This window comes from Microbacterium sp. LWH12-1.2 (genome assembly GCF_040675825.1).
GTDB lineage: Bacteria > Actinomycetota > Actinomycetes > Actinomycetales > Microbacteriaceae > Microbacterium.
In genome coordinates this window covers 1-43,220 of sequence record NZ_JBEGIJ010000003.1, presented here as the reverse complement: position 1 = coordinate 43,220, position 43,220 = coordinate 1, and the positions used below count along the sequence as shown (strand labels likewise).

The window sequence follows — 43,220 nt, the reverse complement described above, 5'->3', positions numbered from 1 at the left end:
CTGTAGCAGGAGCGGGGCTTGAACCCGCGACCTCACGATTATGAGTCGTGAGGATTTGGTCTAGTTTGACTTGCTTTTGGTCTAACTATGGGTGTAACTTGTCTATATCGACCTATGGGAAACCACTGGAAACCATGGGTTGGGATACACCTAGGGATACACCTAGCCAGACCAAGGAGACGCACGTGAACAGTCATGGAGAACTCATCGAGGAGGCTGCGAACTGCAACGGGCAGGAAGCCCTGGAAGCGGTTCGGTCAATCTCCCGGATGCCCGACCGCCGCGAGGTGGTCCCGATTGATGAGCCGGTGCGCCGCCACGCCTATCTCAAGGGTTACGAAGCCGCAATGGACGACGTGCGCGCTCGGCTACCACATCGCCCCGTGGCTCCTGCCCATCAGAGCGAACCTTCCGACGCGCAGGTGGACGTAGCGATTCGTGCATATGACGAAAGCACGCGCGGGGAGTATGCACAATGGGGAGCAATGCGCGCCGCCCTACGTGCTGCTGCCGCCGCATCCTGACACGTATCTGACTGACCAAGTACAACCAACGCAGTGAAAGGAGCAGCGATGATCCGCTTGCGGAACATCCATAGAAGACCAACGCACGTCGGCGTAATCAATCAACAGATGTGGTCGGCGCATGGCAGACGGAGTGGTCAAAGGAGACCCAGTGTCCCGAGAATTTCTAACTGAACAGACATGGATCGCGCTGATGGTGGCAACCTTTTCGAGGGTCTGAGTTCGATGCTCAGCAGTGCACATGAACAACCGGCAGAGGAGAGCAGAAGACATGACTGACGACAGTGTGATCGGGGAAGCCGTGAAACGAGAAGTGCTAGCTCGAGCATTGTATGCCGAGTACCGCGAGCGATCCCCGGGCACCCTGACATGGGAGAACGACTGGAAGGCCGACGAGTTCAAGGCGCAGGCTGATCGAATTCTCGCGCATCTGCCACGGACGATCGACACACTTCGCCCGCAGAGCGAACCATCAGACGCGCAGGTGCTCGCAGCGCTGAACGCGTACAACGAGCGCAATCCGGGTCGAACGATTTCGGACTGGTCTGATGAGAGCGTGGCGAACATGCGTGCCGCACTGCGTGCGGCTGGTTCCGTGGAGCAGGAAGAGGGCGATTGATGGGTGACTCATGTTGAAGCGCGACATAACCAAGAACCCGGCCACCGGACTGTATGAGTACATCTTCGAACTTGCCCCCACGTACACACCCGAGGGCAAGAAGATCCGGCACCGCAAATCGGTGCGGCGGAAGAACAAGAAGGAACTCATCGCGGAAGTAACCCGGCTTGAGAAACAACTACTCGAGCACGGCGAACTGATCATCGCTTCCATGACCGTGAAGCACTGGTTTGATCGGTGGCTTGAGGATGCGGCTAAGGAGAAACGCCCGAACACGATGACCAACTATCGGTCTGTCGTGAAGACGCACATCATCCCCGCGCTTGGACCCAACACGAAGCTTGACAAGATCGGTGCCGACAAGATCCGACACGTCTACAAGCTCATGGGCGACAAGGGTCTGTCATCCACGTACATGCTCAACGCGCACCGCATCATGTCATCCTCATTCCAGGACGCGCTACGGGAACGGAAGATCAACGTCAACCCGACCACGCTCGTCAAGCCGCCACGGAAAGCACTCGTGACTCTCGACGTGCTCAACACGGATGAGGCGCGCGAACTGTTGCGCTACGTGTCCGAGATTCCAGGTGGTGCACGATGGGCCGTATCGCTACTCACGGGTTTGCGTCGCGGTGAAGCGGTCGGACTCGAATGGGACCGCGTGGGCGACATGATCGACCTGTCGTGGCAGATGCAACGGCTCACATACACGCACGGATGCAAACCGCACTGTGGCCGCAAACGCGGTGCGGACTGCAATGAATCGTTCTTCGAGATACCGGTTGGCTACGAAGCTCGACAAGTCGCGGGAGGATTGCACCTTGTGCGCCCGAAGTCATCCTCGGGGTGGCGGATCATCCCACTCGTCGAGCCTTTGCGATCCATCATGGAGCGGTACATTGCGGCATCTCCCCCACACGCGAACGGCCTTGTGTTCACGCATGGGGACGGGCGCGCGATCGACCCAGACCAAGACACCAAGGCATGGAACAAGGTGCTGCAAGACGTGTTCCCTGGTCGCCAAGTGCGGCTACATGATCTGCGACACACGGCCGTTGACCTCATGCTTGAGGCCGGCGTTGCGGAAGATGTCATCCTGGAAATCTTCGGATGGTCCGCGCGCATCATGGCTCGTTCGTACAAGTCGAAGGGCAACAAGAAGCGGCTCACGGGCGGCATGGATAAGATGGCCGCACTCATCGGAGGGGTAAGCAAATGAGCGAGTATCAGGCGACAAACGGGACGTGGGTCATACGGAATGGCGGGATGCTCGGATTCGGCCCCACTCGCGAAGCGGCAGGCAAGCGCGCTGGCTACGGATCGGGGGGGCGCGTGACGGACATTTTCCTCTCGCCCGCAGAGTGGGAGGCGTTGGAGGAGTTCATGAAACAGCCGCCAACCTAACCAGACCAGCGAAACTGACGCGCCCCCATCCGGGAACCTACGTAAGTAACACCACGTAGCCGGGTGAGGGCGCGTTTTTCGAACGCGTGAACAAGCTTCGGCTCCACACCCAACTCCTCAGCAATCGCATCCGGTGCAGGGTCCAACGCCTCAGCCGCAATGTACTCAGACGGCTCAATCAGCAAACACGCCGCGTAGTAATCAGCCGCTTCCTCATACTTCGGATTGCCATGACACTGATGGTCATAGAACGCATGACCCAACTCGTGAGCTAACACGGTGCGTTGTTCCACGGGAGTCAGATTGAAGTCGTAGACAACGATCTTCCGCACCGAGTCGTAGAAACCTCGACACTCTGTATCTATGTGCGCTACATGCACTGTCACGCCCAGCGACGCTGCGTGGGCGATCAGGTCTCGCATATCATTCCTTCGGCGGCGTCTCCGGGCCATCATCCGCCGCCGCATGCAGCGGTGGCGTGATGTGTCCTATATAAGTCACGTTGTCATCCTGAGTCAAGGTATACGCCCCCTCAGACACGCCATGCTCGGCCAGCAGCTTGGCCATCCCGCCGTAATCGTTCAGAGCCTCTTCGGCCATCTCCCCCGCCGACTCGTTCATCGCAGCGGCAAGACGTTCCAGCTCCGAGACGGTGATCGCGTTCTCGCCATACTCGCGCCGTTTGATGTTCGCCTCAGCAATACCCGACAGTTCCGCCAACTCAACGCGTGACAGTCCCGCCTTCGCACGCTTAGAACGCACCACCTTGCCCAGTCGCACGTCAAACTCACTGATGATCTTTACTGGCCGTCCCATGCAACCCACTTTAGACCTGATGTTGGTCTAGGTAAACCCAAAAAAGTTTCATATGGTCTTGCGTTGGTCTAACTAGACCTGATACGGTCGTTTCATGACCCAGAACATCCCACCCAGGAGAAGGCCCACTGCGGCTGAAGATGTTTCACCGTTGACCGCCGGTCGCCGTGAAGCTGACGCACTGACTCGTTCCATGCGGGACGTTTCAGTTCGTGAGCTTCTGGTGGCCGGCGGTCTTCGTGCATTGACACCACGGGAGCTGCTGCGATGACCGATCCCGTACTCGCGCCTTGCATCCTCGCGTACTCGATCCCCAACTTCGCGAAAGCCGTCGACCTGTCCATCGAGAAGGTCAGACAGCACATCAACCGGGGCGAACTCGTCCCCTCCTACGTGGACTCCAAACCGCTAATCATGCGGGAAGAAGGCGAACGCTGGCTACGAGCCAGACCCGCCGAAAAGCAAGACGGCTGATCCCCGTTACCTGATCCGGCTCTACCGACTCGCTGTTGGTAGCGCTACTCGTCGACCCTTCGCGGTTGGCAAATCCCCAGCTCGTCCCAAGGAGGACGAAGGGATGAACAGAACTTGCAGGAGTAGACGCGTCACGCAGACGGCTCCGATACCTGTAAGCGGGATCGTGCACAACCTCACCGACCACCTGTCGGCCAACAGTGCACGTGAGCAGACCACCACAGAAGCGGATCACCTTTTTCGGGGTGTAGCTGGCTGGACGCCATAGGTGCGATGGGCGTAGGGCTTGGGGTGTGGAGTTCAAATTCTTTTGACAGTTCGCCGCCATAGATGTACGGGCGGAACCAGCCGCGATGGGTCAAGCGGATAGCGCGGGTTGGTCACCGCGAACCATTCCACAGGGTTAGTGGAAGCCCTCGAGCCTGTAATCGGTCGACTCGGAGTATCACCGAGCGAGGGCACAAGTCGAGCTGACGACGTTTTGCGGGTAGCTCCCGGAAGACAATCAGCGGCCTGGGTTGTTTGGCAACGACCGATGTACACGGATGATGCGGGTTCAAGTCCCGTCCAGGCGCTCGGGTCTGCGGTTCTGAGGATGTAGCGGGCAGGGGTGTCCGTGTTCTCCCATGACCCTGGGGGCTGATGCTGCAAACATCAGCCCCCAATCTCATTTTCTTACCCGAAGCAAAGGAGCTTGCCATGAATGATGTAGCGACAATCAGCGAACTTGAGCTGATCGTTTTTGGTGCTGATGATTTGAAGTGCGAGTCCTCACATACGGATGCGATCACCGAGCCGTGCAGCCACACCGTCGTGGCTCGAGCACGAAAGAGGTGCGACGGATCTACAACCCTGTGGTGCACGGGTGCTCACGCTTCGGGTACGCGAGCAATGGCACTTGGTACGCACATTTGCGCCAACTGCCGAGCCAATGTCAATGCTTGCTGGTCGGTGATCTCGATCTGATGTGCGCCTACAAGGACGTAACGCTTGCACCGGATGACATTGAGTGGTCTACGGATCGCCCAACGAATCCGGTCAAGGAGGCCGTGTTTGATGACGCGTGTTTCCGCAGCATTCTCACAGATAAGGGTGCACGCGAAACCTTGGAACTGTTTCACAAGTTTCACCGCGACATTGCAAACCAACTGATTGTGCGTGCTGTGACTGATGCGTGCGAGTCGGAGTGGACGAGACGTGCGGTGCATGTGTGTCGGGCTGCGAAAGTACGGCGTGATGTTGCGCGGCGTGTGTTTCAAGTCGAGCACGGCGTGGCGGCTGAGTTGGAGTTTCGTCAAGCGTTGCGGCGTAAATACCCGCGTGCCGTATGGGGATCAGACATGGAGGAAGCGCGATGAGGGAAGTATTCGGTCAGTTGGCGATGGGTTGGGGTTCGCTCGGATCAACAGAGTCATACGCGGCGACGCAGAAGCGAACGGCTCGACAGGAAGCACTGCATGTTGCCGCGGTGTCTCGACGTCGTAAAGCGAAGCGTGGAGGCAAGCGATGACCAGTGGCGAAGAACTGATCGAGGAAGCCGCAAAGGCGCTGTTTATGGATGGAGACGGGCTGGATTCTTCGCCCGAAACTCGTGCCATCTGGGAGCCGCGAATCCGTGCCGCTCTCGCCGTGTTTGAGAAGGCGCGCGGTCCGATGTGTATCTGCACCTCGGCTATCGCAGGCATCAGTGACGGCCCAAACGTTGACTGCCCGCACCACGGGCAGGGCGAGACTTGGCAAAAAGTGTCACGCGGATTCGACGGGACTCGACGCGCGTACGAAGCGTTGCAGGATACGACCGTCCGGGCCGTTCTAATGTGCGCCCATTGCGGCGATACGGCTCCACGGGTGCCGAGCCGAAGGATCGCGTTGGGATCAGAAACAGAAGGTGTGTGATGACAAGACGTGAAGAACTGATCGCGTTCATGAAGAGGATGACTCCGGTCGCACATGATCCCCTAGCTCAATTCGTGGCCGAGATGTGGGCGTTGAAGTTCATGCGGGAATTCCCGGACTTCGAGAAGGCGCACGCCCCGACCGACGACGAGCAGGAAGCCGCACAGCGACTGCTCAGCGACGTAAACCCTCAGCACCGTCCGGCGATCGCAAGCATGCTGTCCGATGACATTCGTATCGTCGCGAGCGCGGTGATCAGGAAGGTGCGCACTGCGGGTCTGGAGGTCGAACCGTCTGATGCGCAGGTGCAGCGCTTCATCGCCCTCGTGAAGCTCCTGAAGTACGACCTGGAACGGCCGGGCGAAAGCGGAGTTGTGCTTATGCCCCCTTACCTGATTCACCGACTCAACCAGGCGCTTGAAGTTGTGTCCGATGCCTAAGCGCACGTTCTGTCATGTGCGGCATATCTGCCACCACTGGTTTGAAGACGAGTGCAGCACGGCCTGTGACGAGGGAAGGCATGATCACGCGATCAACTCCCCAACATGCCCTGATGAACCCGCCGTACCAAAGGAAGCATGATGGATGACGTCGCCACTGCACGGGTCAACCTGCAACACCGCATCCGTTCGCTCGCATGGGTACAGAGGTTCGGCACACTCGCACACATCGAACAATGCACCCAAAACGTGTTAGCCGCACGATGGGCACTCGCACACGCACAAGCACGAGAAACAGGAGACGACGCATGAACGAATTCGTGGCAAGCAACGGAGTCAAGGTCTGGGTAGATGGCATCTCGGGAATCGTCAGCGTGGCGAGTTCGAATGTCAAGACTTTCCCCACGGAACGCATCGACCCCGTGGACGCCATTGCCCTGCGCGAGTTCTTCCAGCATGAGCGTGACGAAGAACTCGGGCGGTGGCGATCGACCATCGATGCGAACTGGACGGCAGCCCTCGATGCGGAAACTGGGTGGGTCCAGTTTCGGAAAGACGATGGACTCCACGAGTTCTCCATGACCAAGAGGAACCCGTCGCTTACTGGGTGGTCATCTTGCCTGCAAGCGATTGGGCGCGAGTATCTCGATGCTCACCCGGAGCGCAAGCCTTGGGAAGATGCGACACCCGGACAAGTCTGGGATGTCGACTTGGAGTATGGCGGGGTGCGGGCGGTCGTCGTCTACTCTGCGCGCCACGCTGAACCGATTGCCGTGTTCCGCGACCCGTACACGCAAGTTGAGTACGAGACGGATGACAGCACTATTCGCGATGCCCGTCGCATCTACCCGGAGTCTGACCATGTCTGAGGATGAGATTTTCCGTCGTACCGCAGCCGCATACCCCGCACACATGGTCGAACGCATCAACATCAACCACATGTGGAACGAAATCGGGCACGCACTCGGGAACACGGTCACATTCATGAGCGACAACGAACGCGAAAGGCTGATGCGATGAAGAACCAAGTCGCATCTCTCCCAAGAGTCGACATGGCCAGCCTCAGAATCTCAAAGCACGCCGTAGAGCGCGCCCTGGATATGGGCATCGAAGGCGACGAGATCGTCGGCACAATCACGAAACCCGAGTACGGGTACTGGTCGAACAAGCATCAGGCGTGGTGCGCGAAACGGGGACGCGTGGCCATTGGATTCCGAGCCGAAGATCACGATCCAAACAGTTGGGTATTGCTTACGGTGCTGTGGGCTACGGAAGACGCGTGGGAACAAGACGCGGCCGTTGCTCCATTGTCAACCGGTCGCAGTCTCAAGAAAGGCTGGGAGAAATGATCCCCTTGCGTTACGCGGCATTCCTAGCCGGCGCAACCACACTTTTGTGTCTCGCGCAAACACCCAACAGCCCCGCAACCATCTGGTTGACGGGGTTCTTTTTCATCTGCTTCGGGACAGTCATTTTGACATGCCGCGAACCAAAGACAAGGAGACACTGACGTGCACTACGCAATCGTGAACCGGCATCGCGAAGGCACCGAATCAGACCTGCAAGTAGACCGGGTCTACACCGGTTTCTGGACTATCGCTGCTGCCGAATCATACAACGAGCGGTTCCCAACGCCTGAATACAACTTGATCGTTCCTTGGAGTGTGACATGAACGCTTTCACGTTCCCGCTGCGTCAACACATCTGGCAGGAAGACGGCATCTGGTGGCTCAACACCGGACTCGTCAACATCCCGCACCCGACATGGGCCGACGCATGGTCCCACGCGGCTTTTATTCATCGCATCAGGACCGAGGTGTGACATGACCATCGACCAGGCGCGCAACACACTCAGCGTCAAACTCGTCGACCTCGCATTCGCCCAACGATCAGGCGACCCAACACGCATCCAACACGCACAAGACGCCGTAGAACATGCCGAAAAAGTGCTCGTTGAAGTCACACTGCGCGACGAAGGCGGCTGGAAGCCATGACGAGCAACCGGGGTCAGAACGTGTACTGCGGATTCTGCGGCCACATCGGAAAGGTCTATGCCAGCGAAAGGCACCCCATCTCATGGTGGGTCGACAAGCTCAAATACGAGCACGCAGACGAGACGCACAGCTAATGAACTGCCCGGTTTGCAAGGGTCACGGCTGGTATCTCTACTCGCGTGATCCCGACCTTGACGACCTCTGCTCATGTCCAGCCGGTGACCAACTCAGATCACCCGGCGAAATGACACTCAAGCTACTCATGAACGCATTCAACGAAGAGAGAACGCTGTGACTTTGACCCCAGTCTGGCCGTGCGATCGAGGAACCGGGCGACCGATCGGATATCACAACTACACGGCAACTCAGCATGGAGTTTGCTGCACCTATTGCGGAAAGCGGGCCTGAACGGTGATCGACTACTCAATGCCTGACGAGATTTACCATGCGCGCCCCGAGCTATCCAGCACCGGGGCGCGAACACTTCTCCCTGAGTTCAAGGGTTCGCCGGCCAAGTTTATTTGGGAGAAATCGCACCCGAGAACGTCACGCGCGTTCGACATCGGGCATGCAGTCCACGCGAAAGTGTTGGGCACAGGGTTGCAGGCGGTTGCATACCCGGAAGACCTGCTCGCATCGAACGGTGCCGCATCCACGAAGCTCGCCAAAGACTGGGCGCAGGAACAACGCGACAACGGTTTCGTGCCCATGAAGTCCGTCGAAGTGAACGTCATCAACAAGATCACCGAAGCCGTACTCGCGAACACGGACGCGCGGAAAGTACTCGAGCAGCCACACCGCGAAACATCCATCTTCTCGACGTCGCCTGAAGGTGTGCCGGTACGTGCGCGGTTCGACATCTACGGGAACACGGCGGGTGCAGACCTCAAGACCACGGCAGACGCATCGCCCCGAGGGTTCAACCATCACGTTGTTGAGTTCGGTTACTTCGTGCAGCACGCGTGGTACGACGACGTGCACTTCTTCGAAACGGGCGAACGGCTCGACTCGTTCAGCTTCATCGCCGTCCAGACAACCGGCCCGTACCACGTTGCCGTCTACCCGCTCGACGTCATGTACCTCGAGATCGGACGCAAGCTCGCACGAGAAGCACGCGACGTGTATCAGCGATGCGTTGAGACGAACACGTGGCCGGGGATTGAAGGCGAACTGCTCGCACCGCCCAACTGGCTTGTGTATGAACACGAGGAACAGGTGACCTTCTGATGGGCATGTTTGACAGCTTCTACGACGCAGAAGATCGAGAGTGGCAGACCAAGGCATTCGATTGCCTCTGCGACCGCTACAACGTAGGTGACCGCATCCCAGCACCCAACGAGGGGCATCGAGATGCGTATCAGGTGAGCATCTTTGGACCGTGTGGGAGCACACCATCCGACGCTTATGACAGCTTCGCCACGATCGTCGACGAGAAGCTCGTTGAGGTTCCGGCTCGGCGCGACGAATCGCTGTGGCTGCTGGACTACTGCGGTGGATGGATCGACACCCCGAAAGGAGATGACCATGGACGTGTCTAACGCCATTGTCGCGAAGTCAGACCAACTCAATGCAATCGACCTGACGGGCCGCGATGTCACTGTGACCATCGTTGACGTGAAGCCGGGTCCAGCGGATCAGCCCGTGCACATCATCACCGACACTTACGGCCCATCACGCCCATTCAAGGCATCCAAGACGGCACTGCGGGACATCGTTCAGGCGTGGGGCACCGACTCGACCGCATGGGTTGGTCGACGCCTCACACTGTGGAATGACCCGTCTGTCTTGTGGGCGGGCAAACCTGTCGGCGGAATTCGAGTGCGCGCCATGAGCCACATTGATGCAGCGTTCAAAGCGAACCATGTCATCACGCGCGGGAAGACCGAACAAGTGATGATCCAGCCGCTTCCCGATGCCGCACCTGTCGCACCCGAGACGCTTGCGAAAGCCCTCGCCGCAATTCACGACGCAACCGACATGGGCACACTCGACAAGATCGAAGACTACGCACGCAAGATCGGCATCCACGGCGACGTATCGGATGCGATCTTGGCGAAACGTGGACAACTGACATAGAACGATCCAACTTGAGGGCGCGCACTGAAACACACGGTGCGCGCCCTTCTGCAACCCAGGAGGAACCCGTGAGCACCATCAAGAACATCGAAACGCTGATCGCCGATCTCGACACCGCGCGTTGGGACGGATCGATCTACACGTACGGACAGATCCAGAAGCGGCTCCGAGAAATCATGGAAGCCGACCGCGAGCGCGCCAAATGGGAAACGTTGCACGCGAAGTACCAGGCGGTTGTTGCGGAAAACGCACAGTTGCGCACCGCTCTGGACGAACTTAACGCTGACGTCGAAGAGATCCTGTCCAACGCATCGCACAACGGCATGGAAGCGGCTAAGTCGCATGCCATCCGCTCACAGATGGCATCCATCCGACGACTGCGCGCACAGATCAACCCCGCTCCGGACGCGGTCCCAGATGTTTTCTCTGACACCCGAGAGGCGCTTGACGACCTCACCCGTTCGCGGAGGGTCGGATGACGCGCAACCGTGCATCCGCGAAGAAGGCAGGAACCGCCATGGAATCACTCGTCGCCAACTTCCTCGCATTCCGACTCGCTGACGACCGGATCGAGAGGCGCGCCAAATCAGGCAGCAAGGACCGCGGCGACATCGGCGGTGTACGCATCCCCGGTGGTCGCGTCGTTATCGAGGTCAAGAACGTAAGCAGCAAGATCAACCTCCCCGGATGGTTGCGTGAAGCCGAAGTTGAACGCGGCAACGATGACGCCGTGATTGGTGTTGTCTGCCACAAACGTCACGGCTCAGCGAACCCGGCGGATCAGCACGTCACGATGACGCTCGAGACGTTCGCAACCCTGCTCGAAGGTGGCGTGAAATGACCGAAGAGGTTTGGAGACCGGTCTTCGGTTACGAAGGCAGCTATGAGGTCAGTAGCGCCGGGCGAGTTCGGAGCATACCGCGTTCGGTTACGCGAAGCGATGGGCGCGTGTTCACATATCGCGGGCAGGTACTTTCCCTCAAGTTCCAGCATCATTACTGGCGTGTGGGTCTTTCCATGAATGGGGAAACCATCTCATGGTGCGTCCACCGCCTCGTTTGTGAGGCATTCCACGGACAGAAGCCATCGGGTCATGTGGTGCGTCACCTCAATGGTGTCAGCACGGACAATGAGTCATTCAATCTCGCATGGGGTACGCCAGCCGAAAACTCGGCAGACATGGTGGCGCACGGAAATAGTCGCGCCAGCCAGACCCACTGCAAAAGAGGCCACGAGTTCACGCCCGAGAACACCCACGTAAGCCGTGCTAACAGGCGCGTTTGTCGGGCCTGTGATCGGATTCACAACAAGGCGGAGGCAGGCCACAGAAGCGCGCGGCGAAAGGCGAATCGGCCGACGATCACATGTCGCGTTTGCGGCTCGCAGTTCCAGAGTTCCGCCGGAGGATTCTTCTGTTCGCCCGAATGCAAGAAGGCGTCGCGGCGTGTTGAGTTCCTGAATAGAGAGAGCAATCATGCGCGTGTACACGGATAACAATCTACGGCCAGAGCCATGGGTCAGGGATGCTGCTTGCGCCACCACCGATGTAGATCTTTGGTTTCCGGCTCATGGTGATCAGCCAACCGCAGACAAAGCGAAACGTGTGTGCCGTGAAGTATGCCCCGTGCGTGAACAGTGTCTCGAGTTCGCGTTACGCACACGTCAGAACTCGGGCATTTGGGCCGGGTATGCGGAGAGAACCCTTCGATCTTTGAGGAGAAACGCAGCATGAGCATGAACCTCGCACCAAGTTCGGTGCCCAAAACTTACGCCCATGAACACCGACCGCACGTCTGCGGGAAGTGTCGCAACCCGTTCACGATCGGGAATCCACTATGTCCCAACAACCGGAGATCTGAATGAGAGGGAGGCGTCCAGATGCCAAGAGATTATGTGGTGTACGCGAATGACGATGACTTGTGGCCCTACGCCAAGAGTATTCGCCCGGATGGATACACCTACTTGATCGCATGGGGATCAGGCGTAGACGCCATCGTCAAGGTTGGATCGACTTGTGCGCCGCGACGTTGGCGCGGATACCTGACTCATGGTGGGCGCGTGGTACTGATCATCAGATCGTCGCATGAGGTCCAGATAGAGACCGAGCTAGATGAATCTCTCGGCAAATTCGCTGCGCCAGCATTCGAGTCCAAGCAGCAAGCAGAACCGTACTTGGGTTCCCGTGGTGCCGGGTGGATGGAGTGCTACCGGGTGCAACCCGACATTGCACTACAGGTCGCCAAGGAGGTGCTGTCCGGTGGCTGACAAAGACGACAGACTGTTTGCCCCGTTTCCCATCGAGATGGACGAGCACCCGAAGATCATTGGCCTCTCAGATCCTGCGTTTCGTGCGATCTTCGAGGCCACTTTCTATTCGCGGCGGATGTTGTCTGATGGCTTCCTCGATGAACGAGTGGTGCTGAGGCGGTGGGGCCAGGAGGTTGCCGATGAGTTGGCATCCAACGATCCGAACCGTCCGTCATGGATACGCGTCGAGGGCGGTTGGCAGATCCATGACTTCGAGAAGCATCACCCTTTGAAGGCAGAGATCATGCAGAAGCGCGCTGACGTTTCGGCCAAGAGGTCGGAAGCTGGCCGAATCGGTGCGGCAAAGAGATGGCAAGGCGATAGCAAACCGATGGCAAACCATAGCTCAGAGACAGAGACAGAGACAGAGACACGCGAAGAACCTTTGTCCGACGCTGACGCGTCCGACCGGATCGGATCTCTCATCCCTGCTGATTGGCGACCAAACCAAACCCACATCGACAAGGCCGCATCCCTACACCTGGACGTCAGGGCTGAGTATCAGCGGTTCCGTGCACACGCAGAGAGAACGCAACGTCGACTCAAGAGCGTCAAGGGCTGGAACACGGGCTTCACGAACTGGTTGCGGAAAGCGGCCGAGTTCAACACACAGCGACAGGGACGTGCACCGGTCACGGGCAAGCAGTCGCCCACGGATCGTATTGCTGCCATCCTCGCGATCGGTGAGCAGGAAGGAATCGAAGCATGAACGCAATCGAGGAAGTTAGCGACTACGAGACGGCTGTGACCCGGATGCTGATGGTTACGCCTCCTGAGTTCTGGGAGTTGGCGCAGGGTGAAGCTAAGCGGCGTGAAGAACTCATGGAAACTATCCGCCGAACCACGATGTCGGGTCCGTCGTCGCCACGTGTCGCCGCAGCACATTCGGTGTACATGGATGCGTTGTGCGGTCGTCTCTGGTGAATGCGTTCGAGATGAAACGTCTGCTCGCGAAGATCAGCCTTGGTGACAACAGGCAGGTTGACCAGCTTGTCATCGATGACTGGATGGAAACGATCGGCCACCTCGCATATCAGGACGCGTACACGGCGGTTGTGGCTCATAGGCGTGATTCGACTGAGTATCTGATGCCTGGTCACATCACACGTGCGGTGTATCGGTCCAGTCCTCAGAAGGCGGTAACGATGTCGCCTGAGGTCACGGATTGCGGGCGGCACAGGTGGATGGACGATTCGACGTGCCTGTATTGCGAGACGAGGAGAACCGAATGACTGGCCCGATGATGGCGTGTTCTCGTTGCGGTTTGAAACGTGAAGCACGCAAGACAACCACACTGTGCGAATCATGCCGTGCCGTACTCACACGCGACGAACAGAAACTATGGAGGACACGATGAAGGTGACCGTGGACATCCCCGACCCGATTGGTTGGGCGTTGACTGACCATGCGGAGAAGCGTGGCACAGACCTCCCGAACCTGATCGGTGGTCTCGTGCTCAAAGCGTTCCGTCCGAAAGCGGACGGGAAGGCACCATCGTTTCGTGACCATGTGGAGCGTGAGTGGTCGAAGGGTGCACCTGACCCGGTTATTGCGCATCGTCTGGGTGAGCCGGTGGAGATGGTTCGTGTTGCGCGCCGGTCACTCAAGTTGGAGCCGCACAAGTTCGATCGTGCGCAGTGGATGGGCGAACTGTCCGAAGCGCACCCGATCGCAGGTGCCGCATGAGTGAGGTGGTGGTGTACACGCAGCCGAATTGTCAACCGTGTAAGGCAACGTTGCGACGGTTTGATGCGGCGGGTGTGGTTGTGAAGGAACTCGCAGCATCCGACTACACGGGGTTACTCAAAGCGATGGGCCACTTGCAAGCGCCTGTTGTGATGACAGGTGTCAAGCATTGGAGTGGCTATCGTCCGGATTTGATCGACGAAGCAATCGAAGCAAGGAGAAACACGTGAGCGAACTGTTCAGGCGGCGATACGAGGTGCAGATCGCCAACACCATCACAAACATGCTCGGCGATGATCGGCTGGGCCGTTGGAACTTCCATCTCGGGTTCCACGACCTCGAGGACGCCCGAGCTGCTGCTGAACGACTTTCCGAAGACAACCGCTGGGTTCGAGTAGTGGACACGCAGAACGAGGGGACCGCATGAGCAAGGCAACAACAACGATCGAGGGTTTCGTGGTGAACGATCTCGAGGTGCGTGACGTCAACGGCCATCGGGTCGTAAAGGTCACCGTTCCGCACACACCACGGAAGCTCGACAAGACCACAAACCAGTGGGTGGATGCAGGCGAAACAGCATGGTTCTCAGTATCGTTCTGGGATGACGCCGTCGACCCGATCCTCGCAACCGTGTTCAAGAAGGCGCTTGTAACAATCACGGGTCAGCCTGCACCACGCGGGTACACGAAACAGGACGGCACGATCGCGGTTGAGACTGAGTTGAAGTTTGCAACGCTGGGTGTCATCCCGCGCGCAGACCAGCCTCAGCCCGCACAGTCGACGCCGGCACCATCACAGGAACCGTGGAGCACACCAGGAAGCTTCGGCGATGACTCCGCGCCATGGGATGCAGAAAAGCCGTTCTGACCGGGTCATAGTTCTAACTTCTGTCCGCCCGGTGCGGTAGAATTAGAACGCCCCCAGGGAGTGCTTAGGAACACTCACCCGGGGGCTAACCCTACGAATCGATTACGGCGATTGGAGGGCTGTCATGGATTCTACCCGTGCAGTCAGTGAAGGTTTCAGAACACCGGAACGATGGAACTCGGTTCCCGTTCCCGAACGTGTGGCAGAACGGGCGTTCACCAAGGTGGACAAGCGGTCGGATGGCTGCTGGATCAGCCTGTATTCAGTCGCGTCCCATGGCTACTCACAGATCGGGTGGCAGACGGAGACCTCGAGGCACGTAGTTCTCGGCCACCGTGCGGCATGGGTTCACGTGAACGGTCAAGTTCCACTCGGGATGACACTCGACCACCTGTGCAAGACGCGGCCTTGCGTAAACCCGGAGCACCTGCGGCTACTGCCGAACTATGAGAACGCTCGGCGGGTTGATGGCGCTGATTGGCCGATGGGATTCTGCAAACGCGGCCATCCGAACAGTGAACTGCGCGAGTACCCGGGCGGCAGACGTCGACCCAGCATGGAATGTCGCGTCTGTCATTCCGCCCGCATTCGAAGAAACAACTGGGTTGTCAGGCATCCCGGCCAACCGATCCCACTGCACATCGCGGCGGGAACTACATCAGAAGAGGTTTCCAATGGCTGATTCACCTCGCATCCCGATGTCGTGTTCGGGTTTTTGTGCGCACCCGTCAACACCCGAACACGCAGGATGCCCAAACCGGTCCTGTGCGTGCGACTGTCACCGGAAGGAAACGTGATGAACGAAGCGACAAGCATCCGAGACGAACTAGCGTTTTCGCTCTTTAAGCGCGACTCGCCCGCGCCGGGAGTTTTCGCGCGGGCCGCTTGGCGGCTTTCCGGAGATACGCATAACGAGTACATCGATATGGCGGATCACATCTTGGCGTCTCCTGTGATCCGACGCATCCAAGCCAAGGCCCTTCGAGAAGTAGTCGATGTCATGCAAGGCGAGGTGGCTTGGACTCAGAACAACTTCCTCCGCGGCCCAAATGCGGACCGATACGTCTCCGAGCGCCAGTTTGCAATCTCGGAACTTCTGGAACATGCAGAGGCTTACGAGAAGGGGTCGTCTGATGTGTAGTGATGACGAGTGGCGGTATGACGGTGGACACATCATCTACGACGGCACACCAATCAACGAAAACCCAATCGGTGTCGACGGCATCTTCTGCTAGGGAAAGGAAACCACTGTGAGCGACCGAACATCGGTGGCGATGGAGGACTATCAACAGTTCGAACAATCGCTCCGTGAGTACCTAGACGCGCACCCAGAAGTTGAGCGCGCCACGGCGCATGCACCTTTTAGCGCGGCATGGCACGCACGGGTACGTGTGGCGCGGCAGGGGCTGAGTAGCTACTCAGATGAGCCGACCGAAGCGATGATGTTCTACGTCATCAAGCGCCTTGAGGGTCACATCAGCCACCTCGACAAACTTCTGTTCTCAGAGTGGCGCACTGATCGCGGGCGCAAGCGGGAGATCGCTTCCTTGCATCACATGATTCGGGAGGCGGGTAAAGACCCTGACGATGCACCACTCTGGCGGCGCATTTCGGAACAGCGCAAGGAGATCAAGCGTCTCAACCGAGACAACGACATCTTGAGGGGCCAGCTCGCCCGAATGGAGGAACCGAATGTCTGATGGTCTTGCGCGGTTGATTGACCCGTGGATTCTGACCGTGACCGTGGATGGTGCCGAACGCGTGCAGACATTCCCCGCACTCGTCGACATGCTCCGCGAACGAGTCGTACCAGACGGCAACCAGAACGGAGGCGGCTCAGCAGTCAACACCCGCAACGTTCTCGACGTGAAGTCACTCGACATGCTCGAGAACATCCAGGACGTCACGCGCGCATGGTTGCAGGACTGGGGTGTCACGGTAGCCGGCGAACTCAAGCTGGACCTCCGAGGCTTCTGGGATCACCTGAACACACTCCACCGCACCGAAGGCATCGACCCGTACATGTACGAGAGACTGGCCGCATACCCCGACACATGGGCTGTGAACATCTGGGATCTCATCGAACCACCAATCCGCGTATCACTCCGGGGACTCGAATGCCCCCGGTGCGGCAAAGGGAAGATCGAGAACGAGAACGGCGATGTCGTTGACAATCTCGTCATCGTTTGGCGTGACGGGCAGGAACCAACCGCCGAATGCCAGGTGCGTGAATGTGCTGCAATCTGGGTGAGTGATACCGGTTTGGAAGACCTCGGGAATGAGGCCGGGTTGGAGATCGACATTGTTGCGCTCAGAGAAGCGAGGCTCGCACGACACGCTGAATGACATGGTTGTAATTCGCGCGCTAATGCTGTACCATTGGCGTTAGTTCAGGAGAAGACTCGAAACTCTCCGCTCAAGCCGCTCACCATTCCAGGTGAGCGGCTTTCTAGTTCCCCACCGTCCTCCGGGCCTGGTGGGGTTTTTCATACTCCCCGCAGGCTCATGGTGACCCCGTGGCGAGGCGGGTAGAGAGTGGCCGACCTGTAGGCCGCAACACTGACGCATAGGGCGTCCACAAAAACACGACAGCCCAAGAGTCGGCCGAGTAGGGGTCATTGTTCCCCTATCGCCGATCCAAGCGCGCAGACCGTCGTGTCATCAACGCTCGAGCCAGTGCGGCTGAGGCGAGCACCAGGGGCGCGTCTGGACAACGCGCGTCACCACACTTCGACGAACAGGCATAACCCGCGCGAATCAACACCGCACGGAATGTCCAACTTGTCAACAACTCAACACAGTCCGCATCTGGCTATCTGACATTGGAGCACACGGTGGCATTCACCGAGAAGCTGACAGCACGCAAGCCGAGAACCGCATCAGAACACTACGACGCATGGTTGGACGCACTGCCCGCAACGGAGCGAGAAGCAGTCGTCACAGCCCTCACCGACAGGCGTTCATGGTCGAACGTTCAACTGAAACCGATTCTTGAAGCCGACGAGGACAACGCAGCTCCCAAGTTTGGGATGACCGCGTTCCGCGTGTGGAGAAACGAGACAAGCGAATGAGCCTCGCAGCCACACTCGCAGCCAAGACGATCAACCAGGATGTTCGTAACCGCATCCTCATCCTCGATGTTGAACGAGTCGCCGGTATCACCCAGCAGGCTTGGTGGGAACGCCGAGATCTTCAGAAGCGGTACATTCACCATGAGACGGTGATCCGTGAACCGCGCACGACGATCGTGTGTGCGAAGTGGTACGACTCTGATGAGATCATCCGCCTGTCCGAGTGGGACAAGGGTGGGCGCGGTCAGTTCCTCAAGGCCGTTCACACGCTCATGTCGTCGGCTGACATCATCGTCGGCCACAACCTCGACAACGCTGACATCCCGTGGCTCGAAGGCGACCTGTACTTCCCCCGCATCGGGCACAAGCACAAACCGAACCTTCCCCCGTTGCCGCCGTTCAAGACGGTTGACACGCTGAAGGTTGCACGCCGCTTCAAATCGGGTGTCGCTTTCAAGTCACTCAACGCTCTCTGCCAGATCCTGCAAATCCCGGCTAAGACAGACGAGTACGACCGCGACCGTATGGAACGTGCATGCGGCGGCAACGTAGAAGACCAGCAGCGACTCATCGAGTACTGCGCGGGAGACGTCATCGCCACCCAAGGTCTCTACGACTGGTTCCGACCGCACATCAAGAACCACCCGGCACTGTTCGTAGACGGGCGCGACAAGCTCACCGTCTGCAACCGTTGTGGTTCAACGACGATGCCAACCTCGCGCCGTTACGTTGCCAACGTGCTCAGCTATTCGATGCTGAAGTGCACGAGCTGCGGAGGATACTCGCGGCTCAGTATCGAACCCGAACGCATGTCTGTAGTGCGCGGGGTCTGACACCACCCTTGACGGTTTAAGTGTTGGCACCAGTGGCCGTTACCAACACTTAGACCCTTAAGTGTTGGTAACGACGATTGCTACCAACACTTAGCGACCCGGAATGTAAGAAACCGGGCCGCTACTTACACTTGCTCTCCACCCGCGCGAATAGCCATAGGGCATCAGCCACACAGTAAGGCACCTGGCGCTGAGGTTTGGTGAGCATGAACCATGAGGGCCGGAACAATCACGTTCCGGACCCTCACCTATCTGACGTTGGCAAAGGGGCCGATCGTGGATGAACTCGACGCCGAAGACTACTCGGCCGCGAACTGTGACGCATGCGGAATCTCCGTGCGGGCACGCGGCATCATCTCGCTCCCATCAGGGCGTGTACTCGCCTACTGCTTCCATCACCTGAACAAGTACAGGTCTGCGGCAGAGAACATGGGCGCACTCGTTGTGACACTCGAATCCGTTCTCGAAGGACAAGCGTGATGCTTAGCGATCGTGAAATCATCCGCGACCTTGCCGTCATCCACGTGGAAGGCGAAGGTGACTGGTGCCTTGCTGTCGACTGCGACCATGCAGGAGAAGACGATGAGTAGGCGACGAGACGAGTCCGCCCGCCGATCCATGAAGACGACATGCCCGACGTGGACCGGTGGCGCAGGTATCTGCGTGTGCACCTACCACTGCACCGGATGCCGCAGGTGGGACATCGATGGCCAATGCTGTTCCTGCTGTCGAGTGGAGCGGTCATGACTGAGTGCACGGCTGAACACCTCCTCGAGAACGACACCGCACTCACGTGTCACCTTGAGGACGGACACGCAGGCCCACACAAGTCATTCGCCGTCGATGGTGACTGTTGGTGGCAACGCGACATCAAACGGAGACGCAGCGATGACTGAGAACTGCCGCGGATGGAAGATCATCGACAAGCGGAACGGTGCGCGGGTCAGCCAAGCAACCTTCTTCACTGAAGGATCGGCGGCTGGTCACATCACGTCCTGGCAGAACCGGCACGATCGCGGCGGGCGACCTGACATCACCCTCGACCTTCTGCTGAACATGGTTGTCGTCGAAGAGGACGGACAATGACTGACACGCTCAACGCCGTCGACCAAGCCATCCAACGCCACATCGGCGAAATCGGTCAAGGTGCAATCGCCGAATCCTGGATCATCATCGTCCACTCACAAACCATCGAAGCAGACGGTGTGAGCGGATACCGAATCCTCACCTCCGACACGCAACCACACCATGTAGACCGTGGACTGCTCGACGTCGGACAAGCAATCGTCGCAGCATCATGGGACGACAACCTGTACGAGAGTGACGACGATGAATGACCGGATCATGTGCCGCATGCGCTGGCCTGACATCTACGGACACCCGGGTGGACAGAAGCTCTGGAATGGCCGGCGTCGTGCAATCAGCGAAGACGGCCGCTACTGGGAAGTCAAGACCGGCCTTTTCGGACGCTGGCGCTGGCTCCCGGTGCGCGGCATGGTGACCAGCCTTCAAGAGGTGCGACGTGGATGAGCGGGTTACTCGACTCTGGGACAAAGCCGAAGCGGCAATCGACCGCAACGACACAGACCAAGCCGAAGCCTACCGAGGACTCGCCGGCCATGTCGCATGGCACCGACGCAAAGACGCACGCGAACTCGACCGCGCACTCACCTACGTCCACGAAGACGAAGAGTGACCATGCGCGTCATCAAAGGTGTCGTCATCGGACTCACCCTCAGCATCATGGCATTCATCCTCTGGCGTCCAACACTCGCATGGGCACTCACGCGCATCCCACCAGTCACACCACACGGATGGACACCCAAAATGCGCACCTACACAAACGGGGTCGAGAACATTGGGAGCTGACGACAAAGTAGCCGCCACGTTCCACCCCAACGAGTACGTGTGCCTTGGCTGTGACCTCATCTGGAACTCAGAAGCAGCAGCAGAACGATGCGACTGCGGCGACACAACAGCCACACTCTCACCCTCCAAAAACAGGGTCCGCTACGACCTCGGCTACGACTAAGAGAGACTAGAAACATGGCACTGCCATTTGACTACGTACACACCCGCAAGATCGCGCTAGCCGCACAGTACGGTTACGCGCCCAACGAGGTGCCCGAACATGGCGTGACAGACGAGTACATCGAAGTCCTCGTGCACGCATACGATCGCGAACGTAAACCATCCGATCTCGTTGAGTACCGCCACCACGACCCGTGCGTCCGCGTCCGATGGGACACTGCCGAACAAGTTGCAGCCGCAATCAAAGCACGGGACGAAGACTGGGCAGAAACGCTGGCCTCTCGCGGGATCACACACTAGATCACGAACTCCACACCCACATGAATCCCTGGCCACGCGGCTGGGGATTCCCTGCGTTAAGGACGGTCAATGATGACCAGGCAATACGCATGCCCAGGATGCGGCGAACAACTCCCATCCATCTGGGGCAGCATTGTGCACTGCGATCCCTACGAATCGATCGACGACTTCGACGACGACTAAGCAGGTACACGCATGAAGGTGTGCAACCTGCACGGATGCGGCACCTTGTTCGATGGCAAGGGTGGACGATGCCCAACGCACGCCACCCAGGCCAGACGTGCACGCATCAGCAACAAGGTCTACAACACAGCAGGACACCACGCCTTCCGTGACGCAGTACTCACACGCGATGTGGTGTGTGTCATACCTGACTGCGTGCAATGGGCAACGGTAGCCGACCACTACCCACGCACACGCATAGAACTCGTAGCTCTTGGACTCAACCCGAACGATCCCCAGTACGGCCGAGGAATCTGTGCACCATGTCACAACAAACACACCGCAGCCACCAGCCCAGGAGGCTTCAGGGCGTAGGGATGTTCGACACTCTGCTCAAGGGTAGGGGGAGGGGCCATGCAATCTGCTAAGCAAAAGGTCGCCTGGGAGGGCGAAAAAGAGTTTGGCAGGTTCAAAGTGTTCCATTTCGGCTTTTCTCGTAGCTAGTTTCGAATGTTCGACTCCATGTGATGTGGGGCAGCGTGATGCTGAGGACGGTGGTTGGTATGACTTCTGGTGGTGCTCGAGCTAGGTCTGGTCCGGCTGCTGATCCGAATGCTTTGCGTCGTGATCGTAAGGATGATAAGGCGTGGGTGAGTCTCCCGGTTTCTCCGGTTGAGGATGTCCCCGCGTTTCCCCTGATTGACGAGTCGGGGATGGAGTTGTCTCTGTGGGCCGAGCTGTGGCATAAGCCGCAGGGCCACATGTGGGCGGCTCTTGGTTTGAAGTGGCAGGTTGCGGCGTATGTGCGCGCCTTCTCTGAGTCGGTGCTTCCCGAGGCGTCTGCCGGTCTGAAGACTGCGGTTTTGCGCATGGAGGCTGAGCTTGGTTTGTCGACGGTTGGCATGGGTCAGTTGCGTTGGCAGATCGCTACGGATGAGGTTTCTGCACAGCGTGACGAGGTGAAGTCAAAACGCCAGTCGTCTCGCGAGAGGTTGAGGGTACTCGATGCCTAAGCCGATGTTTGTGACTGCGGATTGGATTGAGGCTCATTGTGTGATTCCTGATCAGGAGTCGCGTGGTGAGCCTTTCCTTCTGGGTGATGATCAGCTCCGGTTTGTTCTGTCTCATTACACGGTGAAGGACACGGCGGTTGCTGCGGGTCTTCGTGTGGCGGGTCGCATTGTGAAGGCTGCTGATGCGTTCGTGTCGCGTCGTTCTCAGCTTGTGCGTGCTCAGAAGTGGGGCAAGTCCCCTCTTGTCTCGGCGTTTGTGTGTCTTGAGGGTGTGGGTCCGGCTGTCTTTGCTGGGTTCGCGGTCGAGGGTGACGTGTATGACTGCCGCGAGCACGGCTGTGGCTGTGGCTGGGTGTACGAGTACGAGCTGGGCGAGCCTATGGGCCGTCCGTGGGCTACTCCGCTGATTCAGATCACGGCGACGACTGAGGATCAGACGGACAACACGTATGACGCTTTGCGGCCGATGATTGAGCTTGGCCCGTTGTCTGATGTGATTCCGAAGACGGGTGAGGAGTTCATCCGTCTGCCGAATGGTGGCCGTATTGATGCGGTGACGTCGAAGGGTAACTCTCGGCTCGGCCAGCGCGTGACGTTTGTGGTTCAGGATGAGACTGGTCTGTGGTTGGAGACTAACGGCGGTTGGAATCTGGCCAAGAAGCAGCGTCAGGGTCTTGCGGGTATGGGTGGCCGTGCGATTGAGACTACGAACGCGTGGAACCCGGCCGATAACTCGGTGGCTCAGCGGACGTTTGAGGCTAAGGCCAAGGATGTCAATAAGGATTTTGAGCAGCCGCCTGCTGATCTGGACTTCAAGAAGAGGGCGGATCGGGCGAAGATCTTTGCGTTCAACTATCGTGCAGCTCCTTGGGTGTCGCTGAGTGCGATCGAGGGTGAAGCTGCGGAGATGTTGGAGACGTCGCCGGCTGATGCTGAGCGCTTCTTCGGCAACCGGATCGTGTCCGGGAGCGGTTCGTGGCTCGAGATGCCGAAGTGGGAAGCCAAGAAGGCCGACCCGCCGATTCTGGTTCAGCCGCGTACTCGTGTGTGTCTTGGGTTCGATGGTTCGGATAACAACGACTTCACGGGTATTCGTCTTGAGACTTTGGATCAGCATCAGTTCACGCCGACGTATGGCGACGGGAAGCGTCCGACTCTTTGGGAGCCGGGTGACTGGAATGGTCGTATTCCGCGCGCTGAGGTGAATGCTGCGGTTCAGGAGTTGGCTACTCAGTATGAGATTGTGCGCGCGTATTGCGATGTGCATATGTGGGAGTCGGAGATTGACCGGTGGGCTGCTGATTTTGGCGAGAAGGTGTTTGTTGGTTGGCGTACTAACCGGCCTACTCAGATGTTCGCGGCTTTGGAGCGTTTTCGTACTGATGTGTACAACGTGGAGTCACCGTTTTCGCATGATGGTGATGTGACGGTTGGTCAGCATCTTCGGAATGCGATTGTGCGTTCTCGTGGCATGAATCCGCTTACTAAGGAACGTGTCTACATTTTGGGTAAGCCGGAAGAGCATCAGAAGTTTGACTATGCGATGTCGTCGGTGTTGGCGCATGAGGCCGTGATGGATGCGATTGCCGATGGGGCACTCGCCCCGGCAAGTAAGAACTACGTGTACTTCTAGGGGGCCGCATGGATGTTTCGGAAGCTAAGGCTCTCACTAACAGGATTTACACGCGCCTGAATGCCCGCCGCCCGGATGTCGAGAAGCTTGAAGGCTATTACGGCGGGAATCAGCCGTTGACGTTTGCCACGGAGGAGTGGAAGACGGCGAACGCTGCTCGCTATTCGGGCTTCTCTGACAACTGGTGCGGGACGATCGTGAACGCTGAGGCTGAGCGTCTGAAGCCGACTGGCATCACTGGTATCGCTAAGCGCGGCGCTTCGATGCTGTGGGATCAGTTGCAGATGAACGAGTTCGATGCGCAGTTCTCGCAGGGTGCGGTGACTGCGCTCACCGCCACTCGTGCGTTCGTGATCGTCTGGGCTGACGGCAAGGACGATTCGTTGGTGACGTTTGAGCACCCGTCGAATGTGGAGATTGAGTACGACTGGGAGAATCCTCGCCTGCGTAAGGCTGCGTTGAAGACGTGGGTTGACGAGTCGACTGAGTACGCGACGCTGTACACGCCTGACCAGTTGTTCAAGTGGAAGCGTGACCGTTCATCCGAGCCGAATGAGCGTGATTCTCAGGCGCAGCAGGGTCGCACGGACGTAGCTACCGATGGCGGGTGGGAAGCGCGGTTCGCCGATGACTCCGAGTGGATCATCGACAACCCGTTGGGCGTTGTCCCGGTGGTTGAGATCTCGAATCGTCCGACCTTGAAGGGTGATCCGATTTCGGAGATCCGGGGTGTCGTGCCGATGCAGGATGCGATCAACCTGCTTTGGGCTTACCTGTTCCTTGCTGCCGACTATGCGTCGATGGATGCTCGCGTGATGTTGGGCACTAGCCCGCCTATGATCCCCGTCCTGGACAAGGACGGAAAGGTTGTTGGTGAGCGACCGGTTGACATGAAGGATCTGCGGGAGAAGCGCCTGATTTTTGCATCTGGCGACAATGCGCGGATCGATTCTTGGGAGGCCGCGAAGCTCGACATCTTCACGGACACGATCGAGGTTGCGGTTGGGCACATCGCTGCTCAGACTCGCACGCCGCCTCACTACCTTGTGTCGAACAAGGGTCTTTCGAACTTGTCGGGTGATGCTCTGGTGGCCGCTGAGATTGGGCTTGTCCAGAAGGCTGGCGAGTTTGTGACGTTCACTGATCCGCAGTTGCGTGAGGTTGCGCGGCTGGTTGCTCTTGTGAAGGGTGACGAGAAGTTGGCGCAGCAGACGCGACTTGCTCAGATCAGTTGGAAGGATCTCGAGAAGCGGTCTGAGTCGCAGTTGGCGGATGCGCTGTTGAAGAAGTCTCAGATGGGTTACCCGTTTGAGTATCTGCTTGAGGAGGCTGGCAAGTCTCCTTCCGAGGTGCGCCGGATCATGAAGATGCGCAAGGCCGAGATGGATGAGGCGCTTGCTGCCGGCGTGCAGGAGGCCGTTCAGGGGGCGATGACTGATGTCGATTCTGAGCTTGATGGCGTTGGAGCACCTGCGGCGGCGTGATGAGTTGTCTGGGAGGGTCGCGCGACGTGCGGCCCTCCTGTGGCGTTCGGTCGGTTCGCAGAACATTGATGCGGGCTGGGATCGGATTGCACCGGAGCTTGAGCGTGTTGTTGCGGCTGGTCAGTTTCGGGCCGCTGCGATGGCCCCACGGTATACGTCGGCCGCTTTGGTCGAGCAGGGCGCGTCTGTGTCGTCGGGCCTCATTGTCACGTCGGCTTTCACTGGTGTGACTCTTGACGGTCTTGGTGTTGCCCCGGAACTGTATGCGGCGGTGACTACGACGAAGCGTCTGATTTCGCGTGGTGTTGGCGTTGGCAGGGCGTTCCAGGTTGGTACGTCGCTGATGTCGGTGCTCGCATCCCAGCTGGTGCGCGACGCGGGGAACATGGCTGACAAGGTGTCGTCGGTTTCGCGTGGCACTGTTCAGATGGCTCGAGTGTTGTCGCCTGGTGCGTGTTCGCGGTGTGCGATTTTGGCCGGCGTTGGCAACTTCACTAGGCATTTCGAACGCCATCCGGGCTGTAAGTGCACGACGATCCCGGTTCGCAACGGCGAGAAGGCTCCTGAGGGTATTCACTCGTCGGCTGGTGAGTATTTCAACTCGCTGTCGAAGGCTGAGCAGGATCGGATCTTCACGAAGTCTGGTGCGGAGTCGATTCGTCTGGGCGCGTCTGAGTCTTCGGTGGTCAATGCGCGTGCTGGGATGTTCCGCACGCAGCAGCCGGGTTCTCTCGTAGCTCGAGCGACACCACGAACCCTCATCGGCCCGGACGGCAAACCGTTCACGGCATACACGACGACCGTCAACCGCATGAAGGTTGGTTCGCCGTACCGCGTTGATGGTTCCCGTCGAACTTCTCAGGTGCGACTCATGCCCGAGACGATCATGCAGCTCGCCGATGGCGATCCGGCTAAGGCCAAGGTGCTTCTGCGCCAGTTCGGCTACCTGCCCTAATTTTCCCGCGTGAAGCGGTGAATCACCCCGTTTGGGGTGCCAAGTGAGCGTCCGCGATGGGCGCTTTTTCTGTATCCCAACAAGGAGTGATTCCAATGACTGATGCCGTTGAGACGACGGATGACGTGGCGACCGATGATGTTGAAACGGATGACTCCGTAGGGGTTGATTCCGAGGAAGCCGATCAGGTTGCCGATCCCGCTGCTGGCCTCAAGAAGGCTCTTGATGCTGAGCGGAAGCTACACAAGGAGGCCGCTAAGCGTGCGGCTGCACTTGAGCAGCAGCTTGCCGATAAGGACAAGCCTGCTGACGAGCTGGCGATTGAGACTGCGCGGCGTGAGGCTCGCGAAGAAGTTCAGAAGTCCGCGAATGAGCGTATTGCCCGTCTTGAAGTGAAGGCGGCGCTGGCTGGCAAGGTTTCGAACCCTGCACTGGCGCTGCGTCTCATTGACACCTCAGCGATTGAGGTTGATGCAGATGGGGAAGTTGATGCCGACGCTATCGATGCCGCTATTGCGACTCTGCTCGCTGACGCCCCGGAGCTTGCCGTGAAGGCGGCGCGTTTCCAGGGTGGCGCCGATCAGGGCACCAAGGGCAAGGCGTCTGCTCCCGCACAGCTCAGCAAGTCCGATCTTTCCAACATGACCCCTGAGCAGATCGTTGCCGCCTCTGAGGCGGGACAGCTTACAAGCCTGCTCAAGGGTACGTAAACCTCTAAGGAGCCGAAATGGCTGTAACTAATTTCATTCCCGAACTGTGGACTGCGAAGATCCTCGTTGCGCTTCGCAAGAAGGCCGTTGCTGGCCAGCTTGTGAACCGCGACTATGAGGGTGAGATTCGCCGCGCTGGTGACACCGTCAACATCACGTCGATCAATGACGTGACGATCGGCAACTACACCGCCCACACGGACATCACGTTCGAAGACATCGATGACGCGACTCGTGCGCTGCTCATCGATCAGAGCAAGTACTTTGCTTTCGAGCTTGATGACATCGAGCGTGCACAGGCCGTCAATGGTGGCGCTGTGATGAACCAGGCGCTCGACAATGCGACCTACCAGCTTCGTGACGTGGCTGACCAGTTCCTGCTTGCGGCGATGAACGCTGCGATTCAGGGCACGGGCAACGACCTTGGCACCGTCTCGATCCACACGACCGCGAAGAACCTGTATGACACGTTCGTTGACCTTGCGGTGACGCTTGATGTCGACAACGTGCCCGAGGAGGGTCGCTTTGCGATCGTTTCGCCGGCTCTGCACGGGCGTCTGCTGAAGCTCGACACGTTCATCACCCCTGGTGACCAGGCTGCTCCCGCGGCCCGTCAGAACGGCTACATCGGGTCGATCGCTGGCCTCGAGCTGTACAAGTCGAACAACCTGCCTGCTGTCACTGATGTGGCCGCAACTGGTGGTATCGCGATTGCTGGTCACAGCATGGCCACCACGTTCGCTGAGCAGATCACTTCCGTTGAGGCCGTGCGTCTTGAGAAGCGGTTCGCTGATGGCCTCAAGGGTCTTCACGTGTACGGCGCGAAGGTTGTCCGTCCGACTGCTCTTGCGGTCGTTGAGTTCGACGCTACGGCGTAACCGATCTGAGGGGGTGACCGGATGACTGCTTTCGCTACTGTCGCCGATCTTGAGGCGCTGTTGAAGACCACTTATGTGGGTGACGACATCACTCAGGTTGAGGCGCTGCTGGATGCAGCATCCGGTCATCTCCGGTTTGTGATCGGTCAGGACGTGTACCCGGTGACGACTAGTACGTATGTCGGGTATCCGTCGTTTGGTCGTGAGGATTTGCCTCAGTGGCCGGTGGTGTCGGTTGATGCGGTGGAGCGGGACAGTGTTGCTGTCGATTTCACGTATCGGCCGGGGTTCATTCTTGTGCGTGGTGATGACCCGGTGGATGTGACGTTCACGTGGGGTGTTGCGGCTGCACCGGAGGAGTTGAAGCGACTGACTCTGGTTCTGGCGGCTCAGGCGTTGCAGATGTTTGAGACGACTGGTGCTCTGTCTGCTGGTGGGTTGTCGTCGCTTGCGATTGATGATTTCCGTGCGGCGTTTGCTGATGGTGGTGGTGAGACGGGGATCTCGTTGACGCCTCATGCGGAGAAGTCGATTCGTCGGGCGTTTGGTCGCGGCGATGTGGTGATTTCGGAGGCGTACACGTGAGCTTGCTGAATCGTGCGCTTGATGCGGGGCGTCGGCTTGCGGATGCGCGGATGACTGAGACGGTCGAGGCGGGCGTGTTCACTGATGGTGTCGCGCCCGATGGTTCGCCTACTCGGGTGCTGGTCGACGAGCGGTACACGGGTAAGGCGCGCGTGAAGTACGAGTCGCTTGCCGTGTCCGAGAGTGACAACACGTCTCAGCTTGTCGCAACGCAGACCCCGTTTGCGAGCATCCCCACAGGTTCGGCTCGACTCTTTGAGGGGGACGAGCTGCACGTGACCGCATCGACGGCTGACGGGCTACTCGTGGGCCGCAAGTACACCGTGGCGGGTTCTGCTCAGGCCGGTCAGACAACGGCGCACAGATACCCACTGAAGGAGCTGTCGTGAGTGATGACTTCTCGGAGCTTCTTCAACTGTCTGCGGATCTGACCCACGCACCAGCGATTGTGAACCGGAACGTTCTGAAGGCGCTGCAGTTCACGTCGATGGAGATCAAAAAGGATTGGCGCGAGGGTGCAGAGATTTCGGGTGGTTACCCAGAAACGTACCCCGAGTCGATTGACTTCGACATCAACTTCCCCGGCGGTGCGATCGAGTCGGAGATTGGCCCGACGCTGGGTAAGACGCCCGGTTCGTCGGCTGGCTTCCTTGATGAACCGCTTTCTGCGGGTGGTGTTGATGGTCCCGTGCATCACGCGGGTCGCGATGCTCTCGAGGCGAATGAGGCCGACTTCTACCGCGGCCTTGAGATTGCCGTGTTCGATGCGACTGCTGAGGCGGTGGAGAAGTGACGCTCGCTGATCATTACACCGCATTCAAGGCTCGGCTGGATGGTGGAATCCTGGCAGGCAAGGTGCACGACGGGGTTCGCCCCAAAACGGCATTGCCGGTTCGTGACAACTACGCGGTGATAAAGCCGAAGACTCCGAAGCGTGATGATAACCGGTACACGGGGCTGAATTCCGTGGCGTCAAAGTCGCTGTTCAGGTTCGATGTGCGCTATGTCGGAACGTCACTCGCGTCTGTTCTGCAATGGCAGCAGGCGGCGCAGGAGCGTCTTATCCCTGATGGTGGCATTCGGCTGGTTGTCACTGGTCGCAAGTGTGATCCGATTCGTCTGGTTGATCCAGTCGAAGAGGGTGATTATTCGTATGACAAGACGACCGAGTTGTTCTATGTTGACGATACTTTCGAGTTCATTTCCAGGAGGGCCGCATGACTGAGTTTGTGCGAGTGAGGTGCGCCCGTCTGGGTGATCCGCTTCATGAGTTTGATATTCCCGTGGTGACGTTGAATCGTCACGCTGACCATTACAAGGTCATTGATTCTGAGCCGGTTGCGAAACAGCGACCGGCTTCTCACATTCCCGGCACAGTGTCGGAGAAACGGCCTCATGCGAAGCGTGGGTCCGTCAAGAACGGCGAGGACAATACCGCCCCCTCCGAGGGGCTTATCCCTGAGGAGGAAAGCTAATGGCTAAAGAGACTGTGAGTGAGGGCTTCGGATACGAAGACATGGGTACGGTGCTTTGGGTGCCGACGATTGCGAACCCGAGCGCCCCAACGCTGGCTGAGCTGACCGCGGGCACACCGATCACGTATGACCTGTATGGCGCGTCGGGTTACAGCCTGGCGGTCACGGAGACTCCCCGGAATATCACCCGGTACACGCTTGCGCAGCAGTTGTCGGCTGAGGGCACGATTGCATACGCGCTGACTCTGCTGTACGTGTTCAACCGTGAGACTCCGACTGATGCGGAGACCACGATTGGCGTTCGCGGCACGTCTGGTTACATCGTCCATTTCCTGGGCTATGAGAACGGTTGGACTCGAGCTGCGGGAGATGTCATCACTGACCTTGTTCCGGTGCGCACGACTCGTTCGCACGTTGTTCCGGCGACGGCGAACACTGAGGCGCACAAGATGACTTCTCCGTCGATTACGGGCGAAGTTCTGCACGAGATCGCGATCGTAGCGGCGTAACAAGTTCCGGGGGCGGGGCACCTCACCGCCCTGTCCCCGGTTTCCTTTTGGTGAGGGATGGTGAGGAAGTTGTGAGCATTGATCTTGATGCGCTGATCGCTGAGGCCGTGGCCCTAGTTGAGGACGCTGAACCGGAGCTTGTGCCAGTCGTGTTGGGTCGCAGCCGGGTGGGTGTTCGGTTTGTGCCAATGATGGGGTCGGCTTGGCGTGATCTGGTTCTGAAGCATCCGCCGCGCACGGATGTTATGCAGGATGTGAATCTTGGCTACAACGTGGACGCGGTGGTTGCCGCATACCCGAACGTTGCTCTTGTCGATGGCGATGATGTTGATGACATGATCCGCGAGGATGCGGAGGGTAAGCCGTTCTCTAAGTGGCCTACCGTTTGGGGTGCCCTGACGTCGACGGGCCGCAAGGAAGTCGCTACCGAGATCTGGGCGGCGCATGAGCTGTTGCCTGAGAAGGTGGTGGAGGCGGCGGGAAAAGCCTCAGCGGGCTTGCGGAAGAAGAAGCGCAGCTAGCCCGTGAGCTTGGTGTCACTGTTCGTGAGCTGGGTGGGTGGACGCCGAAGACTGTGACTGTGGGGCCGGATGGCGAACTGCTGTCCGTGTCTGTCACTCAGTCTCGGTTCACCCGCGGCGAGGTGGCGCTACTTCTTGCGTCCCGGCGCAAGGATTCCGAACCGCGCAGTTCGACCGGGTTGTTGCTTTCTGAGGCGACCGACCCGAAGAATGTTGGGCGCTTCAAGGTGCCCGAGCCAATCACCGATCTCGCGGCAATGGCAATACATCAAGCGCAGGAAGCTCGCCGTAAGAAGCTGGGCGATGCTGCGGGCATGGAATATCTGCTGTGGCGCGTGGAGAAGAAGCCTAAGCCTTCTCGAAGATCAGGGTGAATGTGGCTTTGGGGTCGCCCGCTTGGTGGGCGACCTTGTAGCCGCGTTCCTTGGCCCCGAGTATCACTGTCTCGTATTTCATGGACCGCAAGTGTCCAGAGAACGTGACGTCAGTCGCGCCGTTGAACAGTTTGTCGAGCGCTTCACCTGAGTTCTTTTCGGCTTTGTTCTGGTCGCTGTCGACTTTGAACACTCCGAGGAATACGACCGCGACAAAGACTGCGATGCCTATCAGGCCGAACAGTATCAGCGCTATCAACATGCCGTCATTATAGCGGCCCGTCCGAAGTTGTGGGGGTGGCCGCGTGCGCGTTGTCAAAACTCGGTTGACCGTTGAGGTTTCGGACTACGAGAAGGGGATGCTTGCTGCGGCTCGCGCTACCCAGACCGTTGGGTCTGAGGCCGAGAAGCTGGGTCAGAAGAAGCAAGCATTTGAGCAGTTGGGGCGCGGCCTTGTTGTAACGGGTGCCGCCCTCACTGCTGTCACCGCGTTGTCCGTGAAGGCGGCGATGGGGTGGGAGTCCGCTTGGGCTGGCGTCACGAAGACCGTTGAGGGTACACCCGAGCAGTTGGCTCGTGTTGAGGAGGGGCTTCGGGGTCTTACTTCGGTACTGCCGGCGTCTCACGATGAGATTGCGGCTGTTGCTGAGGCTGCGGGTCAGCTTGGTATTGAGACCCCGAATGTTGTGGCGTTCACCCGGACGATGATTGACCTGGGTGAGACGACGAACCTCTCGGCGAGTGACGCGGCTACGGCTATTGCCCGGTTCACGAACATCATGGGCACGTCGCAGGATCAGGTGTCGAATCTGGGTTCTGCGATCGTCGGCCTGGGTAACAACTACGCAACCACTGAGTCCGAGATCCTTGAGATGTCGATGCGTCTCGCTGGTGCTGGTAACCAGATTGGCCTCTCCGAGGGCGACGTTCTGGGCCTTGCAACCGCTCTGTCTTCGGTTGGTATTGAAGCGGAGGCTGGCGGTTCGGCCATGTCGAAGGTCATGATCGACATTGCTTCTTCTGTGGATGCGGGCGGCGACCGTCTTGAGATGTTCGCGAAGGTGGCGGGCGTTTCGGCCGACAGCTTCTCTCAGAAGTGGAAGTCGGACCCGGCTGCTGCGCTGTCCCTGTTCGTGAAGGGGCTGTCTAACGCGGAGGCTCAGGGGTCTTCGACGATCGGCGTTCTGACCGAGCTGGGTATCACTGAGGTGCGGATGCGTGACGCACTGTTGCGTTCTTCTGCCGCTGCCGACGACTTCTCAAAGGCGATGGCTGATGGCAACGCTGCATTCGATGAGAACAACGCTCTGACGCTTGAGGCGGCTAAGCGGTACGAAACCGTGGAGTCGAAGATCGCGATTGCTGGCAACGCGGTGCGGGATGCGGCGATCGACTTCGGTCAGGTGTTCCTTCCTGCTGTTGGCGCTGCTTCGGATGCGGTGACTGAGTTTGCCGGGTTCATGGGCGATCTTCCCGACCCGGTGCAGGGGATCATTGGAATCCTCGCGACCGTAGCTGGTGCGATTGCTCTCACTGGCGGTGCGGCTCTTCTGGCGGTCCCGAAGATCGCAGAGTTCAAGATCGCGTTGCAGACTCTCAACATTTCTATGCAGAAGGTTGGCTGGGTCGGTGGCGGTGCGATCCTCGCGCTGACCGCGATGGTTACCGCGATTGGCGCTGTGGCTTCAGCCCAGGCGGAAGCTCGCGCCAGGGCTGAGGCGTATGCGGACACGCTCGAGGAGGGCACGCATCGAGTCACTGAGGCGACCCGTGAACTCATTGCTACGCGCATCACCGACAAGGAAGACTTCCTCAACCTTGCGGGCTACGCGTCGATGGCGGAATCTGCTGACAAGCTCGGTATCTCTCTGGGTGTTGTGCGGAAGGCAATCGAGGGAGACGCGAACGCCCTCGAGGAACTGGACGCGAAGACTCAGAAGGCTATCGACGCCTACAACTTCTTCGACAATGCCAGCATCTCTGCGCACTCGTCGGCACAGTCGCTTCGCCAGGAGGTAGAGAAGGAGACTGGCGCTCTTGGTCAGGCCGCACAGCTCGCTCGCGAGAAGGCCGAGGCCACTCGTGATAGTGGGGATGCGGCTGAATCCGCGGCTGAGGCGTATCAGGATGAGGCCGACTCGGTCAATGAACTGCACGACGAGCTGTCATCACTGATTGACACGATCAATGAGGCGAACGGTGTCGCGCAGGATGCGATCTCTGCGAACGCCGGGTATCAGTCCGCGCTTGCTGGCATCTCGGACGAGGTTCAGCGACAGAGGAACGCCTACGAGGAAGCCAACGGAACCCTTGAGGGCTTCAGCATCTCGCTGGACAGGAACACGGAATCCGGTTCCGCCAATGAGGACATGCTGTCAGGTGTTGCCAGTGCGGCCCAGGATGCTGCTGCTGCTCAGTTCGAGCAGGACAAGGCAACGATGTCATCCAAGGATGCGGCAGACAAGTACTACGCGACGTTGCAGAGTCAACGTGAGGCGTTCATCGAGTCTGCTACTGCGGCCGGGTTCAACCGTGAAGAGGTTGTGAAGCTGGCGGATGAAGTCTTCAATTTGCCTGACGCGAAGACGATGAAGATCATCGCCGAAACGGACACCGCTGAGGAGAAGCTGCGGCTACTGAAGCAGCGTCTTGACGCGATCCCCGACAACACCTATAAGCGGGTGACGTTGGAGTCGTTCACGGTTGGCAACAAGGACGTCTCTATTGCTCAGGCAAATGGCGGGATGTACTCGAATGGCGTGAAGGCGTTTGCGAACTCGGGATTTGAGCCGGGGATCTACTCGCACACGCCGGGTGGCATTCACAAGTTCGCTGAGGAGTACGGCGAGGCTTACATCTCTATGGACCCGGCACGTAGGCAACGGTCTGTGGGCGTATGGATGAAGTCGGGTCAGGAGCTTGGAATGTTCTCGGGGTCTGCGAAGTCTGCGGAACCCGTAAGCGTTTCGCTTGCTGGGGCCGTGTTCACGTTGATGGTTGATGGCAATCCGGTTCGTGCGATTGTTCAGGAGCAGATTGTTGCTCACGACAATTCCGCCAATGCGTGGTCGAAGTATGGTGCACGGTCCTGACGGGAGAAGCATATGGCTTTTGGTGCTTTCCGTCAGGACCGGTACTACCCGGATTTGTTTTCGCCGGGGCGTGACGCGATTCCGGCTGGTGATCAGTTGTATGAGGTTCAGGATCTCGTTGAAGCCGAACCGCTTCTGTATGCCTTCGATGCTGTCGCTTATGCGATCGGTTACGTGACGATCATTCCTTACAACGCGGAGGCTATCTGATGGCGATTACGTTGCTGACGAATGTGACCGCTGCACCGTTTGTTGAGGTGTTGATTGATGATCTGATTCCTGAGGCTGCAACGCTGACGGTTTATCGCCTTGCGGCTGGCCGCGAGTTTCAGATGCGTGGTGCGGTTCGTGCGGCCACGGCAGGTGCGTTTACTCGGATCGACTTTGAGATTCCTTTCAACATCCTGGTGACGTATCGTGCCGAGTTGTTTGATGAGGCGGGTAATTCACTTGGGTTCACGGACTCGGCATCAGTGACGATCATCTGTGCGGATACGTGGATGCATAACCCGTTGAATCCGGCTGGTGGGGTGAAGGTGCAACTGGGTGGTGATTCTGCCGCGGTGATCCGTCGCCCGACTCCTGGTGTCGTGTCCAGGCCGCTGGGCCGTCGAGTTGGCGTGGTTCTGTCGGAGCCGCGTCATGGCGTCGTCGGTTTGAAGTTGGATGTTCGCACTGTTGATGACGAGGGCGCAGATGCCATTCAGGCAATGTGTGGCGATCTGAGTATGCCGCCAGTGGTGTGCATCCGGCTGGGGTCGACGCATCAGAAGATGCGCGTACCACAGCCGTTGTTCCTGTCGGTGCTTGACGTGGCCGAGGTTGACATCAATCACCAGTGGGGCGGCGGGGAGATTTCACACCAAGTTGACGGGGATGAAGTAGATCCCCCCGCGCCCGGTCTGTTCATCCCCCTGTTGACGAGGGCGGATATAAACGCTTTCTTCGCTACTCGAGCGGCCGTAAATGCTGGTGGGCTTACCCGCCTTGACATCAATCGTAGGTACGACCTCGCGGGCACTGCGGGATAAGAGGGGGCCACATGAGGCAGCACAGCGAGGCTCTTGAGGATGTGCTGACTGGTTCGTTTGAGCGCGAGCTGACGGTGAATGTGTTCAATGGTCCCGATCGGATGCTTGAGGGCATCCGGTTTGAGTCGTGGCAGTCGGATTCGGATCTTGGCCGGCGCGTGTGTTCGTCGGGGTCTGGTGCCGTGGTTCATGCGCCAGTAGACGGTTCGTCTCTTGTTCCCGTGGGTACGGAAGGGTTCCTGTCCCCGTTCCGCGCACGCGTCGAGCCGGTTATGACGATACGGGCGGGCGGGTTTTCTGAGTCCGTTTCATTGGGCATGTTCCGGGTCACGTCGGTCCCTTATGCGTCCGATTCGGTAGCGGCCGTTCAGGGCCGCGAGGTTGTGGTGGCTTCTCGCGTTGGGCTGAAGTTTGATTCCCTGGAAGCCGACATTGACCGTTGGGGGTTTCAGTTCCCAGAACAGTCAGCGGCGGGCGCTTCGGCGTTTGATGAGATCCGCCGGCTGACCGGTATGCCGGTTGAGCAATCCGTTGCGGATGTGCCGTTGCCGTCTCTTAAGGTTTGGGAAGCGAAGCAGGGTGGCCGCTTGGATGCGGTGCTTGAGCTTGGGCGCGTCCTGGGTGGTTCGGCTGTGGTGAACAGTCGCGGCGCGTGGGTGATCATCTCGGATGTCGTAGGTGAGCCTGTTGCGACGCTGCGACTGGGGACGTCGGGGACTGTGCTTGATGTGGCAGACGAGATCGACACGGACACGGTTTACAACGAGGTGGTCGGGTCATTTGAGGATGAGGCTGGCCAGCCGTTCTATTCGGTGGCCCGCGTGACTACGGGGCCGCTTCGTGTTGATGGGCCTTATGGGGCGAACACTCGCTACTACTCGTCTGATCTCGTGACGACGCAGGGCCAGGGAGACACGGCGGTTCAGTCTGTTCTGGATCAGTCGATTGGTTCTCAGCAGTATGACGTACAGATTCAGTGCCACGTCAACCCGCTTGTTGAGGTGGGTGACGTGGTGGCGTTGGATGGCTGGAAGCGTCCACTGGTTGGCCAGCTTCGCAAGGTCGCCCTCTCGGGTGGCGCGTACATGAACGTGACGATGCGGGTTTCTCGGGAGCTGTCATGAGCAACGCTGAGACAGTTGCCCGACAGTTGGCGGCACGTGGGTCGGTGCGTTCGGAGACGGCGATCTTCGTCCGCATGGAGGGCCGGTTTGCGGTCGTCAACATTGGGACTTCAACGGTGACGATTCCGTGTGTCGGTTTCTACCCGCCTGCTGTGGGTATGGCGGTGCGCGTTGACTGGGTGAACGGTTCGCCTGCCGTCTCGGGGCCAGTGACACCCCTGAGTCCTTTGGGCACAATCACGGGCACAGGTTCACCCAAGGCGACCGTTTTGGTGGATGGCGTTGAGTACATGTTGTACTACCGCGATGGGTACACGCCCGTCGTTGGTGACCCGGTGGAAGTCAACTGGGCAACAGGTGTCATTCAGGGCAAGGTCACCGGGACTGATGCACCGGTCCCGCCCGGGACTGGCGGGGTCGGTTCGGGTCCATTTCAGGTGACGGTGCGGGCTACCAACAGTGGCCGTTACGAGTCTTCATGGTGGGGCAACGACCCCTGGGCTTCTGCTCACAACGACGGCATCTGGGTGTATGGCGACACGGTTCGCGATGCGGTCGGGTCGGGGACGGTGACGGGCATCCAGATATATCTGCCGCTGGTGCAGCAGGTTGGCTCGGCGTCCATTGGTGTGCATCCGCATTGGGCCATTCCGGGCGGTCCCCCTTCTATCTCTTCCTTGATCGATCTCCCGCAGGGTAGCCGTGCCGGGTGGGTTTGGCTTCCGGTTGGGTTTGGAACCTATGTCGCGGCTGGCGGTCGCGGTATTGGGGTTGCGGATGGCGGTTACAACATCTGGCGCGGTACGGCCGGGGATGCGCTCTCCGGTGCCCTCCTGATCAGCGGTACGCGCTGAACCATTCCTATTTCTTGAACGCTCGCCTAAAGGGTGGGCGTTTTGTGTTTCTAAGGGGGCCGCATGGCTGTTGATTCTTATGATGCTACGACCGGGAGGCCCATCTTTCTGGATACGGGCGCGCCTGATACCGGTGTGGACCCGACCGCTGCTGGCATTTATGCCGCCGATGTGGGTAACCGTATTGTGCGGGCGAACCTGGCGGGTCTAGATGCGTACCCGTATGAGCGTGCGGGGCTTGCTGGCCACGCCTTGGACACCGACACGGATTATGTGCATGACGGTTCGGGCTGGCTTCGCATTCAGCGGGTACATGCGTTTTCTGCTGGGTCGGCTGCGATTGCCGCGTCGGGGATTACGACGGTGCCGCTTCCCGCGGGCAGGTTCTCTGTGCCTCCTGTCATCGTGGCGACGGTTATTGGTCACCCGAATGTGTGCGTTGTCCACTATGGGTCTCGGACAACGACGGGCTTCGATGTTCGGGTTTACACGCTTGGTGGCGGTCAGGTCGCGGCGGACATTCACTGGACGGCCGTGCAAATGCTGTCCGGTGCGGCGGCGGGATAGGGGTAACCGGCATGAGCTACCTAATTCCGGGGCCGTATACCGGCACGTCTTCTCGCGACGCGCACCTTCGCCGCAATCCGCCGTCGAGTGAGCCGGGGACGGATTACTACATGCCGACTGGGACGCCTCTGGGTGCACCAACGTATTGCCGGGTTGTTGACATTGGCGGCAACGTCGATTGGGCGACCGGGCGGTACATCACCCTTGACGATGGCACCCGTTGGATTCGCTACCTGCACAACTCGCGCATCGTCGCGTCGATTGGTCAGCAACTGGACCCCGGCGAAGTCTTTGCCATTTCGGGCGCGTCCGGTTACGGCTCCGAGTTCTTCGGTGAGCCGTACCGCAATGACGCTTTCTGGTCGAACACGGGCGGCGATCACGTACATGTGACCGCATTCCGTGGGCGCGGCTACACATTCGGATCGTCCGGGACGGTCGATTTCCATGCACTGACTGGCGGCACTGCTGCTGGTGGTTTCGCGTCTGAGGAGGACGACATGACACCTGAACAGGATCGGCGGCTCGAGGCCGTATACCAGGCGCTTTTTGGCCCGGCGAACGTCCCGGCCAACACGACGGGAAAGATCACGTGGGCTAAGCCGTATGGCGAGAAGCCTGGCGAGGCGTTCTACGGCCTTCTCGATGTCGCGATCTACTCGCAGCAGCTTTCTTCCCAGGTCGCGGGAGTCCTTGCCGCGTTGCAGGCCGCGGTTGCGCAGCTTTCCGCGGGGTCTGGTGTCGCTCTTGACATGAAGGCGATCGAGGATGCGGCCGAGCGGGGCGCGAGGGATGCCCTTGATGGCCTGACGCTCACCGCAAACACTGACGGCTGATGCCTCCGGAGGCGTGGGGCGCGTTGGGTGTCCTGGGTGGTGCTGTCATGACCGCGATAGTGGCGTGGGCGAATAGCAACCGTACATCGAAGGCTGATGCTGGCACGTTGGCGTTGTCGATGGTGACCCGGTTGGATGCGCGGGTTGAGGTTTTGGAGCGTGAACGGAATGCGTACCGGTCTTGGTCGCATGTTCTGTGGGCGCACATTTATGACGAGCAGGTGCCTCGTCTTCCTGGTCCTACTTGGCCGGAAGATTTGGCGCGTTGAAGGAGAAGCAAATGAGCAAGTACGCAAGCAAGGGTTTCTGGGTTGACGCGTTCGATCGGGCAGTGTCCACGGTCGCACAGGCGGCGGCGGCTGTTCTCACCGCGAACGTGACGGGCCTCCTGGATGTTGATTGGCCACAGATCGCATCCGTGGCTGGACTCGCTGGCCTGGTTTCTGTTCTCACTTCGGTCGCATTCCGAGGCAAGACTGATGAGCCTGCTGTTGAAGAGGTGCCGTACAGCGACATCAAGGATGCAGTCCTGTTCGCACACGCACAGCTCGGCCCGGATGAGCAGAACGCGGACATTCAGGCGGCAATCTCCCGCACCCATTGACACCAACAACATGAGAGGCGGGAGACGCGATGGCTAATCGTCTTGTTGCTGTAGATGACGCGGACTACCGCCTGCCGGAACCCGTGATCAACGCGCTCACTACCACGCTCGGAGGAACCTTCGTTGCGAGCATCATTATGGTCGGCGCGGGGATCGATACAACCGGAGTCGCAGACTCAACTACTGCCATCCAAAACCTGCTCAACGCCGCGCCATCTGGATCTACCGTCCACTTCCCGGCTGGTCACTACAAACTGACGGATGCCCTAGTGGCCAGTAAGCCTCTCACGATCACCGGATTCGGTGCCCGCATCACCCAGAGCGTGGGCGGAAAAGCGGGTCTCGAGATTACATCGAGTGATGTCACAGTGCGCGGCATCCGGTTCACGGGTGCACAGTTTGCGTCGCTTGTCTCTGGCGAAAGGGCGATCTACCCACACGGAAGCACGTCAGCGGCCCCAATCGAGAACGTCACAATCGAGCAGTGCGTGTTTGACACGTGGGGGCAGGGGGCACTGTGGGCACAGTACTGCGATGACATCCAGGTCACACGGTGTGTGGCATATGACATTCGGTACGCCGGCTTGATGTTCTTGTCCTGCACGGATGGGAAGGTCACGAAGAACAAGATCTCAAACGTGACCGCGACCCCGAACGCATACGGAATTGCGGTCAGCCATCTTGAAGTTGGGACACTGGCGGATAACCCCCGATCTACGGATTTCGTGATCGAGGGAAACGCGATCGATGGCGTACCGTTCTGGGAGGGCATTGACACCCACTCGGGTGAGCGCATCACTATCGCCAACAACACTGTGCGTAACGCGATGATTGGTATCGCTGCGGTCGGCTCCGGGTGGGGCGGCAACAAGTACGGCCCCCATGATGTGCAGATCGTGAGCAACACGATTACCCACCCGTCCACATCAGGATCGGGCGGCAGCGGAATCCTTTTCGCTGGCGAGAACACGTCGACGGGCGTTTCGGCCGACGCCGCGACCGGATCGATTATCGGGAACACTGTTCGCGGCATGGGGGTGGACACATTCGGGCTGGGTGGCATCCGGTTCAATGACACCGTGGGGTTGGTCGTCACGGGCAATACGATCGTGGAACCGACCCGCGAGGGCATTTCGATCTATCACGACAACCGCGGATTTGTTGTCACGGGTAACACGATCGTTGACCCGTGGACAAGCACGGCAGGACGCGCCGTTGGCGTTTTCGTCCAGTCGTCACACAATTACGGTGTCGTCATCGGAAACCATGTGCGGCGCGAGTCGAAGACTGCGACCAACGTTCTCAACTATGGCGTCGAGGTCACGAACGTCACCCCGAACACGATCACGATGCTGGGTAACGACTGGTCTGCTGGGGTTGACGGGACGATTCTGGATTCCGGCAACATCACCGCCGTTTCTTTTGACGCGTCACTGGTCACGGTGGGCAAGACTGGGGAGAAGGTGGGATTCTGGGGCGTCACCCCCGTGGTTCGCCCGACCGCTTACACGCAGACCTATTCAACGGCAAGCAAGACCCACGCGGCGTACACCGCTAATGACAAGTCTGCCGCCTTCACGGCAACCCCTGCGGCACTGGGGGACGCGGCCACGCTTGCCGACTTGAACGCCTTGCGTGTTGCAGTGGAGAATCTGCGACTTCACCACGAGTCGACAGCGAAAGTTGTGAACTCGGTCGTCGACGACCTACAGGCTACTGGTCTTGTCCAGTGACTCTTGAAACGCCCCCACCCGGGTTTCGGGTGGGGGCGTTTCTGCGTTGGGCGTGCGCGCAGAGATCACCCAGGCCGCGACGAGCAGCACCCACATCAGGCGGTTGTCGTTCACGTCGCCAGAGACCAACGAGTTCAGGAGAGTGAACACGAACAGAACCAGAAACGTCGCAGACTGCGCCGTACCGGAAACCTTCACGTACCGAGTGATTGCCATGCTCGCCAAAATGATGAAGGTGAGGCCCGCAGCCCAACCCGCCTCAAGCGTGATTTCAATGATGCTGTTGTGTGGGTAGGTTGCGGTAGTCGCAGTCGCGCCATCCCCGGCGAAAGCTTTGCCGAAGTAGCCCCACCCGCCACCAAGGGGGAGATTTGTCGCATGGGACACTGCAACGTCCCAGAAAGTTCCCCTCGCGCCAGCCGACGTATCCGTCTCCCCCTCAAGGAACGTCACAATGCGGGTTATCCCACCCGCGCCCCCCTGAGCGGCCAGGAGTACACCCCCAGTCGCCACCCCGGCCAACAACGTAATGGACCGGAGCCGGCGACGCCCAAAGGCGGGCGTTACCAGAAGTGCCACCGCCACGCCCGCGGCCGCAGCAATCGCGGGTCCACGCGAACCCGTGTTGAGCGCTGTGATGATCATGAACCCCGCTAGCACAAAAAGGCCGATACGGGTGGCTAGATTCCGATTTCCGATCATCGAGTAGAGAGCAACGGCGATGACCCCGGCAAGGATCATTCGCGAGGTGGCGATTGTGTTCGTTCCCGGGAGCATGACTACTGCACTCCACTCCGCGGGGCGCGCAGGCGACACGAAAACAAGGATGGCGACCACTGCGCCGATGGCACCGAGGGTGATCAGAAATGCGTTGCGTCGTCGCGGGGTGTCAAGCAGAAAGACTGCTGCGCACATGCCAAGCAGCGTGAGGGTGTAAAAGTAAGACGATTTGCTTTCGCCATACCCGGTTGACATGAGCGCCACGCCCGGAAGGGTGGACACGGCGAGCAACACCGGAACACCAATCGCTTTGGGGATGAAGCTTGATCGCAATGCGGTAGCCATCGAAACCAACGCCAGCAGGATGGCCAACGCAAAGGTGAGATCGAGTGGGAGCCACGCGAGCAACGGGTGTGACTTCAGCGACCCCGCGTTTACGAAAAGACCAAGCGCGACGGGGCCGATAACGCTCGAGCGGCTGTCCGATGTTGCGCTCGAGTTAGTCACGGGCGGCTAGTGCTCCGAGAAGAACCGACGCGGCTAGTGAGACCGCTGCACCAGATAAGCCAATGATGATCGTGAAGTCGTCACGTCCGAACACGGCGTGGAGCGCGAAGAAAGCGACCGAGACTGCCGCCACCCCGGCCCATTGGTTCATACCGCTCCGCATGTTCATAGCATACAGGGCGCATATCTCCGTGTCGGTGGCCTGGCGCACGCTAGATCACATGACTCCCGCCACGCTTCTCGCGTTCGAACGAGACAACCCCGGACACGCGACCACCAAATGGTTACGGATCCGCGATCAGCTCGGACTCACCGAAACGCGCTACTACCTCCTGTTGACCCGTGCTGCATCATCTGAGGCCGGAATAGCAGCAGACCCGGTGACCGCACGACTGGTACGCGATAGGGCTGCACGGAGGCGTGTGGAGCGTGAGAAGCGCATGTCCTCCACTCCCCCGGGCGGCTAGTTTTGACCGTGGGATACACCTGGGGATACACCTAGATGTCGTATT

At 59.0% G+C, this 43,220-nt stretch carries 63 protein-coding genes; 59 read left to right on the top strand and 4 right to left on the bottom strand.

Annotation, left to right across the window (positions count from 1 at the left end; translation table 11 throughout):
• The first annotated feature begins 185 nt into the window (after positions 1 to 185).
• The 3 genes from MRBLWH12_RS18805 to MRBLWH12_RS18795 all read left to right on the top strand — a co-directional run bounded on the left by MRBLWH12_RS18805 (position 186) and on the right by MRBLWH12_RS18795 (position 2,365).
• A complete protein-coding gene (locus MRBLWH12_RS18805) occupies positions 186 to 524 on the top strand; it encodes a hypothetical protein (protein WP_363544686.1) in 339 nt (112 codons plus the stop codon).
• Between the two features lie 241 nt (positions 525 to 765).
• On the top strand, positions 766 to 1,143 hold the full coding sequence (locus tag MRBLWH12_RS18800) for a hypothetical protein (protein WP_363544683.1): 378 nt from the start codon (positions 766 to 768) through the stop codon (positions 1,141 to 1,143).
• A gap of 10 nt (positions 1,144 to 1,153) precedes the next feature.
• Complete coding sequence (locus tag MRBLWH12_RS18795) at positions 1,154 to 2,365, top strand: tyrosine-type recombinase/integrase (RefSeq protein WP_363544680.1); 1,212 nt, start codon at positions 1,154 to 1,156, stop codon at positions 2,363 to 2,365.
• Positions 2,366 to 2,546: 181 nt separating this feature from the next.
• Here the strand turns inward: MRBLWH12_RS18795 and MRBLWH12_RS18790 are convergent, their stop codons facing one another.
• Positions 2,547 to 2,972: an ImmA/IrrE family metallo-endopeptidase gene (locus MRBLWH12_RS18790; protein WP_363544677.1), complete on the bottom strand. Its 426-nt coding sequence runs from the start codon at positions 2,970 to 2,972 to the stop codon at positions 2,547 to 2,549.
• Position 2,973: 1 nt separating this feature from the next.
• A complete protein-coding gene (locus MRBLWH12_RS18785) occupies positions 2,974 to 3,366 on the bottom strand; it encodes a helix-turn-helix domain-containing protein (protein WP_363544674.1) in 393 nt (130 codons plus the stop codon).
• A 267-nt stretch (positions 3,367 to 3,633) separates the two neighbouring features.
• Here MRBLWH12_RS18785 and MRBLWH12_RS18780 point away from each other — a divergent pair, with 267 nt between their 5' ends.
• The 46 genes from MRBLWH12_RS18780 to MRBLWH12_RS18555 all read left to right on the top strand — a co-directional run bounded on the left by MRBLWH12_RS18780 (position 3,634) and on the right by MRBLWH12_RS18555 (position 31,640).
• Complete coding sequence (locus MRBLWH12_RS18780) at positions 3,634 to 3,840, top strand: hypothetical protein (protein ID WP_363544671.1); 207 nt, start codon at positions 3,634 to 3,636, stop codon at positions 3,838 to 3,840.
• Between the two features lie 941 nt (positions 3,841 to 4,781).
• A complete protein-coding gene (locus MRBLWH12_RS18775) occupies positions 4,782 to 5,198 on the top strand; it encodes a hypothetical protein (protein WP_363544669.1) in 417 nt (138 codons plus the stop codon).
• Positions 5,199 to 5,346: 148 nt separating this feature from the next.
• Positions 5,347 to 5,736 carry a hypothetical protein gene (locus tag MRBLWH12_RS18770; protein WP_363544666.1) on the top strand — a complete coding sequence of 130 codons (390 nt, stop codon included), beginning with the start codon at positions 5,347 to 5,349 and terminating at the stop codon, positions 5,734 to 5,736.
• Entirely contained in the window at positions 5,733 to 6,176 is a 444-nt protein-coding gene (locus MRBLWH12_RS18765; protein ID WP_363544663.1) for a hypothetical protein, read from the top strand. Before MRBLWH12_RS18770 ends, MRBLWH12_RS18765 begins: the two co-directional genes overlap by 4 nt.
• A 308-nt stretch (positions 6,177 to 6,484) precedes the next feature.
• Positions 6,485 to 7,045: a hypothetical protein gene (locus MRBLWH12_RS18760; RefSeq protein WP_363544660.1), complete on the top strand. Its 561-nt coding sequence runs from the start codon at positions 6,485 to 6,487 to the stop codon at positions 7,043 to 7,045.
• A 147-nt stretch (positions 7,046 to 7,192) separates the two neighbouring features.
• Positions 7,193 to 7,525 carry a hypothetical protein gene (locus MRBLWH12_RS18755; protein ID WP_363544657.1) on the top strand — a complete coding sequence of 111 codons (333 nt, stop codon included), beginning with the start codon at positions 7,193 to 7,195 and terminating at the stop codon, positions 7,523 to 7,525.
• A 320-nt stretch (positions 7,526 to 7,845) separates the two neighbouring features.
• Positions 7,846 to 7,998, top strand: coding sequence for a hypothetical protein (locus tag MRBLWH12_RS18750; protein WP_363544655.1), 153 nt, complete (start codon positions 7,846 to 7,848; stop codon positions 7,996 to 7,998).
• 1 nt (position 7,999) lies between these two features.
• A complete protein-coding gene (locus MRBLWH12_RS18745; protein WP_363544652.1) occupies positions 8,000 to 8,170 on the top strand; it encodes a hypothetical protein in 171 nt (56 codons plus the stop codon).
• 426 nt (positions 8,171 to 8,596) lie between these two features.
• On the top strand, positions 8,597 to 9,397 hold the full coding sequence (locus tag MRBLWH12_RS18740) for a PD-(D/E)XK nuclease-like domain-containing protein (RefSeq protein ID WP_363551468.1): 801 nt from the start codon (positions 8,597 to 8,599) through the stop codon (positions 9,395 to 9,397).
• Positions 9,397 to 9,708 carry a hypothetical protein gene (locus MRBLWH12_RS18735; RefSeq protein WP_363551467.1) on the top strand — a complete coding sequence of 104 codons (312 nt, stop codon included), beginning with the start codon at positions 9,397 to 9,399 and terminating at the stop codon, positions 9,706 to 9,708. The genes MRBLWH12_RS18740 and MRBLWH12_RS18735 overlap by 1 nt, the downstream gene beginning before the upstream one ends.
• The gene (locus MRBLWH12_RS18730; RefSeq protein WP_363551466.1) at positions 9,695 to 10,246 is read left to right on the top strand and encodes a hypothetical protein; all 552 of its coding nucleotides are present in this window, start codon (positions 9,695 to 9,697) and stop codon (positions 10,244 to 10,246) included. The genes MRBLWH12_RS18735 and MRBLWH12_RS18730 overlap by 14 nt, the downstream gene beginning before the upstream one ends.
• Before the next feature lie 68 nt (positions 10,247 to 10,314).
• Positions 10,315 to 10,725: a hypothetical protein gene (locus tag MRBLWH12_RS18725; RefSeq protein ID WP_363551465.1), complete on the top strand. Its 411-nt coding sequence runs from the start codon at positions 10,315 to 10,317 to the stop codon at positions 10,723 to 10,725.
• A 38-nt stretch (positions 10,726 to 10,763) separates the two neighbouring features.
• Positions 10,764 to 11,087, top strand: a complete 324-nt coding sequence (locus MRBLWH12_RS18720; protein WP_363551463.1) for a hypothetical protein — start codon at positions 10,764 to 10,766, stop codon at positions 11,085 to 11,087.
• The gene (locus MRBLWH12_RS18715; RefSeq protein ID WP_363551462.1) at positions 11,084 to 11,740 is read left to right on the top strand and encodes an NUMOD4 motif-containing HNH endonuclease; all 657 of its coding nucleotides are present in this window, start codon (positions 11,084 to 11,086) and stop codon (positions 11,738 to 11,740) included. Before MRBLWH12_RS18720 ends, MRBLWH12_RS18715 begins: the two co-directional genes overlap by 4 nt.
• Positions 11,721 to 11,978 (top strand): WhiB family transcriptional regulator, encoded by a 258-nt coding sequence (locus MRBLWH12_RS18710; RefSeq protein WP_363551460.1) that lies wholly within the window; start codon positions 11,721 to 11,723, stop codon positions 11,976 to 11,978. The genes MRBLWH12_RS18715 and MRBLWH12_RS18710 overlap by 20 nt, the downstream gene beginning before the upstream one ends.
• 525 nt (positions 11,979 to 12,503) lie before the next feature.
• Positions 12,504 to 13,262 (top strand): hypothetical protein, encoded by a 759-nt coding sequence (locus MRBLWH12_RS18705; protein WP_363551458.1) that lies wholly within the window; start codon positions 12,504 to 12,506, stop codon positions 13,260 to 13,262.
• Positions 13,259 to 13,477 carry a hypothetical protein gene (locus MRBLWH12_RS18700; RefSeq protein WP_363551456.1) on the top strand — a complete coding sequence of 73 codons (219 nt, stop codon included), beginning with the start codon at positions 13,259 to 13,261 and terminating at the stop codon, positions 13,475 to 13,477. Before MRBLWH12_RS18705 ends, MRBLWH12_RS18700 begins: the two co-directional genes overlap by 4 nt.
• 429 nt (positions 13,478 to 13,906) lie before the next feature.
• On the top strand, positions 13,907 to 14,239 hold the full coding sequence (locus MRBLWH12_RS18695) for a hypothetical protein (RefSeq protein ID WP_363551455.1): 333 nt from the start codon (positions 13,907 to 13,909) through the stop codon (positions 14,237 to 14,239).
• Positions 14,236 to 14,469, top strand: a complete 234-nt coding sequence (locus tag MRBLWH12_RS18690) for a glutaredoxin domain-containing protein (protein WP_363551454.1) — start codon at positions 14,236 to 14,238, stop codon at positions 14,467 to 14,469. Before MRBLWH12_RS18695 ends, MRBLWH12_RS18690 begins: the two co-directional genes overlap by 4 nt.
• Positions 14,466 to 14,666: a hypothetical protein gene (locus MRBLWH12_RS18685; RefSeq protein ID WP_363551453.1), complete on the top strand. Its 201-nt coding sequence runs from the start codon at positions 14,466 to 14,468 to the stop codon at positions 14,664 to 14,666. Before MRBLWH12_RS18690 ends, MRBLWH12_RS18685 begins: the two co-directional genes overlap by 4 nt.
• On the top strand, positions 14,663 to 15,106 hold the full coding sequence (locus MRBLWH12_RS18680; protein ID WP_363551452.1) for a single-stranded DNA-binding protein: 444 nt from the start codon (positions 14,663 to 14,665) through the stop codon (positions 15,104 to 15,106). Before MRBLWH12_RS18685 ends, MRBLWH12_RS18680 begins: the two co-directional genes overlap by 4 nt.
• A gap of 124 nt (positions 15,107 to 15,230) precedes the next feature.
• Entirely contained in the window at positions 15,231 to 15,788 is a 558-nt protein-coding gene (locus tag MRBLWH12_RS18675; RefSeq protein WP_363551451.1) for an HNH endonuclease signature motif containing protein, read from the top strand.
• Positions 15,789 to 15,902: 114 nt separating this feature from the next.
• Positions 15,903 to 16,247: a hypothetical protein gene (locus MRBLWH12_RS18670; protein ID WP_363551450.1), complete on the top strand. Its 345-nt coding sequence runs from the start codon at positions 15,903 to 15,905 to the stop codon at positions 16,245 to 16,247.
• Positions 16,248 to 16,356: 109 nt separating this feature from the next.
• Positions 16,357 to 16,806, top strand: a complete 450-nt coding sequence (locus tag MRBLWH12_RS18665; RefSeq protein ID WP_363551449.1) for a hypothetical protein — start codon at positions 16,357 to 16,359, stop codon at positions 16,804 to 16,806.
• Positions 16,799 to 17,452: a hypothetical protein gene (locus MRBLWH12_RS18660; RefSeq protein ID WP_363551448.1), complete on the top strand. Its 654-nt coding sequence runs from the start codon at positions 16,799 to 16,801 to the stop codon at positions 17,450 to 17,452. Before MRBLWH12_RS18665 ends, MRBLWH12_RS18660 begins: the two co-directional genes overlap by 8 nt.
• A gap of 488 nt (positions 17,453 to 17,940) precedes the next feature.
• Complete coding sequence (locus MRBLWH12_RS18655; protein WP_363551446.1) at positions 17,941 to 18,177, top strand: hypothetical protein; 237 nt, start codon at positions 17,941 to 17,943, stop codon at positions 18,175 to 18,177.
• Positions 18,174 to 19,010 (top strand): hypothetical protein, encoded by an 837-nt coding sequence (locus MRBLWH12_RS18650; protein WP_363551444.1) that lies wholly within the window; start codon positions 18,174 to 18,176, stop codon positions 19,008 to 19,010. Before MRBLWH12_RS18655 ends, MRBLWH12_RS18650 begins: the two co-directional genes overlap by 4 nt.
• A gap of 213 nt (positions 19,011 to 19,223) precedes the next feature.
• Positions 19,224 to 19,490: a DUF7455 domain-containing protein gene (locus MRBLWH12_RS18645; RefSeq protein WP_363551442.1), complete on the top strand. Its 267-nt coding sequence runs from the start codon at positions 19,224 to 19,226 to the stop codon at positions 19,488 to 19,490.
• A gap of 408 nt (positions 19,491 to 19,898) precedes the next feature.
• Positions 19,899 to 20,096 carry a hypothetical protein gene (locus tag MRBLWH12_RS18640; RefSeq protein ID WP_363551441.1) on the top strand — a complete coding sequence of 66 codons (198 nt, stop codon included), beginning with the start codon at positions 19,899 to 19,901 and terminating at the stop codon, positions 20,094 to 20,096.
• Positions 20,093 to 20,347, top strand: a complete 255-nt coding sequence (locus MRBLWH12_RS18635; protein ID WP_363551439.1) for a hypothetical protein — start codon at positions 20,093 to 20,095, stop codon at positions 20,345 to 20,347. Before MRBLWH12_RS18640 ends, MRBLWH12_RS18635 begins: the two co-directional genes overlap by 4 nt.
• A gap of 16 nt (positions 20,348 to 20,363) precedes the next feature.
• Positions 20,364 to 20,540, top strand: a complete 177-nt coding sequence (locus MRBLWH12_RS18630; RefSeq protein ID WP_363551438.1) for a hypothetical protein — start codon at positions 20,364 to 20,366, stop codon at positions 20,538 to 20,540.
• Entirely contained in the window at positions 20,533 to 20,706 is a 174-nt protein-coding gene (locus tag MRBLWH12_RS18625; RefSeq protein WP_363551437.1) for a hypothetical protein, read from the top strand. Before MRBLWH12_RS18630 ends, MRBLWH12_RS18625 begins: the two co-directional genes overlap by 8 nt.
• A 350-nt stretch (positions 20,707 to 21,056) precedes the next feature.
• On the top strand, positions 21,057 to 21,341 hold the full coding sequence (locus tag MRBLWH12_RS18620) for a hypothetical protein (protein WP_363551435.1): 285 nt from the start codon (positions 21,057 to 21,059) through the stop codon (positions 21,339 to 21,341).
• Positions 21,342 to 22,216: 875 nt separating this feature from the next.
• A complete protein-coding gene (locus MRBLWH12_RS18615; RefSeq protein ID WP_363551433.1) occupies positions 22,217 to 22,516 on the top strand; it encodes a hypothetical protein in 300 nt (99 codons plus the stop codon).
• Between the two features lie 40 nt (positions 22,517 to 22,556).
• A complete protein-coding gene (locus MRBLWH12_RS18610; RefSeq protein WP_363551431.1) occupies positions 22,557 to 24,149 on the top strand; it encodes a hypothetical protein in 1,593 nt (530 codons plus the stop codon).
• An 8-nt stretch (positions 24,150 to 24,157) separates the two neighbouring features.
• A complete protein-coding gene (locus tag MRBLWH12_RS18605) occupies positions 24,158 to 25,633 on the top strand; it encodes a phage portal protein (RefSeq protein ID WP_363551429.1) in 1,476 nt (491 codons plus the stop codon).
• A complete protein-coding gene (locus tag MRBLWH12_RS18600; protein WP_363551428.1) occupies positions 25,605 to 26,588 on the top strand; it encodes a hypothetical protein in 984 nt (327 codons plus the stop codon). Before MRBLWH12_RS18605 ends, MRBLWH12_RS18600 begins: the two co-directional genes overlap by 29 nt.
• Positions 26,589 to 26,683: 95 nt before the next feature.
• Positions 26,684 to 27,298, top strand: coding sequence for a hypothetical protein (locus MRBLWH12_RS18595; protein ID WP_363551427.1), 615 nt, complete (start codon positions 26,684 to 26,686; stop codon positions 27,296 to 27,298).
• Between the two features lie 17 nt (positions 27,299 to 27,315).
• Positions 27,316 to 28,176 carry a hypothetical protein gene (locus MRBLWH12_RS18590; protein ID WP_363551426.1) on the top strand — a complete coding sequence of 287 codons (861 nt, stop codon included), beginning with the start codon at positions 27,316 to 27,318 and terminating at the stop codon, positions 28,174 to 28,176.
• Positions 28,177 to 28,197: 21 nt separating this feature from the next.
• Positions 28,198 to 28,761 carry a hypothetical protein gene (locus MRBLWH12_RS18585; RefSeq protein WP_363551425.1) on the top strand — a complete coding sequence of 188 codons (564 nt, stop codon included), beginning with the start codon at positions 28,198 to 28,200 and terminating at the stop codon, positions 28,759 to 28,761.
• Positions 28,758 to 29,150, top strand: a complete 393-nt coding sequence (locus tag MRBLWH12_RS18580; protein WP_363551424.1) for a DUF6093 family protein — start codon at positions 28,758 to 28,760, stop codon at positions 29,148 to 29,150. Before MRBLWH12_RS18585 ends, MRBLWH12_RS18580 begins: the two co-directional genes overlap by 4 nt.
• On the top strand, positions 29,147 to 29,554 hold the full coding sequence (locus tag MRBLWH12_RS18575) for a hypothetical protein (RefSeq protein ID WP_363551423.1): 408 nt from the start codon (positions 29,147 to 29,149) through the stop codon (positions 29,552 to 29,554). Before MRBLWH12_RS18580 ends, MRBLWH12_RS18575 begins: the two co-directional genes overlap by 4 nt.
• On the top strand, positions 29,551 to 29,982 hold the full coding sequence (locus MRBLWH12_RS18570; RefSeq protein WP_363551422.1) for a hypothetical protein: 432 nt from the start codon (positions 29,551 to 29,553) through the stop codon (positions 29,980 to 29,982). The genes MRBLWH12_RS18575 and MRBLWH12_RS18570 overlap by 4 nt, the downstream gene beginning before the upstream one ends.
• Before the next feature lie 253 nt (positions 29,983 to 30,235).
• Complete coding sequence (locus MRBLWH12_RS18565) at positions 30,236 to 30,745, top strand: hypothetical protein (RefSeq protein ID WP_363551421.1); 510 nt, start codon at positions 30,236 to 30,238, stop codon at positions 30,743 to 30,745.
• 71 nt (positions 30,746 to 30,816) lie between these two features.
• A complete protein-coding gene (locus MRBLWH12_RS18560) occupies positions 30,817 to 31,266 on the top strand; it encodes a hypothetical protein (protein ID WP_363551420.1) in 450 nt (149 codons plus the stop codon).
• Positions 31,267 to 31,325: 59 nt separating this feature from the next.
• A complete protein-coding gene (locus MRBLWH12_RS18555) occupies positions 31,326 to 31,640 on the top strand; it encodes a hypothetical protein (RefSeq protein ID WP_363551419.1) in 315 nt (104 codons plus the stop codon).
• Here the strand turns inward: MRBLWH12_RS18555 and MRBLWH12_RS18550 are convergent.
• Positions 31,615 to 31,902: a hypothetical protein gene (locus tag MRBLWH12_RS18550; RefSeq protein ID WP_363551418.1), complete on the bottom strand. Its 288-nt coding sequence runs from the start codon at positions 31,900 to 31,902 to the stop codon at positions 31,615 to 31,617. The genes MRBLWH12_RS18555 and MRBLWH12_RS18550 overlap by 26 nt on opposite strands.
• A 43-nt stretch (positions 31,903 to 31,945) precedes the next feature.
• Here MRBLWH12_RS18550 and MRBLWH12_RS18545 point away from each other — a divergent pair, with 43 nt between their 5' ends.
• From MRBLWH12_RS18545 to MRBLWH12_RS18505, 9 genes are all read left to right on the top strand, one after another.
• Positions 31,946 to 34,732 carry a phage tail tape measure protein gene (locus tag MRBLWH12_RS18545; protein WP_363551417.1) on the top strand — a complete coding sequence of 929 codons (2,787 nt, stop codon included), beginning with the start codon at positions 31,946 to 31,948 and terminating at the stop codon, positions 34,730 to 34,732.
• 12 nt (positions 34,733 to 34,744) lie between these two features.
• Entirely contained in the window at positions 34,745 to 34,942 is a 198-nt protein-coding gene (locus tag MRBLWH12_RS18540; RefSeq protein ID WP_363551416.1) for a hypothetical protein, read from the top strand.
• On the top strand, positions 34,942 to 35,763 hold the full coding sequence (locus tag MRBLWH12_RS18535; RefSeq protein ID WP_363551415.1) for a hypothetical protein: 822 nt from the start codon (positions 34,942 to 34,944) through the stop codon (positions 35,761 to 35,763). The genes MRBLWH12_RS18540 and MRBLWH12_RS18535 overlap by 1 nt, the downstream gene beginning before the upstream one ends.
• Positions 35,764 to 35,774: 11 nt before the next feature.
• Complete coding sequence (locus tag MRBLWH12_RS18530; RefSeq protein ID WP_363551414.1) at positions 35,775 to 36,887, top strand: hypothetical protein; 1,113 nt, start codon at positions 35,775 to 35,777, stop codon at positions 36,885 to 36,887.
• The gene (locus tag MRBLWH12_RS18525; protein WP_363551412.1) at positions 36,884 to 37,741 is read left to right on the top strand and encodes a hypothetical protein; all 858 of its coding nucleotides are present in this window, start codon (positions 36,884 to 36,886) and stop codon (positions 37,739 to 37,741) included. The genes MRBLWH12_RS18530 and MRBLWH12_RS18525 overlap by 4 nt, the downstream gene beginning before the upstream one ends.
• A 63-nt stretch (positions 37,742 to 37,804) precedes the next feature.
• Positions 37,805 to 38,308, top strand: coding sequence for a hypothetical protein (locus MRBLWH12_RS18520; RefSeq protein WP_363551259.1), 504 nt, complete (start codon positions 37,805 to 37,807; stop codon positions 38,306 to 38,308).
• Positions 38,309 to 38,319: 11 nt separating this feature from the next.
• A complete protein-coding gene (locus tag MRBLWH12_RS18515) occupies positions 38,320 to 39,144 on the top strand; it encodes a M23 family metallopeptidase (RefSeq protein WP_363551258.1) in 825 nt (274 codons plus the stop codon).
• 280 nt (positions 39,145 to 39,424) lie between these two features.
• Complete coding sequence (locus tag MRBLWH12_RS18510; protein WP_363551256.1) at positions 39,425 to 39,748, top strand: holin; 324 nt, start codon at positions 39,425 to 39,427, stop codon at positions 39,746 to 39,748.
• A gap of 29 nt (positions 39,749 to 39,777) precedes the next feature.
• Positions 39,778 to 41,481, top strand: a complete 1,704-nt coding sequence (locus MRBLWH12_RS18505; protein ID WP_363551254.1) for a right-handed parallel beta-helix repeat-containing protein — start codon at positions 39,778 to 39,780, stop codon at positions 41,479 to 41,481.
• Here MRBLWH12_RS18505 and MRBLWH12_RS18500 read toward each other — a convergent pair.
• Positions 41,455 to 42,708 (bottom strand): O-antigen ligase family protein, encoded by a 1,254-nt coding sequence (locus tag MRBLWH12_RS18500; RefSeq protein ID WP_363551252.1) that lies wholly within the window; start codon positions 42,706 to 42,708, stop codon positions 41,455 to 41,457. The genes MRBLWH12_RS18505 and MRBLWH12_RS18500 overlap by 27 nt on opposite strands.
• Positions 42,709 to 42,770: 62 nt before the next feature.
• Between MRBLWH12_RS18500 and MRBLWH12_RS18495 the strand changes: the two genes are divergently transcribed.
• Complete coding sequence (locus MRBLWH12_RS18495; RefSeq protein ID WP_363551250.1) at positions 42,771 to 43,175, top strand: DUF3263 domain-containing protein; 405 nt, start codon at positions 42,771 to 42,773, stop codon at positions 43,173 to 43,175.
• Positions 43,176 to 43,220 lie beyond the last annotated feature (45 nt).

Bases quoted from the DNA above. Each gene is read 5' to 3' on its own strand.
- MRBLWH12_RS18700 (WP_363551456.1), top strand. From the start codon at position 13,259: ATGAACGCAATCGAGGAAGTTAGCGACTACGAGACGGCTGTGACCCGG.
- MRBLWH12_RS18735 (WP_363551467.1), top strand. From the start codon at position 9,397: ATGGGCATGTTTGACAGCTTCTACGACGCAGAAGATCGAGAGTGGCAG.
- MRBLWH12_RS18510 (WP_363551256.1), top strand. From the start codon at position 39,425: ATGAGCAAGTACGCAAGCAAGGGTTTCTGGGTTGACGCGTTCGATCGG.
- MRBLWH12_RS18585 (WP_363551425.1), top strand. From the start codon at position 28,198: ATGACTGCTTTCGCTACTGTCGCCGATCTTGAGGCGCTGTTGAAGACC.
- MRBLWH12_RS18605 (WP_363551429.1), top strand. From the start codon at position 24,158: ATGGATGTTTCGGAAGCTAAGGCTCTCACTAACAGGATTTACACGCGC.
- MRBLWH12_RS18630 (WP_363551438.1), top strand. From the start codon at position 20,364: ATGCGCTGGCCTGACATCTACGGACACCCGGGTGGACAGAAGCTCTGG.
- MRBLWH12_RS18770 (WP_363544666.1), top strand. From the start codon at position 5,347: ATGACCAGTGGCGAAGAACTGATCGAGGAAGCCGCAAAGGCGCTGTTT.
- MRBLWH12_RS18635 (WP_363551439.1), top strand. From the start codon at position 20,093: ATGACTGACACGCTCAACGCCGTCGACCAAGCCATCCAACGCCACATC.
- MRBLWH12_RS18740 (WP_363551468.1), top strand. From the start codon at position 8,597: ATGCCTGACGAGATTTACCATGCGCGCCCCGAGCTATCCAGCACCGGG.
- MRBLWH12_RS18620 (WP_363551435.1), top strand. From the start codon at position 21,057: ATGGCACTGCCATTTGACTACGTACACACCCGCAAGATCGCGCTAGCC.
- MRBLWH12_RS18525 (WP_363551412.1), top strand. From the start codon at position 36,884: ATGAGCAACGCTGAGACAGTTGCCCGACAGTTGGCGGCACGTGGGTCG.
- MRBLWH12_RS18515 (WP_363551258.1), top strand. From the start codon at position 38,320: ATGAGCTACCTAATTCCGGGGCCGTATACCGGCACGTCTTCTCGCGAC.
- MRBLWH12_RS18565 (WP_363551421.1), top strand. From the start codon at position 30,236: ATGGCTAAAGAGACTGTGAGTGAGGGCTTCGGATACGAAGACATGGGT.
- MRBLWH12_RS18505 (WP_363551254.1), top strand. From the start codon at position 39,778: ATGGCTAATCGTCTTGTTGCTGTAGATGACGCGGACTACCGCCTGCCG.
- MRBLWH12_RS18730 (WP_363551466.1), top strand. From the start codon at position 9,695: ATGGACGTGTCTAACGCCATTGTCGCGAAGTCAGACCAACTCAATGCA.
- MRBLWH12_RS18640 (WP_363551441.1), top strand. From the start codon at position 19,899: ATGACTGAGAACTGCCGCGGATGGAAGATCATCGACAAGCGGAACGGT.
- MRBLWH12_RS18550 (WP_363551418.1), bottom strand. From the start codon at position 31,902: ATGTTGATAGCGCTGATACTGTTCGGCCTGATAGGCATCGCAGTCTTT.
- MRBLWH12_RS18650 (WP_363551444.1), top strand. From the start codon at position 18,174: ATGAGCCTCGCAGCCACACTCGCAGCCAAGACGATCAACCAGGATGTT.
- MRBLWH12_RS18595 (WP_363551427.1), top strand. From the start codon at position 26,684: ATGACTGATGCCGTTGAGACGACGGATGACGTGGCGACCGATGATGTT.
- MRBLWH12_RS18670 (WP_363551450.1), top strand. From the start codon at position 15,903: ATGAACGAAGCGACAAGCATCCGAGACGAACTAGCGTTTTCGCTCTTT.
- MRBLWH12_RS18800 (WP_363544683.1), top strand. From the start codon at position 766: ATGAACAACCGGCAGAGGAGAGCAGAAGACATGACTGACGACAGTGTG.
- MRBLWH12_RS18675 (WP_363551451.1), top strand. From the start codon at position 15,231: ATGGATTCTACCCGTGCAGTCAGTGAAGGTTTCAGAACACCGGAACGA.
- MRBLWH12_RS18615 (WP_363551433.1), top strand. From the start codon at position 22,217: ATGGAGTTGTCTCTGTGGGCCGAGCTGTGGCATAAGCCGCAGGGCCAC.
- MRBLWH12_RS18750 (WP_363544655.1), top strand. From the start codon at position 7,846: ATGAACGCTTTCACGTTCCCGCTGCGTCAACACATCTGGCAGGAAGAC.
- MRBLWH12_RS18535 (WP_363551415.1), top strand. From the start codon at position 34,942: ATGGCGATTACGTTGCTGACGAATGTGACCGCTGCACCGTTTGTTGAG.
- MRBLWH12_RS18780 (WP_363544671.1), top strand. From the start codon at position 3,634: ATGACCGATCCCGTACTCGCGCCTTGCATCCTCGCGTACTCGATCCCC.
- MRBLWH12_RS18710 (WP_363551460.1), top strand. From the start codon at position 11,721: ATGCGCGTGTACACGGATAACAATCTACGGCCAGAGCCATGGGTCAGG.
- MRBLWH12_RS18720 (WP_363551463.1), top strand. From the start codon at position 10,764: ATGGAATCACTCGTCGCCAACTTCCTCGCATTCCGACTCGCTGACGAC.
- MRBLWH12_RS18590 (WP_363551426.1), top strand. From the start codon at position 27,316: ATGGCTGTAACTAATTTCATTCCCGAACTGTGGACTGCGAAGATCCTC.
- MRBLWH12_RS18790 (WP_363544677.1), bottom strand. From the start codon at position 2,972: ATGCGAGACCTGATCGCCCACGCAGCGTCGCTGGGCGTGACAGTGCAT.
- MRBLWH12_RS18645 (WP_363551442.1), top strand. From the start codon at position 19,224: ATGAGGGCCGGAACAATCACGTTCCGGACCCTCACCTATCTGACGTTG.
- MRBLWH12_RS18520 (WP_363551259.1), top strand. From the start codon at position 37,805: ATGGCTGTTGATTCTTATGATGCTACGACCGGGAGGCCCATCTTTCTG.
- MRBLWH12_RS18785 (WP_363544674.1), bottom strand. From the start codon at position 3,366: ATGGGACGGCCAGTAAAGATCATCAGTGAGTTTGACGTGCGACTGGGC.
- MRBLWH12_RS18660 (WP_363551448.1), top strand. From the start codon at position 16,799: ATGTCTGATGGTCTTGCGCGGTTGATTGACCCGTGGATTCTGACCGTG.
- MRBLWH12_RS18680 (WP_363551452.1), top strand. From the start codon at position 14,663: ATGAGCAAGGCAACAACAACGATCGAGGGTTTCGTGGTGAACGATCTC.
- MRBLWH12_RS18530 (WP_363551414.1), top strand. From the start codon at position 35,775: ATGAGGCAGCACAGCGAGGCTCTTGAGGATGTGCTGACTGGTTCGTTT.
- MRBLWH12_RS18745 (WP_363544652.1), top strand. From the start codon at position 8,000: ATGACCATCGACCAGGCGCGCAACACACTCAGCGTCAAACTCGTCGAC.
- MRBLWH12_RS18715 (WP_363551462.1), top strand. From the start codon at position 11,084: ATGACCGAAGAGGTTTGGAGACCGGTCTTCGGTTACGAAGGCAGCTAT.
- MRBLWH12_RS18495 (WP_363551250.1), top strand. From the start codon at position 42,771: ATGATGATCGTGAAGTCGTCACGTCCGAACACGGCGTGGAGCGCGAAG.
- MRBLWH12_RS18795 (WP_363544680.1), top strand. From the start codon at position 1,154: ATGTTGAAGCGCGACATAACCAAGAACCCGGCCACCGGACTGTATGAG.
- MRBLWH12_RS18760 (WP_363544660.1), top strand. From the start codon at position 6,485: ATGAACGAATTCGTGGCAAGCAACGGAGTCAAGGTCTGGGTAGATGGC.
- MRBLWH12_RS18540 (WP_363551416.1), top strand. From the start codon at position 34,745: ATGGCTTTTGGTGCTTTCCGTCAGGACCGGTACTACCCGGATTTGTTT.
- MRBLWH12_RS18755 (WP_363544657.1), top strand. From the start codon at position 7,193: ATGAAGAACCAAGTCGCATCTCTCCCAAGAGTCGACATGGCCAGCCTC.
- MRBLWH12_RS18600 (WP_363551428.1), top strand. From the start codon at position 25,605: ATGGCGTTGGAGCACCTGCGGCGGCGTGATGAGTTGTCTGGGAGGGTC.
- MRBLWH12_RS18690 (WP_363551454.1), top strand. From the start codon at position 14,236: ATGAGTGAGGTGGTGGTGTACACGCAGCCGAATTGTCAACCGTGTAAG.
- MRBLWH12_RS18695 (WP_363551455.1), top strand. From the start codon at position 13,907: ATGAAGGTGACCGTGGACATCCCCGACCCGATTGGTTGGGCGTTGACT.